This window comes from Pseudoalteromonas sp. MEBiC 03485, assembly GCF_004195145.1.
Classification (GTDB): Bacteria; Pseudomonadota; Gammaproteobacteria; order Enterobacterales; family Alteromonadaceae; genus Pseudoalteromonas; species Pseudoalteromonas apostichopi.
Genome location: NZ_SGBT01000001.1, coordinates 3600436 through 3654592 on the forward strand (window position 1 = coordinate 3600436; position 54157 = coordinate 3654592).

The following is a 54157-nucleotide window of genomic DNA, read 5'->3' on the forward strand; positions in this document are numbered from 1 at the left end:
CTTTATTTTCATCATCAACAACAAGTACAAACTTACCTTGCTGGTTTTCTTGTACCGCTACTTGTGGAATTAATGCCAGCTCCTGTTTATTGGTACTTTCAACGATTAAGGTAACAAATAAGCCAGGCATAACTATGCCATCAGGGTTATCAAATTCAGCTCTAAGCTCAACCGTACCTGTGTTTCGATTAATTTTAGTATCTGCGAAATCCAGTACACCTTTGTCAGGAAATGTCGAGTTATTCGGTAAACGCAAAGTTAAGTCAATGGGCACATCACGAGGGTCTTTATCTGAAGGTGCTTGATGTTGCTGGCGATAAGAGATGTAATCTGCTTCTTCAACCTGAAAGCTCACGTAAATTGGGTCAACATCGGTAAGCTCTGCGAGTTCATTTGATGATGGACCAACAATATTGCCAACATCATAATTTACTTTACCAATACGCCCTGCAAACGGTGCACGAATATCAGTATAACTTAAATTAAGCTTTGCTTTTTCAAGCTCTGCCTCAGCCGCTTTGACAGCTGCAGCCGTTTGCTCAAAGTTAGTAGTGAGTTTATCGAGGTCTGATTGTGAAATAAAACCTTGTGCGGCCACATCTCTTCCGCGCTTTAAATCACGTTCAGCAGCATCCGCTGCAGCAATTTTACTTTTCAGGTCAGCTTCAACTTCTGCGACCGTTGAGCGATATTCAGATGGGTCAATCCTTAGTAAAAGCTGATCTTTTTCAACAGACGAGCCTTCATTAAAGTGACGTTCTATTAATTCCCCCTCAACTCGGGCTCTAATTGCGACCTCTTGGAATGCTTCAGTACGCGCAACAAATTCTCGGTAATTACCAACTTCTTGTGTGACGACATTAAATACTGATACGGCCGGTGGCGGCGTAGCTTGTTGTTGTGCTTTATCATCTGAACAGCCAACCATTGTGGTTGTTAAAGCTACTGAAAAAGCAGCAAAAGCCAAAGAACGAGATGATTGTTTAGTTATGCGAGCTGTGTTGCGCATCAGCATATTTTTACTCCTTGTAGCGCGACTTAAAGCTAAGTCTAGTCGTGTCATGGGATTTTGTGAAAGTATCTAACTATTCACAAAACCAAACTAGCTATGAACTAGCATCTTTGTTTTAAAAATATACATCAATTTGTAACTAAATATATGACAAGGTTACCCATTTTTGGAAAATATAGTGATTCCTTGCGACACATCAGCAATTCTTTACTTAGTTGTAATTAACTCGTAAGCTCTAGCAAACAGGTCAGAGGAGTTACCATGATAAAACTAGAAATAAAACAACAAGTCGCATGGGTTAGCCTTGTTCGTCCCGAGAAACAAAATGCACTAAGTTTTGCTATGTTTGTTGAGCTTTCAAACGTAATAAAAAAAATTAAACGCGATCGCAATTTACGCGCTGTCGTTATATCTGGCGAAGGTGGACACTTTTGCTCTGGGCTAGATGTTGCTGCGGTGATGAAAAAGCCGAGTAATATCGTCAAACTCTTATTCAAATGGTTACCAGGAAACCAAAACCTAGCGCAGAAAGTCGTGTTAGGTTGGCAAGATTTAAGTATTCCAGTGATTGCTAAAATTAACGGACATTGCTTTGGTGGCGGCATGCAAATCGCACTCGGTGCTGATTACCGCATCGTCGATAAAAATGCCAAATTAGCCATCATGGAAGCGCGTTGGGGCCTTTGCCCAGATATGGGGGCTAACGTGGTACTTGCTGGCTTGATGAAACGCGACCAAGCTCTTTGGTTGGCAAGTCATGCAGGCCCTATCTCGGCTGAAGACGCAAAAGAATATGGCTTAGTTACGCAACTAACTGATGACATTGATAAACAAACAGACGCTGTACTCGAAACACTGATGGCCCGCTCGCCGGATACCCTTGCTGCAATTAAACGAATTACTCAGCAAAGCTATCGCTCACAGCAGCGCAAAATTCTCGCTAAAGAAACATGGAGTCAAATTCGTTTACTGATGAACCCTAATACCAAAAAGGCTATTGCGAAGGCGAAAGGCGCTGAAGACATCAAATTTAATAATGCAAAATCATGGTAAGCTAAAGTCGCATAGTACAACTGACAAGGGTATGATGTAGTTGTACTTTATTCGCAATCATCCTGACTCATGAAATACCTCATCAGTAGTATCATTATTCTTGGCTGTTTAGCCGTTGCTAAATATTTGACGGCTTTGCTTGAAAGCTCTTTCCCTGCCCCATTGCTAGGTATGGTGTTACTGCTTGTATTACTGTTAACGGGCCTAGTGAAAGAACAACACTTAAAACCGACAGCCAGCCCTTTACTTAATTATATGCCGTTATTTTTCATCCCAGCTGGGGTTGGCATTATTGAGCACCTAGGTTTAATTACACAGAATTGGCCTTTATTACTGACTATTTTTTTTGTAGTGCCACTGACCAGTGTTTTACTAATAGGCTCTGTTATTGCTTACTTTAAAGGACGTGAAAATGACAGTTAGTTTATGGTGGCTAAGCGTTCCTTTTATTATTGCTCTTTTCTTAGTGTTACGCTTTTTGAACTCTAAAGCACACCATGCCATTCCCAAAGCACTTAGCAACCCTGTGTGCTGGGCAATTGTCTTAATTGCGGCGCTGTTAGTGATATTTAAACTCCCTTATGCACCTTTTGCCGAACACAGTAAAATTTTAAGTTGGTTACTTGAGCCTGCGATTGTGGCTTTAGCTTTACCGCTTTATCAGCAATTTATACATGTAAAAAAGAACCTACTATTAATTCTTATAAGTTGTAGTTTAGGGGTATTCAATGCGACGCTGGTAGCATCGCTAATATGCTATATTTTTGACGCACCCACGCAGTTAAGTGCATCACTTGCCAGCTTGTCAGTAACGACACCGATCACTTTATTAGTGACAGAATCACTGGGGGGCATTCCCTCTTTGGCCGCAGCAATGGTGATCTTTATTGGCGTATTAGGGGCTATTTTTGGTAATTTGATTTTCTCGCTGATAAATATTCGCAACGCTCAAGCAAAAGGCGTTGCCATTGGCACTGCATGTCACGCCATTGGTACAGCGTCATTGATTGCTGATCAGCCAAAAGTTGGCGCCTTTGCCTCTGTAGCTATGGCATTAAGCGCACTACTAAGCGCTATTATAGTGCCAATACTCTATCCTGTTATTCAGCATATTCTGGTATAGTCAACGCTCGCAGTAACCTTGTTAGGAAAACACATGATTGACTCAGAAATACAACAAGTCGAAAAATACTACAATCTGATAATGGAATATTTAGTCACCTATAGCATGCAAATTGTAGGTGCCATCTTAATTCTATTTTTTGGCTTATGGATTGCGCAAAAAGTATCGAATATGGTGGCTGGCCTCATGCAGCGTCATAATATCGATATCACCCTCACCAACTTTGTCAGTAATGTCATAAAAGTATTGCTGATCATCATGTTCTTAGTTATTGCCCTTGGTAAAATAGGCATTAGCGTCACTCCTTTTGTGGCAGCGATTGGTGCCGCATCATTAGGTGCAGGTTTAGCAATGCAAGGCATGCTCTCAAACTACGGCGCTGGTCTTGCGATCATTGCAACAAGGCCATTTGTCGTTGGCGATACTATCGAAGTGAAAGGAGTAAGCGGACAAGTTAAAACCATTGAGCTTGGCCACACGATTCTTATTAACGAAGAAAAAGTCGAAATCACCATTCCTAACAAACATATTGTTGGCGAGATTTTACATAACTCGTTTAGCTATTCACTAGTCAAAGGCGAAATAGACATAGCTTATGATGCAAATGCTGACCTAGCTATTGAGCTTATCGAAAAAGTCTTAAACGATCATGAGCTAGTTAGTGACTCTCCTCACGCACAAGTAGGTATTGAGCGCTTTGCACAAAGCGGTGTTACCTTGAGCTATCGCTTTTGGGTGCCAACCACCAAAATTATAGAGACTAAATTAGCGGTTAACCGCAATGTATTTAAAGCAATTCAGGGGGCGGATATCGAAATTCCTTTCCCACAACGGATTGTTACCCTGAATCAAAATTCCGAAAAAGGCGCTTAATAGCCTTTTTACTAGTTCGACGACAGAGATTGTGTTTGTTTAAAACATTGTAGTACAATTTAAATGATAACAATTACTATCATCAATTAACGTCGAGCTATTTTTACCATGAGTAAACGTCTTTGGTTCCAACTACATGGTTGGTTTTCGCTCCCTTTGTGGGTGCTATTTTGCTTTATCTGTATCACAGGTACTGTGTCTGTGATAAGCCATGAGCTTACTTGGCTCACTAACAGTGAAGCACGTGCAAACAACCCAAATGACTTACCAGCACTAGGTGTTGATCAAGTTATTAGTAGCGTTGAAAAAGCCTACCCTACAGCTGATGTGATGAGTGTTCTCACTTATGAGCCTTATCTGGTGAATGCTGTTATTTTCACCGATACTGACAAACCTTATGCTGTGGCCTACGTCAATCAATATACAGGCGAAGTACAAGCTGTTAATGACACGATCTCTTTTATTGAATTTATGCGTACCCTACACGGCTGGCTATTCTTCCCTTGGCAAGAAGGTTACAGCGTAGGTTACTACCTAGTCAGCGCCATGGCTTTTGTCATTTTAGGTGCGCTAGTAACAGGCTTAGTGATTTATAAAAACTTTTGGCGCGCATTTAGTCAGCCAAAACTACGTTTTAACCAAGGTAAAAAAACCTTTCTAAAAGATTTACATACCCTAAGTGGCGTTTGGTCAATTTGGTTTATGGCTGTGATGGCTTTGACTGGCCTGTGGTATTTAGTACAAGCCATCATGTGGCATAACGAAATAGACATAGAAGAGCACGCACCGCTAGTGGCTGTGTCAGCCTTACCTGCAGATAAACAAACACCGCCTACAGACTTAAAAGCGGCATTAGCGATTACCAAAGAGAAATACCCAGATTTCAAAGCAAGCTATGTGATGCTCCCTGAGCATAACCGTGGCATGTTTAACATCATGGGAAGTGGCGATACTATTTTCTATGATAACTACGCCTACTCAACATCAGTCAATCCATGGACTGGTGAAATTGCAGTAAGCAAAAGCCCTGAGACGATGAACGCTTTACAAACCCTGTCGCATATCGCTGATCCACTGCATTACGGTAATATTGGCGGTCTTTGGACAAAAGTTATTTGGTTTATTTTTGGTTTAATTTTAAGTGGAATGTCAATCACAGGTTTTATGATGTATGCCGCTAAATTAGTTAATAGCAAACCGGTAAAAGCGCGCCAAGCTGCGCCAGTAAATAATGTTCAGGAGGCAAACTAATGGCTCGTTTACAAGCAACTTGGTGGCAACGTAAAAAGTACATTTTGCATGCTGTAATACTAGCTTTGCCTGTATGGTTTATTTATCAATCATTAAATCCCCAGTTTCCTGCTCTTTGGCAAGAGCAACAAGCGGGTGAATTTAAAATCGCGCCGATGCCGCTCAATGAAGATGCTCCTTACTCACACCACAATGAATACGTAAAAGATTTTTTTATTGCTTTTAATCAAGGTGACATCAGCAATATCCGTCAGGCTTACCTAAATATTGGTAAAGCGCCTTTGTCACTGACTGAGTTTGCCAAAGATGAAGAAGGCATAATGCATGGTACAAATCATGGTCAGCATGCCCATGCTATTGCCCCAAAAACCATCTCAGCAGACGATAAACTGTGGATCACCATTCAAACTTGGCAAGGTCAACTACATACCCTGAAATGGGATATTCCCAGTCAGTTTATTACTCAATAACATCCGAAAAGCCACTCACTGAGTGGTTTTTTTGTATCTCTTTAAAACACTTTCGCCCCCTCTAAAACAGTTGAAAGTAAATTTTTTGTTAATTATTCCCACTAAAACCTTTACAAAGGTAATAATATAATAAAGTATTATAAATAGTTTTAATCTGCACCACTGCTATTAATTGATTGGTGTTGATCAAAACTCATCCAAGGAGCAGAACACACAAGGAAAGCTCAATAACAATGATTTGGAGACACAATGATACTTTCAAAAAAAGCGCTCGCTGCGCTTAGCTTTGCATCAACACTGATACTTCCCTGTGCCTATGCGATTGATAATGGCGTATACACGATTAAATCAAAGTACAGTGCTAAGTTTGTTGAAGTTGCCAGCGCACAAACCAATGATGGTGCGAATGTCAGTCAATGGGCTAACACTAATCACGATACTCAGCGCTGGTTAATTACCAACATAGGTGGCAGCAACTATTCGGTTATTAATCTAAATAGTGGTAAAGCCCTCGAAGTGTTTGACTTCTCAACTGCCGATGGTGGCAATGTTGTGCAATATGAATACGCTAATCTTGCCAGTCAACATTGGCAAATTAATGATGAAGGTAGCGGCTACTACAGCTTCATAAATGATCACAGTGGTAAAGCACTCGACTTATATGCTTTTGATGGCAACGATGGAGCGAATATTAGCCAGTGGAGCTACAACGGCAGCGATGCGCAGCAATGGCAACTAACCAAGCTTGCTAATGTTGAATCAACACCATTTGATCCATCAACGACAAATGGCACTGCAGATCACTGGCCACTTACAGGTAATTTAGTCACCCACGATCCAACCCTTGGCTATGAAAATGGCACCTGGTGGGTTTTTCAAACGGGCCCAGGTATCTACGGTAAGTATTCAAGCAACGGTGTAGATTGGAATGATGCGCAACCGATTTTCTCAAATGGTTTAAGCTGGTGGAGTAACTACGTGCCAGATCATGATGGAATTGATGTCTGGGCGCCTGAATTAAAAAGCTACAATGGCCGCAGCTGGCTTTATTATTCTATTTCGACCTTTGGTTCACGTGTTAGTGCTATTGGCCTTACTTCTGCAAGTAGTGTGGCAACAGGTGATTGGCGTGATGATGGTTTAGTAATCAATACCACCAATAACAATAATTACAACGCCATCGACCCAGATCTTGTAGTGGCAAAAGATGGTGCACCATGGCTTGCCTTTGGCTCATGGAATTCGGGCATTAAACTCACACGTATTAACCCGATGACCATGAAACCATTTGGCCAAATCTATTCGTTAGCTAGTCGCTCAGGTGGGATCGAAGCACCTACCATAGTGTATCGCCAGGGCTACTACTATTTGTTTGTTTCGGTTGGCAAATGCTGTGATGGTACCAATAGTACATACCGCATTGCTTACGGTCGCTCTACTGACATTCGTGGTCCATATCTAGATAAAAATGGCATCAACATGTTAGCCAGCGGCGGCAGCATTCTTGATGCGGGTAATAGCCAATGGGTAGGCCCAGGAGGACAAGACATTTTAAATACCGATGTGATTGTTCGTCATGCCTATGATGCAGGTGATAATGGCACGCCAAAATTGCTCATAAGCACCCTTAATTGGGATGCTAATGGCTGGCCTAAATACTAGTTCTCCCCATTAAGCGCGTGCAAGCGCGCTTTTTATAATCTATCTAATATACTGCGAATAAAGTCAGAGTTGAGTATCTGAGTCACTGCCCCACTACACCATAAGTAGGCGCGTTGTATGGGATAACCTTTAAAAATCCAACGCTTACGAACATGATTAAAGTCGTGTAAATAATCAGCCTTCGTTTGTGGTAATGAATCATTGGCTAACTTCTGCCACGCTTTATAAACCCCACTCATATCAGCACCACGCATAAAACGCTGTAACCAACGCGGAAAGCGTGCAAAGCGAATCGCTGACTGAAAATCAATAATGTAAGGCTTACCGTCTTTTGAACAAATCACATTTCCCAAATTACGTAAATCCAGATGCACCACGCCGCGGCGGTGCATTTTTGCAACTAAACGCTCAAACTCTTTAAAGAAATCACTCGGTAAATGCTGCTGTTGCAAGGCAAGCTGGCGAAGTGGCGTGCCTTCTATAAAATCGTAAACAATGGCAATAGATGACAAACGACAAAAGTTATCGACCACTCCGTCTAAGTCTTGCAGGCGTGCCAGCCCCTTGTACTCCTGATTGATAAAAAGCGGCGCGATAGTTTTTCTCACCCACCATGGGCTGTGCTGAAAGTCTTTAATAATTAAATCAAATTTCGCATCTTTGTAACGATAAACAATGGCATTGGCAAAGCGGCCTGTATGAACAACCGACAAACCTTCTGGGTTAAATTGATGAGCTGGAAATTGCGCGTGAAGCTGCGCGAGCAAAGATGATTCAAACATAACAACCCGGACTTGTTAAAATTAAATGCCTAGGCAACTATATTATCAAAATGCTCTAACAGCGACAATGTACCGCTTAGAGAAATTTATGCTTTTAAATTATGAATTGCTCTAAACAGCAAGCTTGCGAGTTGCTTTTGCTCATCATCAGAGAAGCCTGTAAGTGCTTTGCGATAGATATCATTTACGGTTGGTAAAATTTCAGGATAGAGTTGTTGGCCCTTTTTTGTGAGGCATAAAAGAGTTGAACGGCGATCTTCAACTGACTGCTTTTTAGCAACCAAGCCCTTGTCTTCTAAACGAGAAAGTAACCGACTCATAGCGCCACGGTCATACATCATGTGCTCACAAAGCTCAGCCAAGGTATTTACCTTACCACGCGCAAGTAGCACAACTACAATATATTGGGCCGACGTTAGCTCTTTATCCTCTAAAGCATCATCAAGGTGAGTAACGAGGTTTGAACGTAAATAAGAGACTAAGCGACCTAAGTCTTGCACGGGATCTAAATCTTCAATACAGCACTGGCCAATTGATGCAGGTTCTTTCATATTTCCTCTAAAACGATTAATAGCAATTCATAGACAGTTAAGCGGCAAAATAATTCAATCCTATTAGATTGCTTCTACGACTATGAATAGTGTAGCGTGAGTAAGCGTAAAAACTGTCGGGGGGCGTTATGCTAACTAAGCAACATATTATCAAGTATTTATCTCTTTCAATACTGCTACTTTTTTGTTGGCTAGAGCATTATAACCATTTCATCATGCGCTTTATCGACAGCGCCCTTGTGCAATCAACACTTGTCTATGCTTCATCTCGAACAGTCAATGCTGCTATATCGCTGTTGCAATCAGCCGAAGTGGGCATTGGTATTGCCAGTATTCAACCTGCACAGCTTCTTGACCCAGTAAATGACTTAGCAGAATACATGTCGGATGCCATGCGCCTTGCAATAGGCTCGTTATTCTTACAGCGCATTTTATACACCATTTCTTCTGGAGTTATTTTTAGCGGTGTATTTACAGTTTCAGTTGTCGCTTACTTTATTTGTGAATGGCGTAATTATTTGCCTAACGTACGTCATAAGATTATGGCAAGCTTGATTTTAATTCGCTTTTTAGTACCTGCGGTGGTGCTTACAACAGGCCTCGTTAGCCAGATATTCTTAGATGAGCAAATAAACCAGCAAAGTGAAATTGTGAGCGAAAAAGTAGAGACTGTTAATAGCAGTGCAAATAATGCCTCTGCCCTATCGGCTAAGCTAAAAGCAGAGGTCGATAGTGAAAAACAAACCATCTTCGACAAGTTATCGCTATTAAATGAGCAGCAAATTAAAAACCACCAGCGAGCCACTGAGCTCAAAGGTGATTTGGCAGAGATCGAAACACAAATAGAAGCGATTCAAGCAACCCGCAGCTTGTCTGAAAGACTCACTTTTACTGAGCTTGAACAAGCCAAGCCACTACTTGATAAAAAGCAGCAATTAACAAAGCAATTTAATGCTGTACTCGCGCAACAAAGAGCGCTTAACCTAGACAAAGACGCCTTAAACGAACAACTAGAAAACCTTAACGCATCACTCAATCAAAACCAATCGTCGCAGGTGAGTAAAATTATTGATACCGTTACCTCTGGCATTAGCAACATGGTGGCTGCCGTCGAAGACTTATTTATCGACTTTTTGAATATCTTGTCACTGCTGATTTTAAAGCTGTTGCTAATGCCGCTAATATTTTTATTCCTATTTAACAAAGCCTTTAAGGCTATTTGGCAGCGCCGCTTTATGGATGTACTAATGCAAACAAAGCAATTGGCTGTTAATCGCTGATATTTCAGCTAAAGTTATAAACCTAACTCGTTTTTAAAGGATATAAGTATGACTGAGCAACGCCATAACCACATTCCCCAAGAAGCTTTCGATTGGTACGATGAATACGCCCATGGCTTAATGGATCGCCGCACCTTTATGAAAAAGCTTGGTGGCTTAGCAGCCCTTGGTTATTCAATGGCAATGCTAAGTAGCGCTTTACTGCCAAACTACGCATTAGCTGAGCAAGTATCCTTTAATGACCCTGATATTAAAGCCAGCTATAAAACCTTTGATTCGTTTAAAGGTCATGGCGAAGGAAAAGGTTATTTAGTCGAACCCGCTAATTTAACCGGTAAGCACCCATTAGTCTTAGTGATCCACGAAAACAGAGGCTTAAACCCTTATATTAAAGATGTTGCTCGTCGCCTTGCCAAAGCCGGTTTTATTGCCTTTGCGCCAGATGCATTACACCCTCTTGGTGGCTACCCTGGCAACGATGATGAAGGGCGTGCAATGCAGCGCTCTATGGATAAACAAAAAATCCAACAAGATTTTATCGCCGCAGCTGAATATATAAAAAGACACCCAAATAGTAATGGCAAACTCGGTGCGGTAGGCTTTTGCTTTGGTGGTTATATGGTCAACTACCTAGCAGCAGTTGATAGCAAACTAATTAATGCAGGCGTACCCTATTACGGCACACCCGCAGTCAAAGAGCTCAGACAAAACATCAAAGCCCCTCTACTAGTGCATTTAGCTGAGTTTGATAACCGCGTTAATGCAACATGGCCAGAATACGAGAGCGACTTAAAAGCCCATCAAGTGCCTTACACTATGCATATGTATGAACAAGCAAATCATGGTTTTCATAACGACTCCACATCGCGTTATGATGAAAAGCAGGCAGAGCTTTCATGGCAACGCACATTGGCGTTTTTCAATGAGCAATTGATTTAAACAGAGCAATTTCATACACTCTCGAAAAAATTTTAGGCTAGAAAAGAGATGGAATCGCAAGTCAGTTATCGCTTTGACTCACAGCAAACCGCCAATCGGTTTTTAAACAAGCTTAAACATTGGTCAGTGGCTAAAGTCACTGCGACACTTTGCCAAGGTGGTTATGGCGTGAAAATACGTTACGAAGTCGATACGAGTGACTTTGATTACACCCTTGCTGAGCTTGATGATTTAGCGATGCAGCACGAAGGCGAAGAGATTTAATCCTCATCCATTAAGATACTCTAAGCATAAAAAACGGCTAACCAAGGTTAGCCGTTTCGTTTATTAAAGCAGAGCTTATAAATCAAAGCTGCGTGAAATAGACGCTACAATTCGCTCATCTGCGGTATCCCAGTCAAGGCTGGTGTTTTCGCCAGCAAGCTCGAAATCAAAACCTGCAAAGCTTGTTTGATAAGCTAAACGATAATGATTGTATGATTTATCGTTGCCATCCCAGGCAAACTTATTACCATCGAGAGAATTAGAAATATCAAAGCTGGCACGAATTGCATGATTTGGTGCAATTTCAAAGGTATGGGCAACCATAGAAATCACATGCCCTGCATCGGTACCAAAGTAATCCCAAGCGTACCAAAAGTTAAGTTCTGTGAAACCTAGGCTATTGGTATAGCCAAACTTTGCATAAGTCTCAAAATAGTTACCGTCGCTTGAGTAATCTTCACCATGGTATGAATAGTAAGCAATACCATAATCAACACTAAGGGCGTCGTTTATCTCAACATAATTACCGAAATACGCATCCCACTCAATGTCAGTACCATCGCCAAAATCTACATTTGAAGCCCAAGTCCCCACATACATACCTGAATCCGCAAAGGCATAATCTAAGCTGCCTTGAATCGCTGGATCATTCATGGTTTGGCTCACACCGTTAAAGGTGTAATCTGACGCCAATGTAACCGTAGCCGATAAGTCAGCCATTGCTGATGTCGATAGTAATGCCAATGGCAACGCTGCCGCTAATACTGTTTGTCTTGTTGTCATGTTGGTTTCCTAAACTTAATGCAGTTATGTTTAGCATCATTCTCAATTACAGATAAAACATCATTTTTGGGATGCACTTAAATTACATCACCGCACAAATAAAATTTTACTCAGTCTAAATTTAAGCCAATGTCATTGATACGAACTAAATTTATCATCATTAAGTTTAGGTTATTTATATGAAAAAGGATCGTAGAAAAGTAGCCTAATTCAAAATTGATGGATTCATTCGTGGTATTTACGAATAACCGCTATCTTGCCATCTTCTATTTCGAGCACATCCATAATGGTTTGCGTGTATTCAATTTCTTGCTGGTTTTGTGGGTGTATACCTTTAGCGTGATGGGTATAACGTAAGGCAATGGCCGAATCATTAAAAATAAAGGTATCGAGTAAGTTTGCTTGATATTCAGTGTGCGCCCCAAGGTAAAAAGTCATGCCTTTGCGCATCATGGCTTTACCATCTGGTTCTCTTGAATCATCAGTTTGATAAGGTAAATGCTGGTTTGCTACGTCGTCAGTTAATAAAGCTAAAAAGGCTTCTAACTCTTTTTTGGTGGCATTAGGTGCTTGTGTTGCAACCATGGTATTGAAGTACTGCTGTGCTAATGCTGTCAGCTCTGGGTTAGCTTGCTTTGCATGGCTGCTAAATGCGCTTAGCAAACAAATAGCCAGAAAATAAAGGTGCTTCATCGTTATTCCTTGTGGTTTTAGTTATTGACTAAGAATCAAATTACGAACCTAAAATAACGACAACCCCCCTAACTATCAATAGTTTATTTTTAAGCTGTTTGTGGCTTTATAAGCGCTCGTTTATCTAAATAACCGCTGTATCTTGTTGCAATTAACGCCGCTAAACTAATAATAGCGCCAATCCAAGCAGTGTCTTGTAATGAGTAGTTTTCAACGACAACGCCTCCTAACACTGAACCTAGCGCAATACCGATATTAAACGCTGCAATGTTTAACCCAGAGGCCACATCAACGGCATTGGGTGTGAATTTTTCAGCAAGTTTAACCACATAAACTTGCAGCCCAGGAACATTACCAAATGCAAATGCACCCCATACGAGTATGGTTAGTACCGCTGCTACTTTAGATTGCATGGTAAAGGTCAGTACTAATAGCACAATACTTAAAGCACTAAAGATAATAGTAAGCGCACTAATCGGGCCCTTTTTATCGGCTAACTTACCACCGTATATATTCCCAACAGCAACCGATACCCCGTAAACCAGCATGATTAAGCTAATGGTGGCAGATGCAAAACCAGTTTGCTGCTCTAAAATAGGCGCTAAATAAGTGAAGGCAGTAAATGTCCCACCATAACCAAGTATGGTCATCAAATACACCAGTAAAAGCCTAGGTTGCACCATTACCTTTAATTGCTCACCCAACGTGGCTGCTTTACTTTGCTTTAAGTTGCTTGGAATTAAAAATGCACTGCCAATAAGTGCTATTAAACCCAACAAAGACACCACTAAAAAGGTCGCTCGCCAGCCAAAATGTTGACCAATCCAAGTCCCTAATGGCACACCAGTTACTAATGCAACCGTTAAACCAGTAAACATAATCGCGATAGCACTGGCTTCTTTATCTTTACTGACAAGCCCGGTAGCGATGGTTGAACCAATCGAGAAAAATACCCCATGAGCAAGGCCTGTTAGAACCCTTGCGGTGATCAAACTACCATAACTAGGTGCTTGCCAAGCCAGTAAGTTACCGATAACAAAAAGACTCATTAAACTAAGTAATACATGTTTTCGATTCCAGCGCCCGGTAAGCGCAGTTAGTACTGGCGCCCCCACCGCAACCCCTAATGCATACAAGCTAACAAGTAACCCAGCACTCGGTAACGAAACCATCAAATCATCAGCGATAGTTGGTACTAAGCCGACAATCACAAACTCAGTGGTGCCTATGGCAAACGCACTGAGAGTTAACGCAAGTAATGCTATTGGCATCACATATCCTCTATTAATTTTTGAAAGTGCGGCTATTGTGGCTAAAATTAAATTTGCAAAAAATAGCGATAGTGACAAAATACTTTTGTCAAAAATGAAAAGGTAAAGCCATGAGTGTGGTCTCCAATACCCAAGATTTAGAAGCATTTATTAGCGTGGTTGATACCGGCGGGTTCTCAAGTGCAGCCAATGCCTTAGATGAGCAAGTAGCAAAAATATCACGGGCGGTGACTCGGCTCGAAAAATCCTTAAACGTTACTTTATTCAATCGCACTACAAGGCGCATTGAGCTGACCGAAGAAGGCGAGTTATTTTTAGGCTATGCTAGAGAAGCACTCAGTCAGCTTGCACAAGGCGAAGAAGCCTTAAAACTCCTACACAGTGCCCCATCAGGAAAGTTAAGAGTCGATGCCGCGAGCCCCTTTGTGTTTCACCAATTAGCGCCACATTTAAAAGCCTTTAATCACGCTTATCCTGATATAAAGCTCGAGATCACCAGCCACGACAACATTATCGATTTGCTTGAACATAAAACCGATATTGCCATTCGTATTGGCGAACTTGCTGACTCAAACTTGCATGCGCGCACTTTGGGCATAAGCAAACTACAGCTAGTAGCAAGCCCTGATTATTTACAAGCTGCACCACCATTAAATGAGCTAACCGACTTAGCCTCACAACAACTTATTGGTTTTACCGATGCACCGCATTTAAACCACTGGCCGCTAACCACGCCTTTAGAGCTTAAATTTTCAATCAGTGCTTCAAGTGGTGAAACTGTTCGCCAGCTTTGTATTCAAGGTCACGGCATTACCTTGTTGTCGGAATTTATGATCAATGAAGATTTAAAAGCAGGCCGTTTAGTAAAAGTGCTCGAAGGCGAAGTGCTTAGCCCTAATCGCCGCGAAAAAGTGCATGCGGTGTATTATCAAAACAGCGGTGTGTCATCACGAGTATTAGCATTTTTAGACTTTATAGCACCAAGGTTAACGCTCTAGTTTTTTCATTTTTAGCAAAAGTGTTTTGTGATTACTGGCATTAATTTCATAAATAACTTTCGTTATGCTGAAAGCATATTCGCTTTTAAGGAGCCGTAATGAACAAATTATTCGAAACCGTACAACTTGCCGGTCATACATTAAAAAACCGCATTGTTATGCCACCAATGACACGCTCTCGCTCATCACAACCGGGTGATATCGCCAATGAGTTAATGGCCGACTACTATGCCCAACGTGCCAGCGCAGGCTTAATCATTAGCGAAGGTACACAAATATCAGCACTAGGTAAGGGCTATGCTTGGACGCCGGGTATTTATACTCCCGAGCAAATTGTCGGTTGGAAGAAAGTAACCGACAAAGTTCATCAAGCTGGTGGCATTATGTTCGCTCAGCTTTGGCATGTTGGCCGAGTGTCTCACCCAAGTAACACGGGTGGCGAGCAACCCATTGCGCCATCAGCTATTGCAGCCAAGGACGTAAAAGTTTTTATTGATGAAGATGACAAACCCGACTTTGTTGCCACATCACTGCCACTCGCAATGAGCCATGACGACATCAAACAGGTTATAAACGAATACCGCCAAGCTGCCCGCAATGCAGTTGATGCGGGGTTTGATGGTATTGAACTACATGCTGCTAATGGTTATTTAATTAATCAATTTATTGATTCAGAGTCGAACCAACGCACTGATGAATACGGCGGCAGTTTAGAAAACCGCTTACGTTTTTTACAACAAGTGACACAAGCGGTTTGTGATGAAATTGGCGCTGAGCGTGTAGGCGTGCGCCTTGCACCACTCACAACACTCAATGGTACGGTTGATGATAACCCCTTTGAAACCTATATTGGCGCAGCAAAAGTACTCAATGACCTAAACGTTGCTTACTTGCACATTGCCGAAGCTGATTGGGATGACGCGCCACTAATGGAGCAAAGCTTTAAGCAAGCACTACGTGAAAACTATGCCGGATTAATGATTTATGCAGGCAAGTACACTGGCGATAAAGCAGAGCAAGCATTAGCCGCAGGTTGGGCTGATTTAATTGGCTTTGGTCGTCCGTTTGTTGCCAACCCAGATCTGCCAGCTCGTATTGAACAAGGTATTGAGCTTGCTCAGCATGATCCAGATACCTTATTTGGAGGCGGTGCTAAAGGCTACACCGACTACCCTTTAGCAACGTAATAACACGCTAAAAAAGGTGGCTCGTCAACCAATAGCCCAGCACAATAAAGCTGATGTTGGCGAGCGCTCTTAACCACCAAGGAGCAGAGCTAAACTGAAGTTGGCTGTACTTGCTTAGCAATACCAAAGCGCCCATCACAGTAAACCAAGGAGTAAAAAAGAATATTGGCTTTAACTTCACTAAACTCACTGCTAAATCGTGCAGCGCTCCGCTTACAGCAAAGGTCACCACAACGGCACACCAAACCGGCATAATGTCATTGCAAGGCTTCATCACATAACGAGACAAATAATAGCTCCACACCGGGTTCCAATATCGCCAAAATAGATAAAACGAACTCGCCCCCAGCGAACGTGTCAGCATATTGCGCAGCGAATCTTTATGGCCAATGGGCACACCTGTGCGTTTTTTAACGTATTGAGTAAGGGTTATAGCAGCAGACACCGACTTTCTCTTTTTTACTAATGACTAATTCAGACTACTAAACAACCAGTAAAAGAGAAACCAAAACAAGGCTAGAAATTGTAACGGTTTATGAAGTGAGCAGCTCTAAGGTAGGCAATAAAGCTGAGCTAAGCGCTCACTTCATTACAGTCACATTTTACTTTTCACTTTGTTGGTCGCTTGACTGATGGCAGGGTTGTCTGGCCAAAAATGTTTTGGGTAACGCCCTTTCATTTCTTTTTGCACGTCGCGGTAACTTGTTTGCCAAAAGTTAGCTAAGTCTTGGGTTAGCTGCAGCGGTCGCCGAGCTGGCGATAATAACTCCATTAATAACGGCAACTTACCTTGCGCAAGTAAAGGCGTACTGGTCATGCCATACACTTCTTGCATACGAACACTTAGCTTTGCAGGGCCATCAAGCTGATAAGTCACTTTTACATTTGAACCACTTGGCACGATTAATCGTAAGGGCAGTAATTCATTTAATAAGCTTTGCTGCTGCCAATCAAAACAGCTTTTAATCGCTTCGCTGTAGTTAAACTTTTTTAACTGCTCAAGGTTTTTAATATCATCAAAATAAGGTGCAAGCCATTGGTTATCACCAATTAATTCATCACGATTAAAAAGTGGGAATGATTCGGGTAATAGCTTACTTGCTAAGCTCATTCGAATCAGTAACTGCTCACTATCGGGTTGCTCATTAAATAACGAAAAGCCATGTTTACTAAATAAACTTAGCCAGGCCTTAGTGCGCTCACTCTTATCTAAGGGGTGTTTACTTGGCTGACTCGCTATGGTGATAGCACCAAGCTTTAGCTCATCTTGATGGATAAAACGCCCCGTTTTTTCATCGTACTCACAACGGGTTTGCTCAGTAAATAAATGCGAGAGCTCACCTTCAAGCTCACTTGGCATAAAGGCAACAGCGGCAAAAATACGGTTTCCCTTATGGCCGCCCATGTGAGCAATGGCAATGTAATCATCGTTATGCCAAAACTCCTCACTTAAATCAGCCCCTGCACCATTGGCAAGTAAATAACCATTACCGCGCTTTTTTGCTAGGCGGTCAGGAAAAGCAAGCGCCACCAGCACCGCTAAATACTCTGTTTTAAGCTCATCAACCGGCTTGAGCTGCAAGCGTGATAGCCAATAAGTTAATTGCTGCTTAAATACTGGGTGCGGTTTGCTGTGCTGACTATGTAATGCCAAATTAAGATCAGCAGGCATACTAATGCGGCTTTCAAGCAGTGCAGTTAAATACCCCGCTAATATATAAATACCAGGCATGCGCTGCTCTAGTTGCTTTGCTTTAATAAGCATGTGCGAGAGGCGAATATCGGCTCCATAGCTCAGCATTTGGCTGCCAAGCGAGGTCAGCTTTTCATTTTCATCAATAGCTTCGAGCATTTTCAAAAGTGCCGTTGCCTGCTTAATTTGCTGGCTACTTGGTGGGTCGAGTAAGCTTAGCTCAGCAAGTGATGCCCCCCACTGTTTTGTCTCTAATAACAACTGACTAATATCACTGGTAAGAATTTCTGGCGCATCATGGCTGTTACGGCGCTCAAAGGTTTGCTTAGAGCCTAATCGATACACAACCCCCGGCTCAATACGTCCAGCACGACCACCGCGCTGTATAGCTGAAGAACGAGAGATACTTTGAGTAACAAGTTCAGTGACACCGGTTTTTAAATTGAAATTAGCAGCACGGCGTTTGCCGCTATCAACCACAATGCGTATTCCTTCAATGGTCAAACTGGTTTCAGCCACATTGGTGGTTAATACCACTTTGCGTTTGCCATTTTTAGCTGGCGCTATAGCAGCTTGTTGCTCGTTTTTATTTTGCTCACCATACAAGCTAAATACTTCGACACTATCAGCTAAATCGTTTAGAGATTGCTGAACGCGTATGATTTCACGCCGTCCTGGTAAGAATACTAAAGCACTACCCGTTTGCTCACTAAGCGCCTGTTTTATCACGGCGGGTATATCATCAAGCCAGCGGCTTTCGTCTTTAAGTGGAATATACACTTCATCAATGGGGTAGCTTCGCCCTTGAGATGAGATAATAGGGCAGCTAAAAAAGTCACTGTAACGATCGCCGTCTAAGGTTGCCGACATCAGTAAGATTTTTAAATCATCGCGAAGTGCCGCCTGTGTTTCGAGGGCAAATGCCAAAGCTGTATCTGCAGCAATTGAGCGCTCGTGAAATTCATCAAATATAAGTAAATCAACATCACTTAGCTCTGGGTCATTTTGTAACATACGCGTCAGCATGCCTTCGGTGACTATTTCGAGCTTTGTTGCAGCGCTTACTTTTGATTCGCCACGAATACGTAAGCCGACACTTCCGCCGACTTTTTCATTTTGCTGACTTGCCAAGTACTGAGCAATATTGCGAGCGGCGAGTCGTCTTGGCTCTAACATTACAATGCGTTTAAAGTGCCCTTCGCGCATCAAGGTAAGAGGCAGCCATGTTGATTTACCCGCTCCCGGTGGCGCTTGCAATAAGGCCATAGGGTTACTCTGTAATGTGGTTAACAGGGATTGATAAATATCTTGAACTGGCAGCACGTTAGGTATCTCTTACTTTCTTTTCGCGCATTGTATCAAAAAATCAAAAGTTGCGATGAATAGAGGCTTATTTTCTGTATCGAGTTTTACAAGTGAAAACATTGCATTCTGCCTGTTTAGGCTTATTCTTGATTAAGCAACCAAACAAAAATCAGGATAAGGAATTAACTTGTTCAGGATTTACTTTCACATTTTAATCACCTTGCTACTTTTGGTTTTGCCGTTTCAAAATGCGTTTAGTCAGCAAAAAATTACGGTAGCACTTGGAAATACCATGCCGCCTTGGGTAATGGTTGAAGACAACTCCGGCATTATTCCGGACTTGCTTCGCGCGACACTCGGTGCACATGGTTATCAAATACAATTCGTCTACGTCCCCTATGCAAGACGGATCACTTTATACAATGAAAACTTAGTTGATGTTGTTTATGATATAAATGAAAAAGTTATCGAGACTCATAGAATGAGCGGCTACTTTTCAGATATTGCTTACAGCTATGAGAACTTTGCTTTTAGCCTAACCAAACAAAACCTTCAGCTTAATTCTATTGGCCAATTAAAACACTTTAGTGTTCTTTCATGGCAAGGTGCTAAAGAATTACTCTCGCCAGAATATCAAGTAATGGCCAGAGAAAATCCACAATACGCAGAAACTTATGATCAATTAGCACAAGTTCAACTTTTGTATCGAAAGCGCTATGAGGTGATCCAGATGGACGGTAAAATTTTTGACTATTACCGAGCATTAATTAACATCAAGGGGGAAATTGATGTCTCTGAACCAGTGCAACGATTTGCATTATTTGGCAAGAATTCGAACGGCTTTTTATTTCGTGACGAAGCCTTAAGAGACCTATTTAACGAGAGCTTACGTAAGCTCAAATCAACTGAAGAATATATACGTATAATAAATCGCTATACATCTAAAAGTCACTGAGCAGCATAAAGCACTACCGGAACAGAAAATTTTACAGACTTTCTTTAAAAACTACGTAGTAATTGCAACTTTCTATCCTCCCTTCTTACTATCATAAAAATAAAACAACTACTAATCAACAAGTTAACCAAATAAAACATATGGTACAGCGATTGCTTTTATTAAAGTGAATGTTTAACAAAGTAAGGAGATTATGATGAACAGCGATCGTTTAGAAGGCAATTGGAAAGAGCTTAAAGGTAAAGCACAACGTAAATGGGGTGACCTTACCAATGATGATTTAGATAAAATTGAAGGTAGCCGTAAAGAGCTGGTTGGTAAGCTTCAGCAAAAATACGGTAAATCGAAAGAAGAAGCTGAGCGTGAAGTCAGCGACTTTGAAAAAGGCCATTAATTTGAGCAATCAATAAAGCCGCTTATTGCGGCTTTATATTTTAAGCTGGCTCATGCTTTGCTAAATCTACTTCAGCGACCGTTTGATTTTTACCTTGTGATTTAGCACGGTATAGCCGTTTGTCGGCAATGTTTAAACAATGATCCATGCTCTCACCAGCAACGCGCACGTACAAGCCAATACTTAAGGTGACATGAAAACGATGCTGGCCACTCTTAAATGGCTTTTCAGCGAGTTTTTTATGTATTTTTTCAGCTACTTTTCTGGCCCTAAGTTCATAGCCTGTCGGGATCACAATTAAAAACTCTTCGCCCCCCCAACGGGAAATAACATCTCCTTCTTCGCACACTTTTTTAAATACATCAGCAAAAAATATCAGCACCTCATCGCCCACTTGATGTCCGTAGGTATCGTTTATCTGCTTAAAGTTATCTACATCCATCAGTAAAAACACTGACCCTTCACCAAAGCGCTCATCTTGCAAACATTCTGTTGCATAGCGACGATTAGCGAGTTCTGTCATCGCGTCTGTGCGAGCAAGCTTTTGATTAAGCTTAAGTTGCTCCATTAACTGCAAACTGTATTTATTACGGTAATATTCGTAGAAGCCGGCCAAAATACATAAAATCGAGAAACACAGCATGACCCGTGTAGGAAAGTAGTAGCTCGGATAACTGTAATAACCTAATTGATCGGTAAAGTAGAAAAGCACCGAGATAATAATGGCGAGTAATATAAGATCAAAGGCACCGCGCTTTAAGCCACGAATAAAAAAGGTCACGGGAGATACAATAAATAGCCATAACGGCCCTGTGCCATTGCTGCCACCCGAGACAGTTAAGAAGCACATCATTGCATAAAGTGCGTATAGCATGAGTACTGAGATAAATTGATCACGCCCCTTTATTAAAAAAGGCAAAGCAAAAATTACAACGCCAACAATTAATAAATAACTTAACGCGATGTAGCCATCTTGATAACTTGTGACCGACATCAACAAAGAGGTCACTGCACCAATAAATGCAAATACGCGTAAGAATCGCGCTTTATCTCTCTCGCTTGCATTCACAGTATCAATCACAATTCCACCTTAGACTCCTTGCTCAACCTCAATAACTTTAACACAAATATTTAAATTAGAAGGAAATTACCAATAATTAAGCTATGAAAATGCATTAAAGATAAAAAAGTATGATCAAAAAATGGGCACAAAATAATGGCAATATAGCAGTAAAAAAACGAGCCAGATTTGGCTCGTTTCATTTAAAATTTAAAGCTAATAACTAACTACTATTCAGGTTCATAGCCTAAATTAGGCGACAACCAACGCTCAGCTTCTGCAAGTGTCATGTTGGTCCGCTTGGCATAATCTTCAACCTGATCCTTTTGAATTTGCGCCACAGCATAGTACTTAGCTTCAGGATGAGAAAAATACCAGCCAGATACAGCAGCTCCCGGCCACATTGCGTATGAACTGGTTAGCTTCATACCAATACGCTGCTCGGTATCGAGTAACTGCCAAATTTTCTTCTTCTCTGTATGCTCAGGACAGGCAGGGTAACCTGGCGCTGGGCGAATACCTTGGTAGTTTTCACGGATAAGTTCGTCATTCGATAGATTCTCATCTACCGCATAGCCCCAATACTCTTTACGCACTTGCTCATGCAAATACTCAGCAAAGGCTTCTGCTAAACGGTCTGCAACTGCTTTAACCATGATCTTATTGTAATCATCTTGCTTAGCATCGAAGGCATCGGCAAGGTCATCTTCTTCAAGACCACCAGTTACCGCAAAGGCCCCGAAGTAATCAGGGGTGCCTTTTGGCGCAATATAATCAGCTAAGCAGTAGTTAGCAAAGTCGGTTTTTTCCGTTTGCTGACGCAAATGACACGATGTAGTTAAAAGCGTTGTACGTGACTCATCGGTATAAATCTCAATGTCATCCCCTACTCGGTTTGCAGGGAATAACCCAATGACACCTAGAGGTTGTAGCGCACCTGACTGCTCAAGCTCATCAAGCATTGCGTTGGCATCAGCGAATAAGCTTTTAGCTTGTTCACCAACAATTTCATCTTCAAGAATACGTGGGTACTTACCAGCGATTGACCACGTCATGAAATAAGGTGTCCAGTCGATGTACTGTCTTAACGTCGCAATCGAAACATTTTTAAACTCAGTCACACCCAACCTTTTCGGCACTGGTGGCGTGTAGTTGTCCCAATCAAGTTTAGCTGCGTTGTCGCGAGCACGCTGCAAAGTAACTGGTTTTGAACGTGGCTTTTTACGTGCTTGTTGCTCACGTACTTTTTCATACTCAGTTTTAGTTTTCTCTAAAAAAGCTGGCTTTAATTCTTTAGACAATAAATTAGAGACCACACCCACAGCACGGCTAGCATTATTTACGTAAACCACACCTTTATCATACTGCGGCTCAATTTTAACTGCGGTATGCGCTTTAGACGTTGTTGCACCACCAATCAGTAGTGGTAAGTCAAAACCACGGCGAGTCATTTCTTTAGCCACATGCACCATTTCATCTAGCGATGGAGTAATAAGCCCTGATAAACCAATAATATCGGCTTTCTCGTCAATAGCAGTTTGCAAAATTTTCTCTGCCGGCACCATCACACCAAGATCAATGACCTCGTAGTTATTACATTGCAGTACTACGCCTACGATATTCTTACCAATATCGTGCACGTCGCCCTTAACGGTTGCCATAACCACTTTACCGTTCGTTGCGCCTTCTTCTTTTTCAGCTTCAATGAAAGGGTCAAGATAGGCAACGGCACGCTTCATCACACGGGCAGATTTAACAACCTGAGGTAAGAACATTTTACCCGCACCGAATAAGTCACCCACTACGTTCATGCCATCCATAAGCGGGCCTTCGATAACTTCAATTGGCTTAGCTTTGCTCTTACGGCACTCTTCAGTATCTTCGTCGATATACTCAGTAATGCCTTTTACTAGCGCGTGTTCAAGGCGCTTTTCAACAGGCCATGTACGCCATTCTAAATCTTCAACTTTTTCTGCTTGGGCCATACCTGAGTATTTTGGTGCAAGTTCAACAAGTCGCTCACCTGCACCGGGGTCGGTATTGAGGATCACATCTTCCACTGCTTTACGCAGCTCTTCGGGGATATCGTCGTAAACCGCTAATTGGCCAGCATTTACAATACCCATATCCATACCCGCTTTAATCGCATGGTATAAAAACACTGAGTGGATAGCTTCGCGTACTGGGTTGTTACCACGGAACGAAAACGACACATTCGATACACCGCCCGACACTTTACAGTGCGGTAAGCCTTGCTTGATTCGACGCGTACCTTCAATAAATTCAACAGCGTAATTATCGTGCTCTTCAATGCCCGTTGCTACAGCAAAAATATTTGGATCAAAAATAATATCTTCTGGCGGGAAGCCAATATCATCAACAAGTATTTTGTAGCTACGCTGACAAATCTCGAACTTACGATCAGCGGTTTCAGCTTGACCGGCTTCATCAAACGCCATAACAACCGCAGCGGCACCAAAACGTTTTATTATTTTGGCTTGCCGTATGAACGGTTCTTCACCTTCTTTAAGTGAAATTGAATTAACAATGGCTTTACCTTGAATACATTTTAAGCCTGCTTCAATAACGTCCCATTTCGATGAGTCGACCATGATAGGTACTTTTGAGATATCAGGCTCTGATGCAATTAAATTTAAAAACTTTACCATCGCAGCTTTCGAATCCAACATGGCTTCATCCATATTGATATCAATCACTTGCGCACCATTTTCTACTTGTTCACGGGCAACATCGAGGGCAGTCTCGTAATCTTCTTCCATGATTAAGCGTTTAAACTTAGCCGAGCCTGTTACATTGGTACGCTCACCGACGTTAGTAAATACAGCAATTTGGTCAGTCATGTCGGTTTCCTAGTTTAAGTTACACGCTTCAAGGCCCGATAAGCGCATACGCACTTCAAGCTCAGGTAATTGGCGAGGTTTAACACCTTCAAGGCCTTTCGCAAACGCCTTTATATGAGCCGGTGTGGTGCCGCAACAACCACCTACAATGTTGATAAAGCCAGACTTGCCCCAATCAATAATTTCTTTTGCCATTTCAGGGGCTTCTAAATCATATTCGCCAAACTCGTTCGGTAAACCTGCATTTGGATGCACCGAGGTAAAGGTTTCACAAACACGGGATAACTCTTCAACATACTGGCGCAGTAAGTCAGGGCCAAGGGCGCAGTTAAGGCCGATTGATAGCGGCTTAATATGGCGAATTGAGTTATAAAATGCTTCTGTTGTTTGGCCTGATAAAGTACGGCCTGAGGCATCGGTAATGGTGCCTGAGATCATCACAGGTAAACTACGACCAGCCTGTTCGAATGCTTCTTCCACAGCGAACGAAGCAGCTTTTGCATTAAGCGTATCAAAGATAGTTTCAATCAAAATAAGGTCAGCACCGCCTTCCATAAGTGCAAGTGTTGACTCAACATACGCGGCCACCAGCTTATCAAAGTTGATATTTCGATAACCGGGATCGTTTACATCTGGCGAAATAGAACAGGTTTTTGATGTTGGTCCAAGTACGCCTGCAACATAACGAGGCTTGCTTGGATCTTTTGCTTCAAACTCATCACATACGCTGCGTGCAAGCTTAGCTGACTCTAGGTTGATTTCGCGGCTAAGGCTAGCCATGTCGTAATCTTCCATCGAAATAGTCGTGGCATTAAAAGTATTGGTTTCGATGATATCGGCACCGGCTTCTAAGTAAGCACGGTGAATATCAGCAATGATTTTTGGCTGAGTCAGGCTTAATAAGTCGTTATTGCCTTTAATAAGTACATGCCAGTCTTTAAAGCGCTCACCGCGATAATCCTGTTCTTCTAATTTATGTTCTTGGATCATGGTGCCCATCGCGCCATCGAGGATTAAAATTCGCTGTTTTAGCGCCTCGGTTAATTGTTCGCGTTTATTCACTGCATTACTCGGCATAGTTGTTAGTCCTTACATCTTGGCTAACTAAGTTAATATCATACGGTGTAGTTTGGTACACATAATAGTTTAACCAATTCGAAAACAATAAAAAGGCATGGCTTTGCCACGTTTTCGACGGTTCGTTATCTGGGTTATCGTCAGGGAAGTAGTTTTCTGGCTTAGGCGCATCAGCTGATTTTTCTTGGTCACGCAAATACTCCCCTTTTAGGGTATGGGCATCGTACTCTGGATGGCCCGTAATATATACTTGGCTACCTGATTTATTTTTAATTAAATAGGCACCTACTCGCTCAGAGCCTGCTAACACAACCAGCTCATCGCAGGCATTGATCTTCTCGATATCAATATGACCATAGCGAGAATGTGGCACTAAAAAGGTGTCATCAAAGCCTCGGGTAAGTGCCGCATGATCAAAATAACTTTTATGGGTAAATACGCCACTGAGTTTATTTGGTTTCAGATCACGCTTCAGACCATAGTGATGATAAAGCCCAGCATGGGCCGCCCAACACGAAAACAACGTAGACGTAACATGCTGCTCTGCCCAATCTAAAATAACTTTTAGTTCATCCCAGTAAGCAACTTCGTCATACTCTAAATGAGCAAGCGGCGCGCCTGTTATGATCATGGCATCGTAGTTATTATCTTTCACTTCTGAAAAATAACGATAGAAAGTATCCATGTGCTGCTCAGAGTTACTACTCGTGCGATGAGTATCCAACCTCAACAACTCAACATTAACTTGTAACGGTGAGTTAGCTAATAATCGAATAAATTGCACTTCGGTTTCAACTTTGTTTGGCATTAAGTTTAAGATAGCCAAACGCATTGGACGAATCTCTTGCGTTTTAGCACGACTTTTTGGCATTACAAACACGTTCTCTTGACGTAATTTTGCAATGGCTGGCAATTCATCTTTTACTGTAATGGGCATAGCTGGCTCCGAGCACACTTATCTGACTGCTAATTATGAACGGATAGTTAGAAATTTCAACCTCTAGATGTTTAGATGTCCAAATGAAGTGATATTTCTGAGTGGTCATTAATTAAAATGTATGACTTTTTGAGTAAATAACACCTTGATATTAAGCCTATCATAAACGCTGAATTCTGTATTTTGAGGTAGTTTGGGTATACAATACTTGCTGTTAATTTTTCTTATAAATTGAAGGCTCCTTTCATGGTGTTACCAGATAAGTTTATATTCTCGATGAGTCGAGTTTCTAAGGTTGTGCCACCTAAGCGCACTATCTTAAAAGATATTTCTTTACACTTTTTCCCAGGCGCAAAAATTGGTGTGCTAGGTCTAAACGGTGCAGGTAAATCAACGTTACTTCGCATTATGGCTGGTGTTGATCAAGACTTTGAAGGTGAAGCTCGCCCTCAACCTGGCACTAAAATCGGTTACTTACCGCAAGAGCCTGTTTTAGACGAAAGCAAAACTGTTCGCGAAACAGTAGAAGAAGCAGTAAGCGAAGTTAAAAATGCACTGAATCGCTTAGATGAAGTATACAACGAGTATGCAATGGACGGTGCTGACTTCGATGCACTTGCCAAAGAACAAGGTGAACTTGAAGCTATCATCCAAGCACACGATGGTCACAATATCGACAACGTGTTAGAACGTGCAGCTGATGCATTACGTTTACCACCTTGGGATGCAAAAATTGAACACCTTTCGGGTGGTGAGCGTCGCCGTGTTGCGATCTGTCGTTTACTACTTGAAAAACCAGATATGCTAATTCTTGATGAACCAACCAACCACTTAGATGCTGAGTCTGTTGCTTGGTTAGAGCGCTTCTTACACGACTACGAAGGTACCGTGGTAGCTGTAACCCACGACCGTTACTTCTTAGATAACGTAGCAGGTTGGATTTTAGAACTTGACCGTGGTGAAGGTATTCCTTGGGAAGGTAACTACTCATCGTGGCTTGAGCAAAAAGATTTACGTTTACAACAAGAACAGAAATCTGAAAAAGCACGTCAAAAATCAATCGCGCAAGAACTTGAATGGGTTCGTTCAAACCCGAAAGGCCGTCAAGCTAAGTCTAAAGCACGTATGGCACAGTTCTCTGAGCTACAGCAAAACGATTACCAAAAGCGTAACGAAACGAATGAACTATTCATTCCACCGGGTCCACGCTTAGGTGACCAAGTTATCGAAGTGAAAGGTCTGAAGAAAAGCTTTGGCGATCGCGTATTAATCGATGACTTAAACTTTGCAATGCCAAAAGGCGCTATCGTAGGTATTATCGGCGCTAATGGTGCGGGTAAATCAACCCTGTTCAAAATGCTAAGTGGTGAAGAAACGCCAGATAGCGGTGAGATCCTTGTTGGTGATACTGTTGAGCTTGCAACCGTTGATCAGTTCCGTGGTGACATGGACGAAAGCAACACCGTTTTCCAAGAAATCTCAAACGGCCAAGACGTATTAAAAATTGGTAACTTTGAATTCCCAAGCCGTGCCTATGTTGGCCGCTTTAACTTCAAAGGTAACGACCAACAAAAATTCGTTAAAGACTTATCAGGTGGTGAGCGCAACCGTTTACATCTAGCTAAGTTATTAAAAGCAGGTGGTAACGTGTTACTACTGGATGAGCCTACCAATGACCTAGACGTTGAAACATTACGTGCACTTGAGAACGCTATTTTAGAGTTCCCAGGCTGTGTAATGTGTATCTCGCATGACCGTTGGTTCCTTGACCGTATTGCTACACATATTCTTGATTACCGTGACGAAGGCCAAATTAACTTCTTCGATGGTAACTACACAGAATACGAAGAGTGGCTGAAGAAAACCTTAGGCGCAGAAGCGGCACAACCTAAGCGTATTAAATACAAAAAAATTGGCTAATTAGCTGATACTCAAAAAGCCCCGATTTAGGGGCTTTTTTGTTGCTATAATCATTTCTCTCACTAATTTCATAATGATCTATACTCATTAAGTTAATATAGGTGGAGATAAAGTTATGAATGAACGCAGAGAGTTTTCGCGGGTATTATTTTCTTGCCCTGCGATTCTTCGCATCGAAGATAACGACTACCACTGTCAGTTACTTGATCTATCTTTGCAAGGTGCGCTTATTACTAAAAGTGATTCATTTTTAGTGCCTATTCATAGTAAGGCAGACTTAATCTTTACCCTGCCAGAGTCAAATATCGAGATAAAAATGCAAGTGGAGCTGTGCCATATTGAGCATCAACATGCAGGCCTTCGCTGTGAACATATAGATATTGATAGTATTACTCACTTAAAACGACTGATTGAGCTAAACTTGGGTGATGAAGCATTATTACATCGCGAGTTAGGCCATTTAATTCACGCACCAGAGTAAACATTTGCCAGTAGATTCGTTATGCTGTAGCAAATTCAGCTATCCAATGAGCTATGCAGTTAAATCCCCACTTACCCTTGGTGTATCACCCAAATTACTCGTTTAGTTTCGATCCTAACCATCGCTTTGTGATGAGTAAGTTTGCTTATTTATATGAGCATGTACAAAGCCTTGGATTAATAAATGACAACCTAACACAGCCGGTGCTTGGCACCCCAGAGCCCCTTGAATTAGTGCACTGTGAAAATTACATCAACGACCTTTGGCATAATAGATTAGATGAAAAGGCGATGCGCCGCATTGGCTTACCTTGGTCAAAAGAGCTGATGGCACGTACTTTTACCGCCCCACTTGGCACCTTACAAGCAGCACGCTTAGCACTTAAACATGGCATCGCTTGTCACTTAGCCGGTGGCACTCACCATGCTCATACTGACTTTGGCTCAGGCTATTGCATGGTAAACGACTTAGCTTTCACCAGCGAAACCCTGATAAAAAGTGGCGAAGTGACCAATATACTTATTTTTGATTTAGATGTTCATCAAGGTGATGGTACCGCAGCAATGCTGGAACATCAGCCCTACGCCTATACCTGCTCTATTCACTGTGAAAAGAATTTTCCGTTTCGAAAATCAGCCAGCGACTTAGACATAGGTTTAGCACCGAATGTCGCTGACAGTGAATACCTAGGCGTTGTTGACGATACGCTGAGTTATTTATTAAACACCCTAAACCCAGATTTAGTACTTTATGATGCAGGTGTTGATGTATGGCAGCAAGATGGTTTAGGTAAACTTGATATAAGCTGGCAAGGGATAGAGCAACGCGACCATTTAGTCTTCAAGCGCTGCCTTGAGCGCAATGTACCTGTCGCAACCGTAATTGGTGGGGGTTATGATAAAGATCATCGCCGTTTAGCGGCTCGTCACGGCATTGTAGTTGAACAAGCGGCTCGCTTTTAATAACGACAAAGAAAAAAGGCCCGGTGGAGAAAAAAACCGGGCCTTTGCTACTGTAACATTGGGATATGTTAGCAACTTTTTTCTAAGTTAAAACAAGTAGCTGTGGAGCTACCGAATGGTAATCTAAAGCCATAGCTATGCTCAAAACCGTGATGTTTACAATTGAAAAAGCAAACACTTGGCGCGCCCAGCCGCTTACATCAATATTGCGACGATAGCCACGAAGCGCCATTAGCAACCACCAAAAACTCGTTGTACAAGCTACAGCCATAAAGGCTAAACCTGTATAACCACTAATGGTTAATAACATCACAACCAACGCATACACGGCGATATATAAAACAATGTGATGCTTTGCCTTCTCGATCCCCTGCGCTACAGGTAACACAGGAATTCTGGCCGCTTGGTAGTCGTTATAACGAAAGATTGCAATTGCATATGAATGAGGCATTTGCCATAGACTAAACATAACCAATAAAATCACAGCACCAGCATCAAACTGCCCAGTCACGGCACAATACCCCACTACAGGCGGTACTGCGCCAGATAAACTTCCTACAAAGGTGCCGTACACAGAACGACGTTTCATATATAAGCTGTACACACCTACGTAGATGACGTAACCAAAAGTAGCAAATAAGAGTGCCACTACGTTGGTATACACAGCTAATAAGCCGAAACCAATAACACCAAGCACGATGCCATGTGCCATAGCTGCCTTTGCTGACATTTCGCCAGTTACTGTGACGCGTTTGCGAGTGCGCGCCATAGCAACATCAATATCACGATCAATTACGTTATTGATCGCGCATCCTGATGCCACTACTAAAGATAACCCTAGTAAGGTTGCGATCATTAACCATGGGTCAATATCACCGCGAGAGGCTAGCAAGAATCCCCCCGCGACAGAGATCAAATTGCCCATGATAATGCCAGGTTTAGTGACATTTAAATAACGTCGAAACACTTCCTCGACTCCTCTAATTTTCAGCACAAACGCAATATTACGAAAGAAACTAGTTAGTAACAGACTGTAAGAACTGGAGACACAACCTCAGACTAACCAGCTCCTTTCGTAAATCTTTTTACCAATTACAAAGTAATTGTTATTAGTACATCATCATGGCGTTCGATTCGTAGATGATCCACACCGACAAACCAACCACCATCACGATGATTAAAGCACTAAAGATAAACGACAATGAACTTGCTTTGCCGTCTTCTGTTTTGAAGTTTAGGTGTAAGAAATATTTCAAATGCACCCAAATTTGCACAATCGCCATGCTCACGATGCACCATGCAGTGGTCGTTTTAGAAAACGAGCCACTCATCACAGCCCAAAATGGAATAGCTGTTAAAACCACTGACAATACAAAACCAATTAAATAGTCTTTAACGCTGCCATGTGATTGATCATTATGTGCATGAACTTCTAAGTTATTAATTACATGTGATTCACTGTGACTCATTACATTGCTCCCATTAAATAAACAACGGTAAATACACAGATCCACACCACATCTAAGAAGTGCCAGAATAAGCTTAAACAACTTAGGCGTGTCACTGTTTGTGGGTTTAAACCACGGCGCACAACTTCAATCATCAGGACAGTCATCCAAATAAGACCTGCTGTAACGTGAAGACCGTGTAAGCCCACTAAAGAGAAGAACGATGTTAAAAAGGCACTTTGCTGAGGGCCATTGCCATGCGCAATTAGGTGATGGAATTCATATACTTCCATACTAATAAACACAGCACCAAAGGCAAAGGTAACCAGCAACCAAGTTAAAGTAGCCGCCTTTTTCTGCCCGTGAGCAGAGATCATCGCAAAACCAAAAGTGATACTACTGAGTAGTAGTGCTGCGGTTTCAACCGCAACAAAATCAAGTTCAAAAATGTCTTTACCGGACACACCGCCAGCAGTATTCATGAACAATACTGCATAGGTTGCAAAGAATGATGCAAACAACAGGCAGTCAGTCATTAGGTAAAGCCAGAAACCAAATACGGTGTTACCACCGGTATCGTGGTGCTCATGGTCATGTGCATCGACATGACCGTGTGCGCTGTTTAAGGTGTCGAGTCCTGCAGAAATGGTACTCATGCATTCACCTCCTTCGTAGCGGCTGTATTGTGAGCCGTTTCTAGTTCAACAATTTCATCTGGTTGCACGTAGTAATCAACATCGCTGGTGTAACAACGTTTGATGAACACCACGATAGCACCCAGTAAACCAAAGGCTGCAAGCCACCAAATGTGCCAGATCATGGCAAAACAGAAGGTTGTTAAAGCTGCGCTCATTAATACACCTGCTGATGTATTTTTTGGCATATGAATTGGGCTATAAGAGGCTTCTTGTTTGTAAGCTAAGCCTTTTTCTTTCATATCTGTCCACGCATCAATGTCATCAACATGTGGGATTTTCGCAAAGTTGTAGTACTGCGGAGGTGAAGCAGATGCCCACTCAAGGGTATGACCATTCCACGGATCGCCCGTTGTATCATCAAGTTGCTCGCGATTTTTGAAGCTCACTACAAGTTGCACAACTTGGAACAAGATACCAAACATAATGATTACCGCACCGCCAGCTGCAATGTATAACCAAATGTTCCAATCAGGGTTGTTAGTGTGATTTAAGCGACGTGTCATACCTAAGAAACCAAGTACATATAACGGCATGAATGCAACGAAGAAACCTATTAACCAACACCAGAAAGATCTTCTGCCCCAGCTCTCGTCAAGTTTGAAGCCCATTGCTTTAGGGAACCAAAACGCAAAACCAGCTAAATAACCAAATACCGCACCACCAATAATGGTGTTATGGAAGTGAGCAATTAAGAATAAGCTGTTATGTAATACGTAGTCAGCACCAGGAATAGCAAGTAACACACCGGTCATACCACCGATAGTGAAAGTCACCATGAAACCTAAAGTCCAAAGGACAGGCACAGTAATACGTAAACGACCACGGTACATAGTGAATAACCAGTTAAACAACTTAACCCCGGTCGGTACCGCAATAACCATGGTCATAACACCAAAGAAGGCATTAACGTTAGCGCTTGAGCCCATTGTAAAGAAATGATGAAGCCAAACGATAAAACCTAAAATTGAAATCGCACCGCTTGCATAAACCATCGACTTATAACCAAACAGGCGTTTACCAGCAAAAGTTGAGATAACTTCTGAGAAAATACCAAACGCAGGTAAGATCAGAATGTAAACTTCAGGGTGACCCCATGCCCAAAATAAGTTGATGTACATCATCGCGTTACCACCTAATTCATTGGTGAAAAAGTGGAAATCGAGATAACGGTCAAGCGTTAGCATTGCCAGTACCGCAGTTAAAATTGGGAACGATGCGGCAATTAAGATATTCGCCCACGTACATGCCCAAGTAAAAATAGGCATTTTCATTAATGTCATGCCTGGTGCACGCATTTTAAATACAGTCGCTAAGAAGTTTACCGATGTTAATAAGGTACCCAAGCCGGATATCTGCAAGGCCCATATATAATAGTCGACCCCGACACCTGGACTAAATGACAGCTCAGACAGCGGTGGATATGCAACCCAACCTGTTTTAGCAAACTCACCAAAGAATAGTGAGATATTAATCAGGATTGCACCGCCAGCAGTTAACCAAAAGCTAAGGTTATTTAAGAATGGGAATGCAACATCACGGGCACCAATTTGCAAAGGTAAAATGATGTTCATTAAACCAATCATAAACGGCATCGCCATAAAGATGATCATGATCACCCCGTGCGCCGTAAAGATTTGGTCATAGTGCTCTGGTGGTAAGTAACCACTTGCACCGCCGGTAGCCATTGCTAATTGCAGTCGCATCATAATGGCATCCGCGAAACCACGGAAAAGCATGATAAGCGCAAGAATGATGTACATAACACCTAAACGCTTATGGTCAATTGAGGTGATCCAGTCGTGCCAAATCACGCCCCACTTTTTATATTTTGTTACTAAGCCTGCCACTAACAGACCTAAGACAGCAACAACCGTCATGGTAACCATGATAATTGGTTCATGAAACGGGATTGCGTCTAATGTTAATTTACCTAACAACGACATGATTATTCCTCGTCCTCGCTGTGCTTCTTATGAGCTGAGTGCTCTGGCATAGCGTGTTGCATTGCACCGTGAGAGCCATGCGCTTGCATATATTTCATTACGATTGAATGGAACATATCTTTATCTACGCTGGCATAGTATTTAACTGGGTCGTATTCACTTGGTTTTGCTAGTTCAACATAGCTTTGCTTAGTCAGTGCAGAACCGGTATTTTTTACTTTGTTTACCCATTCATCGAAATCAGCTTCAGTAGCTGTTGCAATGGCATCGAACTTCATACCGGTGAAACCTGCACCACTGTAGTTAGCAGAGAAGCCTTTAAAAGTACCCGGTTCATCAGCTATTAAGTGAAGCTTTGTTTCCATACCTGCCATTGAATAAATTTGGCTACCAAGCTGTGGAATGAAAAACGAATTCATGGTGCTTTCTGAGGTGATCTTGTACTGCACAGGCACATTGGCAGGAAAAACAAGCTCATTCACTGTGGCGATGCCTTGCTCTGGATAAATGAATAACCATTTCCAGTTCAAAGAAACAACTTCAACAGTAAGGTGCTCACCTTTACCTTCAAGTGGTTTATATGGGTCAAGTTGTTGCGTTGACTGCCATGTGATCACACCTAAAATCGCAACGATAATGATAGGAATGGTCCAAACTACAGCTTCAATCTTGTTTGAGTGCGCCCATTTTGGAGCGTAAATTTCTTGATCTCGTCCATCACGGTATTTCCATGCAAAATAAATTGTCATGGCAATAACTGGGATTACAACAATCAGCATTAATACCGTAGCTACGATAATTAAATACTTCTCGTCGACACCAATTTGACCTTTTGGATCGAGTACCCCGCCTTTACAGCCAGACAAAGCCAGCACTAAAGACGCTAGAGCAATATTACAAAGGTTTCGAATTGACAAAGGAATATCCTACAACCTAAAAGTTAACACTTGTCGAAATAAGTACACGACGCTTTTCTGCAACAGATGCTACAGATATCCCTCGGCTGAATAACGAGCACGACAAATCGACACGCTAAAAAGTAAGGGAATTTAGGTTGGCTGACTGAAATTTGGGCGTAAAAAACCCACTAGGTGCTTTAGTAAAGACAACTTAGAAAACGACTAAAATGGCTGAACTTAAGCAACAAAGCTTATTTACAGACAACCACTTACACGAGGAGGAGCACGACAGCCATGAGCACTGTGTACTACTAAAGACTTTATCGTTTCACGCGCAGCGAAGGCCGCTTTACGTAAAATGACACCTGCACGACGCGCAGGAAAGAAATGGAAGACCAACCAGCATAAACCAATAAGTAATTGGCAAGACACCACAGGGTAAGCTAAAAAACTCAACACATTAAGTAGTGGGATTTCGTATAAAGCACCTTCACTTAATAAGCTTCTTAGCCCTTGAGCATCTTCTAATGTACCGTTGATTAGCATGGCTGAATTAATCAGCAACAAGGCTAAAACTGACATTAGTTCTTTACCAGCAAAAAATGCACGCGCAGCCAGTTGCAACCTAGCTAAGCTAGACTGTTTGGCACCTTGTGACTGATTAATTGCTCGCAAAACCCACGCCTTTTTATTGCTTTTACTGCATTTTAGGTAAGTGGCTTACCCTATTTTCAAATGCGGTAATATGATCTTCATCAATAAAGTTTCAGTAATTACTGAAATTTCGGTGTGGAGTATAACAAAGTCAACAGGCGGTACAAGTAGAATTTGGTGGCACAAAGTTAATTATTGTTTAACCACACGCTATCAATGTGTAAAAAACAGATTTAATTAAAGCTAAGTATTTAAAATTAATAATTTATTTTATATAGCTAAAAGCAATGAAGAAAATGAAAATAGCATATTAATAACGTTTTAAAGCATAAATACCGTTTTAAAGCATACTAAGTCAGTACTAACTGAAGATTAAATACTGAGCAAGGATTAGCCAAACCCATTAAAATATAATATTCTAACAAAACCAAAAATAAAGAATAAAAGAGATAGTTATGCGTCAATATGCACTCGCTGCTGCCATTTTAGCATTAAGTAACAGCGCACTCGCAAATACGATTGAAGACACCGTAGTGAATGGCTTAAATAAACCCGCGATTTATTACACCGATATTGAGCCACACTTAAAAAAAGTAGCAAAGCATCCTAGCGTCAAACTAGAACAAATTGGTACCTCATTTCAAGGACAGGCACTCAATTCTCTTAAAATTGGCACAGGCCCAATCAAAGTGATGATGTGGAGCCAAATGCACGGCGACGAAAACACTGCAACTGCCGCACTTATGGACTTTTTAAGCTTCATAACAGCTGATGAAAACGCACAATGGCTAAAAAGCTGGCGACAGAAAATATCCCTTCTCATAATCCCTATGGTGAACCCTGACGGCGCGGCCGTACAAACCCGTTATAATGCTCAAGGAATTGATTTAAATCGCGATGCTAAAGCTCTTCGCACAAAAGAAGGGCAAATACTAATGGCTGCCGCAAATCAGTTTAAACCTGACTTTGGCTTTAATTTACATGATCAGAACGCATATTACGGAGCAGGAAAAAAAGGTAAACAAGCCACCATTTCAGTGCTAGCGCCAGCCTATAACGAAGCGAGAGAAGTAAATAAAAGTCGCGGCGAGGCTATGCAGTTTATAGCCCACTTAGCTAAAACGGTTGAAACAATAATCCCAGGCCACTTAGGAAAGTACAACGACAGTTACTCATACCGTAGCTTTGGGGATACTTTTTCGGAAAAGGGTATTAGAACAATATTAATTGAATCAGGAGCGTACCCTAATGATCCAAACCGACAAATAGCACGCAAGGTTAACCGTGTTTTATACAAAAAGACGATTGATTCGTTAACTTCGGGGGAGTGGAAAGACGCGAGGATATCGCAATATCACGCTATTCCATTTAACGCTAAAGACAATTGGGTCGACTTACTAATAGACGACATAACCGTAAATAGTGAGCTAGGTGATTACCAGATAGATATTGCAATTAACAATAAAGGACAGTCACCTGTAATTAAAGAGCTAGGTGATATAAGTAGTATCCGCCAAGGTTATACGAGTTTAGATGCAAGCAGCCTAAGCTTTAAGGCAGGTAACAGCTTTGTTTTAAATAAATCGTTAACGCTTACAGAAAGTAGCTATAAAAATATTTTAAAACAAGGCTATAGCTGTTTTTCGGGTGATATGAACAAATTAAAAAACACCTCAAAATGGCCAGTTTACGCGTGCAAAAGTATATTTACATCAATACCATCTCTTCACGCCCCTGCTGCTTTTTTCTTACAAGCCGACGGCATAAATAAGTATGCTATTTTGGGGACTGAGTTAATTAATCTAGAAAGTTAATAACAAAAGACAGTCACCCATAATTAAAAACACGCTTTGAAAGACAGGCACTCTTAAAAGTGCCTACTAAATCTTCAAATACTTTAGATTTTTTAACCTAAAATACTCGTTTTGTAGGCAACCTACCCTATTAGCTTAATCCACTAGTAAAAACCAAGATAAAAGATTTAGCTTTCTGAGAATTGAAAGTACAAGTTAGCCGCAATGTTTTGCAAAAAATAAAAGTTGAGAGAAATTTAAGATTAGCTAGCAAGTAATAACTTACAACTTGTTATATTACTTCGCCGCTTTCGAGCAGTTTTACTACAGTAGTTTTCAATAGCTTGTATTCGTCCTACAGCACCGTGAAATAAATGTTCAAACTGTGTTGTTAATGTTAGCCAATTTGCTGGCTCGAGATTAAGCCTCTCAAGGATAGGAGGTAAATGATGATCTATATATCCGCGTTTATCCGTGCTAATACAGCGGCCTGTTTGCTCTACAAGTAACAGGTATGACTTTAACTCAAAAGGTATTCCCTTTGATTTATTCTTGTTCATACCACCAACAAAACGAGCTAGTAGCTTAGGTTGTTTTGAATTCTTCGCCCCCTGATGCCGCTTTTTGAAACTTGTATAGTCAGATTGCTCTGGGGTCCTCGCAACCTCTGCACGAACAGGGTTTAAATCAACATAGGCCATGCACGCTAAAAGAGCAGATTCATCAAGTAGTGCTTGGCTCTTGAAGCGCCCTTCCCAAAAATGCCCGGTACATTCGTCTTCTTTATTTGCACGCCTGGCAATATACTCATTAATCATTCGCATGAACCAACTAATACTAGAAAGGCGAGTCCTATACTCTGCAACCTCTTTATTTAAAAAGGCCTGTTGAACGTCACTCAATTGCTCACCACGGAGGAAGTTTTGACCTAAAGGCGTCATTTTACTGAGCTTATTCCAGCGTAGAAGAACGGCCTTATCGGTTAACCTATTTGCTTTTTTATCATCTACATAAAGCACAATATGAGTATGATTACTCATCACTGCATAAGCACACACATCAATACAAAATACCTTCGCAAGAACAAGCAGACGATCTTCAACCCACCCTCGGCGGTGTTCATATGATTTACCTGTAAGAGTGTCTTCTCCGCAAAGGTAGGCGCGTCTAACGCATCGGGATACACAGTGATAGTATTTAGTATTCGACAAACAGATTTGCCGCTTCCTTGCTAAAGCCATCGTCCACTCCTTGAACTGATAATTTAAAATGCATGGGCTGTAACTAAAGTTTAGACAAGATATATTCTGCCGCAAGATTGTGATAAGAAATTACAGTGACTGTCTACATAAAGGTAGGTATTAAAAAAGCGCCTTTGGGCGCTTTTTTCTGATTAGAGAATTTGATTCTCTTTCCAGGCTTGTTCTTTTGCCATGCGCTTTTTACGCTTGTCACATGGGTCGTCACAGTCGCAGGCTTTGTCTATACCAACAGCGCCTAAGCCACCGCAACTACTGGCCATTGATTTCTTTTGCACAATCATGCCGACAGCCATCGCTGCCACAATTAAAATAAGTAGACCAAATGTAAGAAGAAAAAGTGACATTGCTTTGCCCCTATCGTCAGCAATTAAATCGAGCCTAATTTATTAGGCTACGTGTATTATATACCCAAACCACCTCAAGGTGCGAGTTTCAGTTGGAATTAAAAGCGATTTAGGCAAGGCATTGATTGCAAGCAATAGTGGTTCTATTGTTAAAATCAATAACGCAGTATAAATCGCTTTTAAACCAACCCTTTGGGCGCTTCACAGGCGCTTACTCTCATCGTTGTTACTTCTTAAAAGGGACTGCCATTGTTGCAAAGTAACGCCTTGATATTAAGCACCTGTGAAACGCTGAATTCTGCATCTTGAGGTGGCTTGGGTATGCACTGCTTCTTGCCCTGCTACAAATAAGGTTTGAAAGCAGGGCTTGAATAAGTTACTAAGCCATTGTCTGACTTACCAATTAAATAAACTGGAAGATCATGCTGCTCAGCGTATTGCTGCGCACGTTCCATGCCCATCACAGTAAGCGCTGTCGCTAAGCCATCAGCAGTCATCGCTGATGGGTGCAAAACTGTAACAGATACCAAATCATGGCGACTAGGCATACCTGTTTCTGGGTCAATTAGATGACTATACGTAACACCATCCATTTCGTAAAAAATGCGGTAATCACCTGATGTTGCAATACCATTGGTACCAGGCTCAATCACTTTATGCACTTTACGAACGCCAGGCTCAGCATCAGGCTGCTCAATAGCGATTTTCCAAGTGATGTTGTCTGGCTTAATACCCGATACACGCAACTCGCCACCAATTTCTACCATATAATTTTTCAAGCCATGACTTTCTATCACTTGTGCGACTCTATCGATACCATAGCCTTTTGCGGTTGCAGAAAACGAGAGTTCTAAACCATCAATTGTTTTCATTAAACCCGCATCAGTAAGTTTAAGCTTATCAACTCCTATCTTTGCAACCATTGCAGCCAAAGCTTCATCGCTTGGGCGTTTAGTCGGCTTTTTATCTGGGCCAAAGCCCCATAAATCAATAAGTGGTCCCATAGTGACATCTAAGGTTTTCGTTGATTCACCAAGGCGGATTGATTCAGCTACTACGTTTCTGAAATCAGCGCTAATTGGCATCACCTGCCCCGCAGGTAAATTGTTAAACTGATTAATTTCTGAATCTGGAATGTATGTCGACATTGACTGATTTACGTCTTTAAGCACTTGCTTAATCTCAAGATGTAAATCAACACCTGCAACCTTTGAAGACTCTGCAAACACCTTAATGTGATAAGTGGTGCCCATTGTCTTACCTTCAAAATAAAGCTCTTCTGCCTTATCTGCTTGGCTGCAGCCAGCCATGAGTAAAGTCATAGTTAATAGAAAAAAGGCCATCAAGCCTTGGCGATAAAACACTCTATTCATAGCATTCACCTTTTAGATACCACAGGGTTAGGTATAGAAATAAAAAAGCCTCGTAACACTATGTGCTACGAGGCCTGTATTCTAACCAAAACTTATTGTTTTGTGTATGGTGTTAGCCACCGAAGTCATCTAATAAGATGTTTTCGTCTTCTACACCAAGATCTTTAAGCATGTTGATAACAGCCGCGTTCATCATTGGAGGACCACACATGTAGAACTCACAATCTTCCGGCGCTTCATGATCTTTCAAGTAGTTTTCATAAAGTACGTTATGGATGAAGCCTGTATAACCTTCCCAGTTATCTTCTGGTTGTGGATCAGACAGTGCTGTGTGCCATACAAAGTTATCGTTTTCTGCAGCTAAGCCGTCGAAATCTTCTACGTAGAACATTTCACGCTTAGAACGCGCACCATACCAGAAGCTCATCTTACGCTTAGATTGTAAACGCTTAAGTTGGTCAAAGATATGTGAACGCATTGGTGCCATACCTGCACCACCACCTACGAATACCATTTCTGCATCAGTGTCTTTCGCGAAGAACTCACCGAATGGGCCAGAAATAGTCACTTTATCACCTTCTTTTAGTGACCAAATGTACGAAGACATTTTACCACATGGAAGGCTTAGGTCTCTTGGCGGCGGCGTAGCGATACGCACGTTAAGCATGATGATGCCTTCTTCTTCTGGGTAGTTAGCCATTGAGTATGCACGAATTGTTTCGTCGTCTACTTTAGACTCCAGATCGAAGAAACCGAAGTGGTTCCAGTCGCCACGATACTCTTCTGGAATATCGAAGTCAGCGTATTTAACGTGGTGTGCTGGCGCTTCAATTTGAATATAACCACCGGCACGGAACGGTACTGACTCGCCATCAGGAATTTGTAACTTAAGCTCCTTGATGAAAGTTGCTTTGTTATCGTTAGAGATAACTGTACAGTCCCACTTTTTAACACCGAAAATTGACTCTTCAAGCTCAATTTCCATGTCGTTCTTAACATTTACCTGACACGCTAAACGGCAGCCTTCACGAGCTTCACCTTTAGAGATGTGATCAAGTTCTGTTGGTAGGATATCGCCGCCACCTTCTTTGATGTGAACACGACACTGACCACAAGAGCCACCGCCACCACATGCAGATGAAACGAAGATACCTGAATCAGCTAGCGCACCTAATAGCTTGCTACCTGCAGATGTTTTAATAGCTTTTTCTGGGTCGCCATTAATTCCGATGATGATATCGCCGCTTGCTACTAATTTAGATTTAGCACCAATGATAACTAAAACTAAAATAACAACGATAGCGATGAAAACACCAACGCCTAAGAAAATCTCATTCATGATTTATCCTCGCTACCTATTAAAGTGAAATACCAGAGAATGACATAAAGCCAAGACCCATCAGACCAACAGTGATGAAAGTAATACCTAAACCACGTAAGCCATCAGGAACGTCTGAGTACTTCATTTTTTCACGGATACCAGCAAGTAAAGTAATTGCTAGTGCCCAGCCCACACCTGAACCGATACCATAAACAACAGACTCGCCGAAGTTATAGTTACGCTCAACCATGAAAGATACCGCACCGAAGATCGCACAGTTAACTGTGATCAATGGTAGGAAGATACCTAACGCGTTATAAAGTGCAGGGAAGAACTTATCTAATGCCATTTCAAGAATTTGTACAAGTGCTGCAATAACACCGATGAAAGTCAAGAAACGTAAGAAGCTAAGGTCTGCCTCTGGGTAGCCAAGCCACTCTAATGCACCTGGTGCAAGAACAGCATGATAAACCAAGTTATTTACAGGTACTGAGATACCTAGTACCACGATAACTGCCACACCTAGGCCGATTGATGTTGTTACTTTCTTCGATACTGCAAGGAAAGTACACATACCTAGGAAGAAGGCTAAAGCTAAGTTTTCAATGAAAACCGCTTTTACAAATAAACTAATATAATGTTCCACTGCTCGCCCCTTACGCTTTTGCTTCTACTTGGTCTTTCTTAAAGGTACGAAGTACCCAGATGAATAAACCAATAATGAAGAATGCACTCGGTGGTAAAATCAATAGACCCATTGGTTGATACCAGCCACCATTTTGTACAAGTGGAATAATATCAACACCGAATAGTGAACCTTTACCGAATAACTCACGGATGAAACCAACAGTTAATAGTACTACTGAGTAGCCTAAACCGTTACCGATACCGTCTAGGAAAGACATTAACGGTGGTGACTTCATTGCGTATGCTTCAGCACGACCCATTACGATACAGTTTGTAATGATTAGACCTACGAATACTGAAAGCTCTTTAGCTGTTGCATAAGAGAACGCTTGCAGTACTTGGTCAACAACGATTACAAGTGATGCGATGATCGTCATTTGCACGATGATACGTACAGATGATGGGATGTGATTACGAATTGACGAAATAAACAAGCTAGAAAACGCTGTTACTAGTGTCAATGCGATTGACATGATTAGTGCATTTTTTAAGCTTGATGTTACCGCTAGCGCAGAACAAATACCTAGTACTTGTAATGCGATCGGGTTATTTGCGAATACCGGGCCAAATAGGACCGACTTCATTTCTTTAGTATCAGCCATTATTTCAACGCTCCTTCACGTACTTTCGCAAGGAATGGACCAAAGCCATGCTCGCCAGTCCAGAAGTCAACTGTGTGATCAACACCGTTTGAAGTTAATGTTGCACCAGAAAGACCATCGATTTGATGTTCATTCTTTGCACCGCTCTTCATGATATTTATTGGTAACTCTTTACCTTGCCATTTAGCAGTCCATTGTGGATTTTGGATTTCACCACCTAGACCTGGCGTTTCGTTGTGCTTGAAGAAGTTGATGTTTTTAACTGTTTCACCATCGCTTTCAAGCGCTAAGAAGCCGTACATTACACCCCAAAGGCCATAACCTTGGATTGGTAGAATGATTGCATCTGTAGAACCATCAGGTTTCTTCGAAATATAAACAGGTGAATTTTTTGTCATACGCTGAATACCAGCGATGTCTTTAATTCCTTCTGCTTTCAACGCAAAGCTACGAGCTTGGTCGAATTTTGTTTTCTCGAAGTCAAATGAGTTAGGATCAGCACCTTCAACAAACTCACCTGTGTTCATGTCTACAACACGAGCTTCAATTTTTGAGTTAAAGGTATCTGACACAGTACCTGATACTTCAATGCCTGCAGCCGCTAAGATATTACGTTGAATATCTTGTGTTTTGTTAGCTTGCTGTAAAGGACGAAGCTGAACTGAAGCAAACGATACGATGATTGCACACACTAAACATAGTGCAACAACAACGGTTAGCGTTTTGCCGATTGATTCGTTATTACTAGACATTACGTGCCAACCTCCGCTTGATATTAGCTTGCACTACAAAGTGATCGAATAATGGTGCAAATAAGTTAGCAAATAAGATTGCTAGCATCATACCTTCTGGGAATGCCGGGTTAACAACACGGATCATTACAACCATAAAGCCGATTAACGCACCGTAAGCGAACTTACCTTTGTCTGTGAATGATGCAGATACTGGGTCTGTTGCCATGAAGAACATACCAAATGCAAAACCACCAAGAACTAAGTGCCAGTGCCAAGGCATAGCAAATACTGCGTTAGTTTCAGAACCAACTGTATTTAGTAAGAATGCCGTTGCAACCATACCTAGGAATACACCTAGAACGATACGCCAAGAAGCGATACGCACATAAATTAGGAATAAACCACCGATTAATAGTGCTAGTGTTGACGTTTCACCTACAGAACCTTGAATGAAACCGTAGAACGCATTCCACCATAGTTCCATGTTGCTGTAATCAAGTGAACCAACCACTGCTTGACCTAGCATAGTCGCACCAGAGAATGAATCTACGGCTGTCCATACTGTGTCACCTGAAATTTGCGCTGGGTATGCGAAGAATAAGAACGCACGACCGGCAAGAGCAGGGTTAAGGAAGTTACGACCTGTACCACCAAAGATTTCTTTAGCGATTACAACACCAAACGTAATACCTAGTGCAACTTGCCATAAAGGAATCGTTGCAGGCAGGATTAGTGCGAACAGTACAGATGTTACGAAGAAACCTTCATTTACTTCGTGCTTACGCACTGAAGCAAATAGTACTTCCCAGAAACCACCTACAGCAAACGTTACTGCGTAGATAGGTAGGAAGAAGCAGGCACCGTAAAACATTTTCGCGCCCCAACCAGAGTCAGCAGTTAATTCACCACCGAATAATTGGAACAGACCAACTTGCCATGTGTTTGCTAGTTCAAAACCTTGCGCTAAAGCACCTGCAGCCTGATGGCCGATGTTGAACATACCAAAAAACATTGCAGGGAACGTCGCCATCCACACTAAAATCATCATACGTTTTAGGTCGATGTTATCACGAACGTGTGTTTTGCCTTTATTTACGTAACCTGGCGTGTAGAAAATAGTCGCAGCTGCTTCGTAAAGCGCATACCATTTTTCGTGTTTACCACCCGGTTCAAAATGCGGCTCAATATCTTCTAGAAATTTCTTTAAACCCATCTCTCTAGCCTTCCTTCTCGATCGTAGTCAAGCAATCGCGTAGGATTGAACCGTACTCGTATTTACCTGGACAAACGAAGGTACATAATGCTAAATCTTCTTCATCAAGCTCTAGCGCACCTAACGAAATTGCACCATCAAGATCACGTGCGATTAGATCACGTAATAATAGTGTAGGTAGGATGTCTAAAGGCATAACACGCTCATAGCTACCAATTGGAACCATGGCACGCTTCGAACCACCTGTTGAAGTCGTCATGTTAAATAGACGGCTAGGAGCAAGGTGAGATAAGAAGGTACGTGTTACTGAGAACTTGTTAGCACCTGGTGCAATCCAACCGAACAGCTCTTTTTCGCGACCTTCAAGTAATACAGATACTTGAACATGGTAACGACCTAAGAACGCGTGTGGACCTTGAGAAATAGCGCCAGATAATACAGAACCAGAAATTACACGGTTATCACCGTCTTCTAATTCGCCAGCAACTAAATCATCTAAAGATGCACCTAACTGAGTTTTCACTAAGCGTGGGTTTTTAACACGAGGACCTGCAAGAGAAACTACACGGTCTGTGAAAATTTCACCTGTTAGGAATAAATTACCAAACGCAATTACGTCTTGGTAACCTAAGTGCCAAACCTGCTTGCTTGCAGAAACTGGGTCTAAGTTATGAATGTGTGTACCAACAAGACCAGCCGGATGCTTGCCACCAAACTCATGTACTTCTACTTGAGGGATTGATGAACTAGGCACTTGGCTACCAGCTTGTTTACAAACAAATACTTTACCGTCAGTTAAACGAGATACCACAGCTAAACCAGCTTCAAATGCTTGAGTATTCTCAGCAATGATTACTGCAGGATCTGCAGCTAGCGGGTTAGTGTCGATAGCCGTAACAAAGATAGAGCTAGGATTTGCATCCAAAGCAGCTACTCTGCTAAATGGGCGAGCACGAAGTGCTGTCCATTGACCTGACTGAACTAGTACTTCTTTAACTTTTTCACGGTCTAAGCTCGAAAGCTCGTCGGCCTTGAAAGAGTCAAAGGTGATTTGCTCACTGCCATTAACTTCAATAACAACAGATTGCAGCACACGTTTAGCACCACGATTAATTTCTTTTACTACCCCAGAAGCTGGTGCAGTAAATAAGACGCCTGGGTTCTTTTTGTCTTCAAAAAGTACCTGGCCTTTTTTGACTTGGTCATCCACGCGAACATGCATGGTTGGACGCATACCAATATATTCTTCACCTAGCACAGCTACACGTTTGACGGCAGAACCATCATGAATAACTTGCTGAGGTGCGCCCTCTATCGGTAAATCCAGACCTTTTTTTATGTTGATCATACGCACTTGCATTACATTAACGGAAAGAAACTGAAAAATCGTACCAACCACGTCGCCATTTGATATGCTCAAGTTAAACTCTAAATATCAAAGAATAGCCTGTTTAACACCCCAAACAAGCAACGCAGTAAACTCCTCACATATATTGCCCGAATTTTAACATCAATCAGGGTGACTATGCGAGAGCAAATATGAAATTTATACGACAGATACGGTTATTTAGACTACAAAAACCATTTGAATAAAATTCAATATAGACCAAAGTGCTATTGATGGTGTTTTATTTTCACCCAGAAACAAAAAAGTCGCTTAAAAAAGCGACTTTTCAAAATCAGTTTGTTTAGCAATTAATCGATTAGTTGTGAAATCGCAACATCAGGATTCACATCTTGCTCGTAATCTACACTGTCGATACCAAAACCGAATAAACGTAAAAACTCATTGTGGTAACCCACGTAATCCGTTAATTCGTCGATTGTATCTGTATCTACTGTATCCCAAACATGTTGTACACGAGCTTGAACATCATCTTCTAACTCTTTGTAGTTTTGGAATAAATGACCACCTTCGTCAAAACGTGGCGTTTCACCGTAAAGGTTCTCAGTAAATAGCGAATGAATTTGCTCAATGGTACCTTCGTATGTGCCGTCTGCTTTCATTACTTTGAATAAAGCAGAGATATATAAAGGCATAATTGGAATTGCTGAGCTTGCTTGTGTCACAACCGCATTTAATGAAGAAACATACGCTTCGCCATTTAAGTCTTTTGTAGACTCTTTGATTGCTTGTGTTGCACGGTCAAGATCTTCTTTCGCTTTACCAATTGTCGCATGACCGTAAATTGGCCATGTTAACTCTTTACCGATATAAGTGTAAGCTGTTGTTTTAAAATTATCAGCAAGAACATCTGCTTCTTTAAGCGCGTCAATCCACATTTCCCAATCTTCACCGCCCATTACTTTAATTGTATTGTCGATGTCTTCTTGGCTTGCCGCTTCAACGGTTACTTCATCAATCACGCGCTTTGAAGTATTTAAGTTCTTCGTTGTGATATCAGAGCCGATTGGCTTAAGTGTTGATGAGTAAGTTTCACCTGTATTTGGATCAGTACGACGAGGTGACGCAAGGCTGTAGATAACTAAATCAATTTTACCTAAATCAGCTTTGATTGTATCAATTGCTTTTTGCTTAATTTCGTTAGAAAACGCATCACCATTGATATTCTTAGACCATAAACCGGCTTCTTCAGCAGCTGCTTGGAATGCCGCAGTGTTGTACCAACCTGCAGAACCTGTTTTGCGTTCGCTACCTTCTTTTTCAAAGAAAATACCTAGCGTTTTAGCACCGCCACCAAATGCAGCTGTGATACGTGATGCTAGGCCGTAACCTGTAGACGCACCAATCACTAATACATTTTTAGGTGCATTGCTTAGTGGTCCTTGCGCTTTCACATAATTAATTTGTTCTTGTACGTGCTCAGCACACCCTACTGGATGCGCGTTAGTGCAGATAAATCCACGAATTTTCGGCTTAATGACCATTGATCATCCTATATCTATCACAATAAAAATTAGCGCTAGTTTAAAGGCTAATAGTTAAAATACAGGTCTGATCAGTAAAAACTTTTCAGACCCACTTAAATCTTTCGAGCTTAAAATACCCAAGTAACAAGCTAGTTACAGTGACTGTCCATCTAATTTTAGGTGACTGTCCTGCTAATTTAATCGAACTTTGAGCCACCTAAGCATTTCGGTGACTCAGGTGCCTGTCCATGTTGTTCACTGAACTCTTCTGGAGTAAAAGTGTGAATTGCTAATGCATGAATATGGTTTGCTAATTCATCTTTTAATAGCTCATTTATTTGACGATGACGGGCAAGCAAACGTTTACCAGCAAACTCTTCACTCACAACAACCACTTTAAAGTGCGATTCGGTTCCACGGCTATGCATATGACTTTCGTTGACAACATTTAGGTGTTTACATTCGATACCTGCCGCGAGCTTTTCCTCAATTTGTTGTTGCATTGACATGTGTCATGGACCTTTAATAGCAAAATAATTGTTAGCTACTATATCAAGGGCATGACTCATTTTGCCAATGATTTTATACGATTGAACGAAAGGTAAGGTTAATTCGAGGGTGTTTAAGTTTTTGCTGCTTTGGTAAACTATGTTGGTAATCTCGCTGGCTAAATCCATTCATAATTAAACAACTACCACTTTGCAGCACAACACTATGTTGTCCATTATTATATCTATGCTTTATTTTAAATACCCGTTCAGCGCCAAGTGATACAGAAGCGATTGTTGGTTGCTCACCAAGTTCTTTCTCATCATCACTATGCCAGCCCATACAATCTTGCCCATCACGGTATAAATTTACCAATAATGCATTAAATGGAATATGCATTGCTTTAGATAAACGCGCACGCATAGCATCAAGCACCTCTGGCCACGGTTCAACAATTAGCTGTGACCCTGAATAGCCATAGTTAACATTCGGATCAGCAATAAAGCATTGCAAACGCGGGATCACATGGCTTTTTCCATATACCTTTATCGTTGGTTGCTGCCAATTTAGGTGCTGCTGTAGATAGTAAAATAACTCGAGGCTTTTTTGTGCACTTAATGCATTAGCTTGATAATAAAACCCCTCAGGCAAATGATTAGGGTTGGCGTTTGGCTGTTGCATGTTAGAATTTACCTATACATTAATACTTTCGTAAAATCATGATGACCACCCAAGCACAGCTCGGTGATAACACCTATACCCTAGAACGCTTTCCGTTAGATCAAAAAAATCGCAGTCTTCAAGCGTGGGACTCAGGCGATGAGTACCTTGTCAATTATGTACAAGAGCACTATCCACATGCAAATTCAATCCTAATACTCAATGACAGCTTTGGCGCGTTAGCCTGTGCTTTAAATACATTAACAGTTCATTCAGTTAACGACTCGTATATTGCCCACCAAGCTACTCGTTATAATTTACAAGCCAATGAGCTATCAACAGAATCTTTAACACAATTGGACTCATTAGCAGCGTTACCTAATCAGGTTGATTTAGTGATTTTAAAAGTGCCACGCAATTTAGGCTATCTTCAGCATCAACTTGCTGCAATTAGTGCTGCTTTGCCTAGTGACATCGATGTTATTGCTGCTGGTAAAACGAAAGATATCCATAATTCAACCATCAAAGCCTTTAGCCAGTATATTGGTGAAACATCGACGAGTTTAGCGGTAAAAAAATCTCGTTTAGTCATCAGTAAAACCAGTGGTCTTAATAAAGTAGCTCCCTACCCTGTTAACTGGCCTCTAGAAGGTAGTGAATTTGAAATACAAAACCATGCAAATGTTTTTTCACGAGATTCATTAGATATTGGCGCGCGTTTTTTCTTTAACTATTTACCGCAAACAAGCAAAACACGCAGTATCATTGATTTAGGCTGTGGTAACGGTGTTGTTGGCTTGATGACCTTTAATCGTTGCCCTAACGCCCATATAACGTTCGTAGATGAGTCGTATATGGCCGTTGAATCAGCTAAATTAAACGTCACTCACAATTTACCAGAGCAATTAGCGCAGTGTGAATTTGTCCAAAACGACTGTTTAACCGATTTTAAGCCGAATAGTACTGACATTGTATTATGTAACCCACCATTCCACCAAGCACAAGCCGTCACGGATCACATTGCTTGGCAAATGTTTAAACAGGCAAAACAAACATTAAAACAAGGCGGTGAATTAAGAATAATTGGTAATCGTCACCTTGACTACCATGAAAAATTAAAACGCATGTTCGGCAATTGTAAGTTACTTGGGTCAAACAAGAAGTTTGTAGTACTGAGTGCTACAAAAAATAATTAATGGAGCTTACTTCATGAAAAAATTACTTCCTTTATGTTTGTTAGCCGCACTTACTGCGTGTAGCAACCAGCCTAATCAATTAATTTTTAACCCAGTATATCAAGGCGGGAAAATTTCAAATATTAGTGCCAATGTTAGTACTAGCGTGATTGACTTACGTGGCGACAACGTAACCCTAAAAATAATTGAATCTGACAAGATTAAAACTCTTGCAAGCCCAGGAATTACTGATTCTGTAAAAAGCACCTTAGACAGTGCTTTAAGCCGAAATGGTGCAAACATTTCAAACTTATCAACAACGCGTTTTGAATTAGATATTCACAAGCTACAAGCGGTTGTTACAGAAAAAATGATGTCCCATAGCAGCAATGCAACAATAGAATTTGGGGTACGAGTGGTCAAAAATGCGAGCACTTTCAATAAAATTTACCAAGGTAATGCGACTCTTGAAGGGCCGCTCAGACATGATCGCGCAAAAATAGAAGGTCAGCTTAATAAGTTGACTGAACAAATAATTACCCGCATTGTATCTGACCCAGAATTAATCGCCTACTTAGAAGGTTAACTATGAAGCGTATTTTTTTACTTAGTTTTGTATTGTTGTTTGCTCACAGTTCATTCGCAGCGACTGAGGGTAAATTTATTCAAAAAGACAACATGTTTCCACGCGTTGAAATTGTCACTACGCTTGGCAGTATTGTGGTCGAAATGGATCGCTCAAGAGCGCCAATTACAGTAAATAATTTTTTAACTTACGTTGCAGATGGCAGTTATCAGGGGAGTGTATTTCACCGTGTTGAGCGTGATGAAGACAACGAACGTGATTTTGTTATTCAAGGCGGTGGTTACGATAAAGATTACGATGGTCTGCACGAAAACGACCCTATTTTTAATGAAAGCGGCAACGGTTTAAAAAATGATATGTATAGTATCGCTATGGCATACCAAGACCGAAAACCACACTCTGGCACGCGTCAGTTTTTCTTCAACATGGACGATAACGATCACCTTAACCCAGGCCGTGATTGGGGTTTTGCTGTATTTGGTATGGTAATGGATGGCTATGACACATTAGATAAAATCATGCGTGTCGAAACTGCATTCAACGAAAAAATTGGTTACAGCTTTGTACCAAAAACACCGGTTGTTATCTTAAACGTAAAAGTGCTAGACGCTAATCAATAATAAATAGGGGCGCAAGCCCCTTAAAACTGGCAACACTATGACAAAAACCCTTTCTATTTCAGAGTATTTCTCGTACTTCAAAGATAAACGTTTAATAAATATTTTTATTTTTGGTATTAGTAGCGGCTTTCCTTGGGTATTGATTGGCTCTGTCATGTCGGCTTGGTTAAAAGATGAAGGCCTGAGCCGTAGCATGATTGGTTTATTCGGCATCGTGTTTGGTGCGTATAGCATTAACTTTTTATGGTCACCGCTCGTTGACCGTATAAAGTTACCTTTTTTATATAATTGGCTAGGCCAGCGACGCAGCTGGATTTTACTCTGTCAGTCGGTCATTTTTATTGGTACCTTTTCGCTTGCAGGGCTCGATATCAAAACCAACCTCTGGTTCGCAGCCGCATTGTGTTTTGTTATTGCGATTGCCTCAGCGACTCAAGATATTGCTATTGATGCGTTTCGTATCGATACTTTGGCCGAAAATGAGAGCCATAAAACCACCGCAGCTGCAGCAATGGCCACTTCAGGATGGTGGAGCGGCTATGCCTTATTAGGCGCCCTGCCATTTTATATGGCTGACATTCCTTCGATTGATTGGCCGCAAGTCTATTTTTTCTTGTCTGGAGTTATGTTGCTATTGATGAGCAGCGTATTGTGGGCAAAAGAGCCAGAATCAAATCGCGAAGCAGTTCAAGCTGAGCTTGAACAAACATATCAACAAAAGCTTGCTGGCAGTACACAAACTCGCTTTGCTAAAATCGTTGCCTGGCTTGCTGTAACCGTTTTTGATCCGTTTAGAACCTTCTTCGCCCGTAATGGCGTAAAAACAGCATTGGCATTATTGGCCTTTATCTTCTTATTTAAAATCGGTGAAGCCTTTTTGGGTCGAATGTCTATCGTGTTTTATAAAGAAGTGGGCTTTTCAAATAGCGATATTGCAACCTTCTCTAAAGTTGGCACTGCTATTCTCACCATCGCCTTTACCTTTTTAGGTAGCTTATTCAATCAACGCTATGGCATTGTTAAAGGCTTATTTATTAGTGGTATTGCGATGGCAGCCTCAAATCTTGCCTTTGCTTGGATTGCAATTGCTGGTCCTAAACTAAGCCTATACGCGTTTGCTATTATCGTTGATGGTTTTACCCAAGCTTGGTCTCTGGTTGCCATGGTGGCATTCATATCTATGCTTTGCGACAGAGCTTTTAGTGCCACTCACTATGCGTTACTTGCTTCATTAGGTAATTTAGGAAGAACCTTGCTTTCAAGCTATAGCGGCGTGGTTATTGACGACTGGTTAGCGGGTAATTGGGCGATGTTCTTTGTACTAACAGCACTAATGGTGATCCCATCACTCGTATTTTTATTCTTAATTCGCCATAAGCTTTATGCGTTAGAAAACAACTATCATCAAAGTAATTAACATATTTTATACGAATGTGATTAATTTGAAAAAGTGCAAGGGAGGGGATTAAACAGTGCTTCCTTGCACTATTTATATTACTTTAAAAGCGGCGTTTCGCTTTTAGTAATGAATAATTAAGCGTCTTTTAGCAAGTTAAGACCTTCATATGGGTCAACTTCTAGAGCATCACAATAACGCATGAATTCAATAACATCTAAACGACGTTCTTGGTTTTCAATTTTACCAATGAAAGAATGTGGTGTACCTAAAACCTGAGCAAGGCTACGCATTGTGTGACCTTTTTCGTGACGTTTAGTTTTAAGCCATTTCGTTAATTTCGAGTTTTCTTCAGAAGAAACAGTTTTACCCATCATAAAATACATCTCCTACTAGATGATTCAAGTTAATAATTTAAGAGCGAAATTTGCCCGTCTCACTCTTGGATACATTATATACTAATAACTTTCACTTTGAGTAATTAATGATACAAATGTCTACCTTTTAGGTATGAACCGTTTTTGTACACAAGTCAAAGTGTAGCTAAAATAAAAGCAAGTGCTCTATAGTTAACTGGTTAACTGTACCAAAAAATTGATCAATTGGAAGCGTAACAAGATGAAAGTATCGCTTTAAATTCTGCATATTTATGCTTAAAGTGTATGTAAATACTGAAAAAGGCTAGGAAATGTTTCGTATATTATTTTTGTTGCCAATTGTACTGTGTGCGGTCTGGTACCTGTTTTTAAAACAAAATGGCGTACCAATTAAGCAAGGCAAGAAAGGATTTGTATATATTTTAATCGCATCTGCGTTAGTTTTAGGCTTCTTTTTACTGATGATTAAAGTGACCCAACACTAGGGTCACTCATTTTTAATTAAACAGTAACGAATTTACCGATAACTAATGACGATCTCTGAGCATCAACAAAATGGCGAAAGTACTCTGTGACAAATGTTAACTCACTGGCAACAACCGTTGCCAATGCACTCACCATCGGCAGTAATCACAAAAAGGTAGTTAACAGTACCGGATGCAAACGCTGGGCACCGGTTCGCTAAATCGCCTCTTTTGTTGCTAGACCTAGGTTGTGTTAAACATTATGAGTATTAATCAATACTATATTGTTATTTATCACGATACCAAAAGGTTGCTTTAATACAATTAAATTAAGAACAAACCACAGTTGAAAATAGCATGGCACTTAAAATCAAAAACGCCTGATAAAAGCTGTTAAATTGCCTTCACAATATGATACCCATCACGAACAGCGCAGACACAAATGCATGCTCAATAAAGGCTTCTTACACATCTCGCTCTTTCGTTTCACCACACACTTTACTTGTCACACGAGGAATGAGCCCTTGCTGCTCTAACTATGTCTGTAAGCGTGGCTACGCAAAAAATCCTGCTAATAATACGTAATATTTAGCTGAGACGGGGTTTTATGAGAAGTTAAAGCAATAAAAAAGCCACATCAAGTGGCTTTCATAAATACCTAATTAAACGCTGAAGCTGGCTCCGCAACCACAGGTAGTTGTTGCATTCGGG

At 41.4% G+C, this 54157-nt stretch carries 53 protein-coding genes (1 of these 53 cut by a window edge); 22 read left to right on the top strand and 31 right to left on the bottom strand.

Features of this window, described 5'->3' with window-relative positions; genetic code table 11:
* A protein-coding gene (locus EVU92_RS16575; RefSeq protein WP_240701327.1) for an efflux RND transporter periplasmic adaptor subunit crosses the window boundary here: on the bottom strand, window positions 1-1015 show its 5' portion. It extends 188 nt beyond the left edge of the window; the window shows 1015 of its 1203 coding nt (coding positions 1-1015); the start codon lies at window positions 1013-1015; its stop codon lies off the left edge, out of view.
* A gap of 258 nt (window positions 1016-1273) precedes the next feature.
* Here EVU92_RS16575 and EVU92_RS16580 point away from each other — a divergent pair, with 258 nt between their 5' ends.
* The 7 genes from EVU92_RS16580 to EVU92_RS16610 all read left to right on the top strand — a co-directional run bounded on the left by EVU92_RS16580 (window position 1274) and on the right by EVU92_RS16610 (window position 7444).
* Complete coding sequence (locus EVU92_RS16580; RefSeq protein ID WP_130052150.1) at window positions 1274-2065, top strand: crotonase/enoyl-CoA hydratase family protein; 792 nt, start codon at window positions 1274-1276, stop codon at window positions 2063-2065.
* Between the two features lie 69 nt (window positions 2066-2134).
* On the top strand, window positions 2135-2488 hold the full coding sequence (locus EVU92_RS16585) for a CidA/LrgA family protein (RefSeq protein ID WP_130052151.1): 354 nt from the start codon (window positions 2135-2137) through the stop codon (window positions 2486-2488).
* Complete coding sequence (locus EVU92_RS16590; RefSeq protein ID WP_130052152.1) at window positions 2478-3188, top strand: LrgB family protein; 711 nt, start codon at window positions 2478-2480, stop codon at window positions 3186-3188. Before EVU92_RS16585 ends, EVU92_RS16590 begins: the two co-directional genes overlap by 11 nt.
* 33 nt (window positions 3189-3221) lie before the next feature.
* Window positions 3222-4061, top strand: coding sequence for a mechanosensitive ion channel family protein (locus EVU92_RS16595; RefSeq protein ID WP_130052153.1), 840 nt, complete (start codon window positions 3222-3224; stop codon window positions 4059-4061).
* Between the two features lie 99 nt (window positions 4062-4160).
* Complete coding sequence (locus EVU92_RS16600) at window positions 4161-5312, top strand: PepSY-associated TM helix domain-containing protein (protein WP_130052154.1); 1152 nt, start codon at window positions 4161-4163, stop codon at window positions 5310-5312.
* On the top strand, window positions 5312-5782 hold the full coding sequence (locus EVU92_RS16605; RefSeq protein ID WP_130052155.1) for a hypothetical protein: 471 nt from the start codon (window positions 5312-5314) through the stop codon (window positions 5780-5782). The genes EVU92_RS16600 and EVU92_RS16605 overlap by 1 nt, the downstream gene beginning before the upstream one ends.
* Before the next feature lie 249 nt (window positions 5783-6031).
* The gene (locus tag EVU92_RS16610) at window positions 6032-7444 is read left to right on the top strand and encodes a family 43 glycosylhydrolase (protein WP_130052156.1); all 1413 of its coding nucleotides are present in this window, start codon (window positions 6032-6034) and stop codon (window positions 7442-7444) included.
* Window positions 7445-7476: 32 nt separating this feature from the next.
* On the opposite strand, the gene EVU92_RS16615 is transcribed toward EVU92_RS16610, so the two are convergent.
* Both EVU92_RS16615 and EVU92_RS16620 read right to left on the bottom strand, forming a co-directional pair.
* On the bottom strand, window positions 7477-8226 hold the full coding sequence (locus EVU92_RS16615; RefSeq protein WP_130052157.1) for an RIO1 family regulatory kinase/ATPase: 750 nt from the start codon (window positions 8224-8226) through the stop codon (window positions 7477-7479).
* An 86-nt stretch (window positions 8227-8312) separates the two neighbouring features.
* Complete coding sequence (locus EVU92_RS16620; RefSeq protein WP_130052158.1) at window positions 8313-8777, bottom strand: MarR family transcriptional regulator; 465 nt, start codon at window positions 8775-8777, stop codon at window positions 8313-8315.
* Between the two features lie 128 nt (window positions 8778-8905).
* On the opposite strand from EVU92_RS16620, the gene EVU92_RS16625 reads away from it, so the two are divergent.
* Genes EVU92_RS16625 through EVU92_RS16635 form a run of 3 tightly spaced genes read left to right on the top strand, consistent with a single transcriptional unit; the run spans window position 8906 to window position 11260 of the window.
* The gene (locus EVU92_RS16625) at window positions 8906-10057 is read left to right on the top strand and encodes a hypothetical protein (protein ID WP_130052159.1); all 1152 of its coding nucleotides are present in this window, start codon (window positions 8906-8908) and stop codon (window positions 10055-10057) included.
* A 48-nt stretch (window positions 10058-10105) separates the two neighbouring features.
* Complete coding sequence (locus EVU92_RS16630) at window positions 10106-10996, top strand: dienelactone hydrolase family protein (RefSeq protein WP_130052160.1); 891 nt, start codon at window positions 10106-10108, stop codon at window positions 10994-10996.
* Window positions 10997-11044: 48 nt separating this feature from the next.
* Window positions 11045-11260, top strand: coding sequence for a hypothetical protein (locus EVU92_RS16635; protein WP_130052161.1), 216 nt, complete (start codon window positions 11045-11047; stop codon window positions 11258-11260).
* A gap of 75 nt (window positions 11261-11335) precedes the next feature.
* Here the strand turns inward: EVU92_RS16635 and EVU92_RS16640 are convergent, their stop codons facing one another.
* The 3 genes from EVU92_RS16640 to EVU92_RS16650 form a co-directional block, all read right to left on the bottom strand.
* Entirely contained in the window at window positions 11336-12043 is a 708-nt protein-coding gene (locus EVU92_RS16640) for a TorF family putative porin (RefSeq protein ID WP_130052162.1), read from the bottom strand.
* Between the two features lie 225 nt (window positions 12044-12268).
* Window positions 12269-12736, bottom strand: a complete 468-nt coding sequence (locus EVU92_RS16645) for a nuclear transport factor 2 family protein (RefSeq protein WP_130052163.1) — start codon at window positions 12734-12736, stop codon at window positions 12269-12271.
* Between the two features lie 89 nt (window positions 12737-12825).
* The gene (locus tag EVU92_RS16650; RefSeq protein ID WP_130052164.1) at window positions 12826-14007 is read right to left on the bottom strand and encodes an MFS transporter; all 1182 of its coding nucleotides are present in this window, start codon (window positions 14005-14007) and stop codon (window positions 12826-12828) included.
* A 110-nt stretch (window positions 14008-14117) separates the two neighbouring features.
* Here EVU92_RS16650 and EVU92_RS16655 point away from each other — a divergent pair, with 110 nt between their 5' ends.
* Both EVU92_RS16655 and EVU92_RS16660 read left to right on the top strand, forming a co-directional pair.
* Complete coding sequence (locus EVU92_RS16655; RefSeq protein WP_130052165.1) at window positions 14118-15005, top strand: LysR substrate-binding domain-containing protein; 888 nt, start codon at window positions 14118-14120, stop codon at window positions 15003-15005.
* Window positions 15006-15103: 98 nt separating this feature from the next.
* Window positions 15104-16192 (top strand): alkene reductase, encoded by a 1089-nt coding sequence (locus EVU92_RS16660; protein WP_130052166.1) that lies wholly within the window; start codon window positions 15104-15106, stop codon window positions 16190-16192.
* A gap of 7 nt (window positions 16193-16199) precedes the next feature.
* Here EVU92_RS16660 and EVU92_RS16665 read toward each other — a convergent pair whose 3' ends face one another.
* Both EVU92_RS16665 and hrpB read right to left on the bottom strand, forming a co-directional pair.
* Complete coding sequence (locus EVU92_RS16665; RefSeq protein WP_130052167.1) at window positions 16200-16637, bottom strand: acyltransferase; 438 nt, start codon at window positions 16635-16637, stop codon at window positions 16200-16202.
* A gap of 150 nt (window positions 16638-16787) precedes the next feature.
* Window positions 16788-19208 (bottom strand): ATP-dependent helicase HrpB, encoded by a 2421-nt coding sequence (gene hrpB, locus EVU92_RS16670; protein WP_130052168.1) that lies wholly within the window; start codon window positions 19206-19208, stop codon window positions 16788-16790.
* A gap of 169 nt (window positions 19209-19377) precedes the next feature.
* Here hrpB and EVU92_RS16675 point away from each other — a divergent pair, with 169 nt between their 5' ends.
* Window positions 19378-20145 carry a transporter substrate-binding domain-containing protein gene (locus EVU92_RS16675; protein ID WP_233786789.1) on the top strand — a complete coding sequence of 256 codons (768 nt, stop codon included), beginning with the start codon at window positions 19378-19380 and terminating at the stop codon, window positions 20143-20145.
* Window positions 20146-20341: 196 nt separating this feature from the next.
* Window positions 20342-20539, top strand: coding sequence for a CsbD family protein (locus EVU92_RS16680; protein WP_130052324.1), 198 nt, complete (start codon window positions 20342-20344; stop codon window positions 20537-20539).
* A 40-nt stretch (window positions 20540-20579) separates the two neighbouring features.
* Here EVU92_RS16680 and EVU92_RS16685 read toward each other — a convergent pair whose 3' ends face one another.
* From EVU92_RS16685 to metA, 4 genes are all read right to left on the bottom strand, one after another.
* Window positions 20580-21620, bottom strand: coding sequence for a GGDEF domain-containing protein (locus EVU92_RS16685; protein WP_130052169.1), 1041 nt, complete (start codon window positions 21618-21620; stop codon window positions 20580-20582).
* A 209-nt stretch (window positions 21621-21829) separates the two neighbouring features.
* Window positions 21830-24460, bottom strand: coding sequence for a methionine synthase (gene metH, locus EVU92_RS16690; protein WP_130052170.1), 2631 nt, complete (start codon window positions 24458-24460; stop codon window positions 21830-21832).
* A 9-nt stretch (window positions 24461-24469) separates the two neighbouring features.
* Complete coding sequence (locus EVU92_RS16695) at window positions 24470-25537, bottom strand: homocysteine S-methyltransferase family protein (protein WP_130052171.1); 1068 nt, start codon at window positions 25535-25537, stop codon at window positions 24470-24472.
* A complete protein-coding gene (gene metA / locus EVU92_RS16700) occupies window positions 25527-26474 on the bottom strand; it encodes a homoserine O-succinyltransferase (protein WP_130052172.1) in 948 nt (315 codons plus the stop codon). Before metA ends, EVU92_RS16695 begins: the two co-directional genes overlap by 11 nt.
* A gap of 246 nt (window positions 26475-26720) precedes the next feature.
* Here metA and ettA point away from each other — a divergent pair, with 246 nt between their 5' ends.
* From ettA to EVU92_RS16715, 3 genes are all read left to right on the top strand, one after another.
* Entirely contained in the window at window positions 26721-28394 is a 1674-nt protein-coding gene (ettA, locus tag EVU92_RS16705) for an energy-dependent translational throttle protein EttA (RefSeq protein ID WP_130052173.1), read from the top strand.
* Window positions 28395-28509: 115 nt separating this feature from the next.
* Window positions 28510-28875: a PilZ domain-containing protein gene (locus EVU92_RS16710; protein ID WP_130052174.1), complete on the top strand. Its 366-nt coding sequence runs from the start codon at window positions 28510-28512 to the stop codon at window positions 28873-28875.
* 53 nt (window positions 28876-28928) lie between these two features.
* Window positions 28929-29837, top strand: coding sequence for a histone deacetylase (locus EVU92_RS16715; RefSeq protein ID WP_130052175.1), 909 nt, complete (start codon window positions 28929-28931; stop codon window positions 29835-29837).
* A gap of 82 nt (window positions 29838-29919) precedes the next feature.
* Here the strand turns inward: EVU92_RS16715 and cyoE are convergent, their stop codons facing one another.
* The 6 genes from cyoE to EVU92_RS16745 form a co-directional block, all read right to left on the bottom strand.
* Complete coding sequence (gene cyoE / locus EVU92_RS16720; RefSeq protein ID WP_054554292.1) at window positions 29920-30804, bottom strand: heme o synthase; 885 nt, start codon at window positions 30802-30804, stop codon at window positions 29920-29922.
* A 142-nt stretch (window positions 30805-30946) separates the two neighbouring features.
* Window positions 30947-31306: a cytochrome o ubiquinol oxidase subunit IV gene (cyoD, locus tag EVU92_RS16725; RefSeq protein WP_130052176.1), complete on the bottom strand. Its 360-nt coding sequence runs from the start codon at window positions 31304-31306 to the stop codon at window positions 30947-30949.
* Entirely contained in the window at window positions 31306-31941 is a 636-nt protein-coding gene (gene cyoC / locus EVU92_RS16730) for a cytochrome o ubiquinol oxidase subunit III (RefSeq protein ID WP_130052177.1), read from the bottom strand. Before cyoC ends, cyoD begins: the two co-directional genes overlap by 1 nt.
* The gene (cyoB, locus tag EVU92_RS16735) at window positions 31938-33926 is read right to left on the bottom strand and encodes a cytochrome o ubiquinol oxidase subunit I (RefSeq protein WP_054554289.1); all 1989 of its coding nucleotides are present in this window, start codon (window positions 33924-33926) and stop codon (window positions 31938-31940) included. Before cyoB ends, cyoC begins: the two co-directional genes overlap by 4 nt.
* Before the next feature lie 2 nt (window positions 33927-33928).
* Window positions 33929-34843 carry a ubiquinol oxidase subunit II gene (gene cyoA / locus EVU92_RS16740; protein ID WP_130052178.1) on the bottom strand — a complete coding sequence of 305 codons (915 nt, stop codon included), beginning with the start codon at window positions 34841-34843 and terminating at the stop codon, window positions 33929-33931.
* A 237-nt stretch (window positions 34844-35080) separates the two neighbouring features.
* The gene (locus EVU92_RS16745; RefSeq protein ID WP_130052179.1) at window positions 35081-35500 is read right to left on the bottom strand and encodes a hypothetical protein; all 420 of its coding nucleotides are present in this window, start codon (window positions 35498-35500) and stop codon (window positions 35081-35083) included.
* A gap of 434 nt (window positions 35501-35934) precedes the next feature.
* Between EVU92_RS16745 and EVU92_RS16750 the strand changes: the two genes are divergently transcribed.
* On the top strand, window positions 35935-37293 hold the full coding sequence (locus EVU92_RS16750; RefSeq protein WP_130052180.1) for a M14 family zinc carboxypeptidase: 1359 nt from the start codon (window positions 35935-35937) through the stop codon (window positions 37291-37293).
* Between the two features lie 242 nt (window positions 37294-37535).
* Here EVU92_RS16750 and EVU92_RS16755 read toward each other — a convergent pair whose 3' ends face one another.
* The 12 genes from EVU92_RS16755 to EVU92_RS16810 form a co-directional block, all read right to left on the bottom strand.
* Entirely contained in the window at window positions 37536-38513 is a 978-nt protein-coding gene (locus tag EVU92_RS16755; protein ID WP_130052181.1) for a transposase, read from the bottom strand.
* A gap of 152 nt (window positions 38514-38665) precedes the next feature.
* Complete coding sequence (nqrM, locus tag EVU92_RS16760) at window positions 38666-38878, bottom strand: (Na+)-NQR maturation NqrM (RefSeq protein WP_036966498.1); 213 nt, start codon at window positions 38876-38878, stop codon at window positions 38666-38668.
* Window positions 38879-39219: 341 nt separating this feature from the next.
* Complete coding sequence (locus EVU92_RS16765) at window positions 39220-40251, bottom strand: FAD:protein FMN transferase (RefSeq protein ID WP_130052182.1); 1032 nt, start codon at window positions 40249-40251, stop codon at window positions 39220-39222.
* Window positions 40252-40363: 112 nt separating this feature from the next.
* Complete coding sequence (gene nqrF / locus EVU92_RS16770) at window positions 40364-41590, bottom strand: NADH:ubiquinone reductase (Na(+)-transporting) subunit F (protein WP_130052183.1); 1227 nt, start codon at window positions 41588-41590, stop codon at window positions 40364-40366.
* A 19-nt stretch (window positions 41591-41609) separates the two neighbouring features.
* A complete protein-coding gene (gene nqrE / locus EVU92_RS16775) occupies window positions 41610-42218 on the bottom strand; it encodes an NADH:ubiquinone reductase (Na(+)-transporting) subunit E (protein WP_016708692.1) in 609 nt (202 codons plus the stop codon).
* A 10-nt stretch (window positions 42219-42228) separates the two neighbouring features.
* Entirely contained in the window at window positions 42229-42861 is a 633-nt protein-coding gene (locus EVU92_RS16780; protein ID WP_054554281.1) for an NADH:ubiquinone reductase (Na(+)-transporting) subunit D, read from the bottom strand.
* Window positions 42861-43613 (bottom strand): Na(+)-translocating NADH-quinone reductase subunit C, encoded by a 753-nt coding sequence (locus EVU92_RS16785; RefSeq protein ID WP_054562304.1) that lies wholly within the window; start codon window positions 43611-43613, stop codon window positions 42861-42863. The genes EVU92_RS16780 and EVU92_RS16785 overlap by 1 nt, the downstream gene beginning before the upstream one ends.
* Window positions 43606-44808, bottom strand: a complete 1203-nt coding sequence (locus EVU92_RS16790) for an NADH:ubiquinone reductase (Na(+)-transporting) subunit B (protein WP_130052184.1) — start codon at window positions 44806-44808, stop codon at window positions 43606-43608. Before EVU92_RS16790 ends, EVU92_RS16785 begins: the two co-directional genes overlap by 8 nt.
* A 4-nt stretch (window positions 44809-44812) precedes the next feature.
* Window positions 44813-46156: a Na(+)-translocating NADH-quinone reductase subunit A gene (locus EVU92_RS16795; protein ID WP_130052185.1), complete on the bottom strand. Its 1344-nt coding sequence runs from the start codon at window positions 46154-46156 to the stop codon at window positions 44813-44815.
* Between the two features lie 347 nt (window positions 46157-46503).
* Entirely contained in the window at window positions 46504-47697 is a 1194-nt protein-coding gene (gene fabV, locus EVU92_RS16800) for an enoyl-ACP reductase FabV (RefSeq protein WP_130052186.1), read from the bottom strand.
* 179 nt (window positions 47698-47876) lie between these two features.
* The gene (locus EVU92_RS16805; protein ID WP_130052187.1) at window positions 47877-48188 is read right to left on the bottom strand and encodes a BolA/IbaG family iron-sulfur metabolism protein; all 312 of its coding nucleotides are present in this window, start codon (window positions 48186-48188) and stop codon (window positions 47877-47879) included.
* 73 nt (window positions 48189-48261) lie between these two features.
* Complete coding sequence (locus EVU92_RS16810; protein WP_130052188.1) at window positions 48262-48849, bottom strand: alpha-ketoglutarate-dependent dioxygenase AlkB; 588 nt, start codon at window positions 48847-48849, stop codon at window positions 48262-48264.
* Window positions 48850-48890: 41 nt separating this feature from the next.
* On the opposite strand from EVU92_RS16810, the gene EVU92_RS16815 reads away from it, so the two are divergent.
* From EVU92_RS16815 to EVU92_RS16830, 4 genes are read left to right on the top strand one after another with little or no spacing between them, the layout of a single operon-like run.
* Entirely contained in the window at window positions 48891-50024 is a 1134-nt protein-coding gene (locus EVU92_RS16815; protein ID WP_130052325.1) for a methyltransferase, read from the top strand.
* Window positions 50025-50037: 13 nt separating this feature from the next.
* On the top strand, window positions 50038-50589 hold the full coding sequence (locus EVU92_RS16820; protein ID WP_130052189.1) for a YajG family lipoprotein: 552 nt from the start codon (window positions 50038-50040) through the stop codon (window positions 50587-50589).
* A gap of 2 nt (window positions 50590-50591) precedes the next feature.
* Window positions 50592-51209, top strand: coding sequence for a peptidylprolyl isomerase (locus tag EVU92_RS16825; RefSeq protein WP_130052190.1), 618 nt, complete (start codon window positions 50592-50594; stop codon window positions 51207-51209).
* A 37-nt stretch (window positions 51210-51246) separates the two neighbouring features.
* Complete coding sequence (locus EVU92_RS16830; RefSeq protein ID WP_130052191.1) at window positions 51247-52626, top strand: MFS transporter; 1380 nt, start codon at window positions 51247-51249, stop codon at window positions 52624-52626.
* Between the two features lie 116 nt (window positions 52627-52742).
* Here EVU92_RS16830 and EVU92_RS16835 read toward each other — a convergent pair whose 3' ends face one another.
* The gene (locus tag EVU92_RS16835) at window positions 52743-52982 is read right to left on the bottom strand and encodes a helix-turn-helix transcriptional regulator (RefSeq protein ID WP_054562310.1); all 240 of its coding nucleotides are present in this window, start codon (window positions 52980-52982) and stop codon (window positions 52743-52745) included.
* Between the last annotated feature and the right edge of the window lie 1175 nt (window positions 52983-54157).

Coding starts and splice junctions, on each gene's coding strand:
- EVU92_RS16790 (WP_130052184.1), bottom strand. CDS start 44,808: ATGGGTTTAAAGAAATTTCTAGAAGATATTGAGCCGCATTTTGAACCG.
- cyoB (WP_054554289.1), bottom strand. CDS start 33,926: ATGTCGTTGTTAGGTAAATTAACATTAGACGCAATCCCGTTTCATGAA.
- EVU92_RS16750 (WP_130052180.1), top strand. CDS start 35,935: ATGCGTCAATATGCACTCGCTGCTGCCATTTTAGCATTAAGTAACAGC.
- EVU92_RS16645 (WP_130052163.1), bottom strand. CDS start 12,736: ATGAAGCACCTTTATTTTCTGGCTATTTGTTTGCTAAGCGCATTTAGC.
- EVU92_RS16585 (WP_130052151.1), top strand. CDS start 2,135: ATGAAATACCTCATCAGTAGTATCATTATTCTTGGCTGTTTAGCCGTT.
- EVU92_RS16615 (WP_130052157.1), bottom strand. CDS start 8,226: ATGTTTGAATCATCTTTGCTCGCGCAGCTTCACGCGCAATTTCCAGCT.
- EVU92_RS16805 (WP_130052187.1), bottom strand. CDS start 48,188: ATGTCAATGCAACAACAAATTGAGGAAAAGCTCGCGGCAGGTATCGAA.
- EVU92_RS16755 (WP_130052181.1), bottom strand. CDS start 38,513: ATGGCTTTAGCAAGGAAGCGGCAAATCTGTTTGTCGAATACTAAATAC.
- EVU92_RS16785 (WP_054562304.1), bottom strand. CDS start 43,613: ATGTCTAGTAATAACGAATCAATCGGCAAAACGCTAACCGTTGTTGTT.
- EVU92_RS16795 (WP_130052185.1), bottom strand. CDS start 46,156: ATGATCAACATAAAAAAAGGTCTGGATTTACCGATAGAGGGCGCACCT.
- nqrF (WP_130052183.1), bottom strand. CDS start 41,590: ATGAATGAGATTTTCTTAGGCGTTGGTGTTTTCATCGCTATCGTTGTT.
- EVU92_RS16605 (WP_130052155.1), top strand. CDS start 5,312: ATGGCTCGTTTACAAGCAACTTGGTGGCAACGTAAAAAGTACATTTTG.
- EVU92_RS16630 (WP_130052160.1), top strand. CDS start 10,106: ATGACTGAGCAACGCCATAACCACATTCCCCAAGAAGCTTTCGATTGG.
- EVU92_RS16815 (WP_130052325.1), top strand. CDS start 48,891: ATGACCACCCAAGCACAGCTCGGTGATAACACCTATACCCTAGAACGC.
- cyoC (WP_130052177.1), bottom strand. CDS start 31,941: ATGAGTACCATTTCTGCAGGACTCGACACCTTAAACAGCGCACACGGT.
- EVU92_RS16680 (WP_130052324.1), top strand. CDS start 20,342: ATGAACAGCGATCGTTTAGAAGGCAATTGGAAAGAGCTTAAAGGTAAA.
- metH (WP_130052170.1), bottom strand. CDS start 24,460: ATGACTGACCAAATTGCTGTATTTACTAACGTCGGTGAGCGTACCAAT.
- EVU92_RS16625 (WP_130052159.1), top strand. CDS start 8,906: ATGCTAACTAAGCAACATATTATCAAGTATTTATCTCTTTCAATACTG.
- EVU92_RS16650 (WP_130052164.1), bottom strand. CDS start 14,007: ATGCCAATAGCATTACTTGCGTTAACTCTCAGTGCGTTTGCCATAGGC.
- nqrM (WP_036966498.1), bottom strand. CDS start 38,878: ATGTCACTTTTTCTTCTTACATTTGGTCTACTTATTTTAATTGTGGCA.
- EVU92_RS16820 (WP_130052189.1), top strand. CDS start 50,038: ATGAAAAAATTACTTCCTTTATGTTTGTTAGCCGCACTTACTGCGTGT.
- EVU92_RS16595 (WP_130052153.1), top strand. CDS start 3,222: ATGATTGACTCAGAAATACAACAAGTCGAAAAATACTACAATCTGATA.
- EVU92_RS16830 (WP_130052191.1), top strand. CDS start 51,247: ATGACAAAAACCCTTTCTATTTCAGAGTATTTCTCGTACTTCAAAGAT.
- EVU92_RS16590 (WP_130052152.1), top strand. CDS start 2,478: ATGACAGTTAGTTTATGGTGGCTAAGCGTTCCTTTTATTATTGCTCTT.
- EVU92_RS16635 (WP_130052161.1), top strand. CDS start 11,045: ATGGAATCGCAAGTCAGTTATCGCTTTGACTCACAGCAAACCGCCAAT.
- EVU92_RS16710 (WP_130052174.1), top strand. CDS start 28,510: ATGAATGAACGCAGAGAGTTTTCGCGGGTATTATTTTCTTGCCCTGCG.
- EVU92_RS16715 (WP_130052175.1), top strand. CDS start 28,929: ATGCAGTTAAATCCCCACTTACCCTTGGTGTATCACCCAAATTACTCG.
- EVU92_RS16655 (WP_130052165.1), top strand. CDS start 14,118: ATGAGTGTGGTCTCCAATACCCAAGATTTAGAAGCATTTATTAGCGTG.
- EVU92_RS16620 (WP_130052158.1), bottom strand. CDS start 8,777: ATGAAAGAACCTGCATCAATTGGCCAGTGCTGTATTGAAGATTTAGAT.
- EVU92_RS16835 (WP_054562310.1), bottom strand. CDS start 52,982: ATGATGGGTAAAACTGTTTCTTCTGAAGAAAACTCGAAATTAACGAAA.
- EVU92_RS16780 (WP_054554281.1), bottom strand. CDS start 42,861: ATGGCTGATACTAAAGAAATGAAGTCGGTCCTATTTGGCCCGGTATTC.
- metA (WP_130052172.1), bottom strand. CDS start 26,474: ATGCCCATTACAGTAAAAGATGAATTGCCAGCCATTGCAAAATTACGT.
- fabV (WP_130052186.1), bottom strand. CDS start 47,697: ATGGTCATTAAGCCGAAAATTCGTGGATTTATCTGCACTAACGCGCAT.
- EVU92_RS16695 (WP_130052171.1), bottom strand. CDS start 25,537: ATGCCGAGTAATGCAGTGAATAAACGCGAACAATTAACCGAGGCGCTA.
- EVU92_RS16825 (WP_130052190.1), top strand. CDS start 50,592: ATGAAGCGTATTTTTTTACTTAGTTTTGTATTGTTGTTTGCTCACAGT.
- EVU92_RS16640 (WP_130052162.1), bottom strand. CDS start 12,043: ATGACAACAAGACAAACAGTATTAGCGGCAGCGTTGCCATTGGCATTA.
- EVU92_RS16610 (WP_130052156.1), top strand. CDS start 6,032: ATGATACTTTCAAAAAAAGCGCTCGCTGCGCTTAGCTTTGCATCAACA.
- EVU92_RS16765 (WP_130052182.1), bottom strand. CDS start 40,251: ATGAATAGAGTGTTTTATCGCCAAGGCTTGATGGCCTTTTTTCTATTA.
- cyoD (WP_130052176.1), bottom strand. CDS start 31,306: ATGAGTCACAGTGAATCACATGTAATTAATAACTTAGAAGTTCATGCA.
- EVU92_RS16580 (WP_130052150.1), top strand. CDS start 1,274: ATGATAAAACTAGAAATAAAACAACAAGTCGCATGGGTTAGCCTTGTT.
- ettA (WP_130052173.1), top strand. CDS start 26,721: ATGGTGTTACCAGATAAGTTTATATTCTCGATGAGTCGAGTTTCTAAG.
- EVU92_RS16810 (WP_130052188.1), bottom strand. CDS start 48,849: ATGCAACAGCCAAACGCCAACCCTAATCATTTGCCTGAGGGGTTTTAT.
- EVU92_RS16660 (WP_130052166.1), top strand. CDS start 15,104: ATGAACAAATTATTCGAAACCGTACAACTTGCCGGTCATACATTAAAA.